The organism is Leucobacter chromiireducens (assembly GCF_051993095.1).
GTDB classification, from domain to species: Bacteria; Actinomycetota; Actinomycetes; order Actinomycetales; family Microbacteriaceae; genus Leucobacter; species Leucobacter chromiireducens.
In genome coordinates this window covers 2,401,530-2,457,564 of the sequence record NZ_CP197024.1, presented here as the reverse complement: position 1 = coordinate 2,457,564, position 56,035 = coordinate 2,401,530, and the positions used below count along the sequence as shown (strand labels likewise).

At 67.4% G+C, this 56,035-nt stretch carries 52 protein-coding genes (2 of these 52 only partly in view); 26 read left to right on the top strand and 26 right to left on the bottom strand.

Features of this window, described 5'->3' with window-relative positions; genetic code table 11:
• Together purH and ACR81A_RS11025 are read left to right on the top strand one after the other, a co-directional pair.
• A protein-coding gene (purH, locus tag ACR81A_RS11030) for a bifunctional phosphoribosylaminoimidazolecarboxamide formyltransferase/IMP cyclohydrolase (RefSeq protein WP_440311836.1) crosses the window boundary here: on the top strand, positions 1-1,501 show its 3' portion. 158 nt of this gene lie to the left of the window's left edge; the window shows 1,501 of its 1,659 coding nt (coding positions 159-1,659); its start codon lies off the left edge, out of view; its stop codon occupies positions 1,499-1,501.
• A gap of 75 nt (positions 1,502-1,576) precedes the next feature.
• Positions 1,577-1,930: a hypothetical protein gene (locus ACR81A_RS11025; RefSeq protein WP_202381064.1), complete on the top strand. Its 354-nt coding sequence runs from the start codon at positions 1,577-1,579 to the stop codon at positions 1,928-1,930.
• 98 nt (positions 1,931-2,028) lie between these two features.
• Here the strand turns inward: ACR81A_RS11025 and ACR81A_RS11020 are convergent, their stop codons facing one another.
• Together ACR81A_RS11020 and ACR81A_RS11015 are read right to left on the bottom strand one after the other, a co-directional pair.
• The gene (locus ACR81A_RS11020; protein WP_202381065.1) at positions 2,029-2,418 is read right to left on the bottom strand and encodes an META domain-containing protein; all 390 of its coding nucleotides are present in this window, start codon (positions 2,416-2,418) and stop codon (positions 2,029-2,031) included.
• A 204-nt stretch (positions 2,419-2,622) separates the two neighbouring features.
• A complete protein-coding gene (locus tag ACR81A_RS11015; protein ID WP_440311835.1) occupies positions 2,623-4,140 on the bottom strand; it encodes an aldehyde dehydrogenase family protein in 1,518 nt (505 codons plus the stop codon).
• Between the two features lie 321 nt (positions 4,141-4,461).
• Between ACR81A_RS11015 and ACR81A_RS11010 the strand changes: the two genes are divergently transcribed.
• Positions 4,462-6,315 carry a hypothetical protein gene (locus ACR81A_RS11010; protein ID WP_440311834.1) on the top strand — a complete coding sequence of 618 codons (1,854 nt, stop codon included), beginning with the start codon at positions 4,462-4,464 and terminating at the stop codon, positions 6,313-6,315.
• A gap of 40 nt (positions 6,316-6,355) precedes the next feature.
• Here the strand turns inward: ACR81A_RS11010 and ACR81A_RS11005 are convergent, their stop codons facing one another.
• Positions 6,356-8,395, bottom strand: a complete 2,040-nt coding sequence (locus tag ACR81A_RS11005; RefSeq protein WP_440311833.1) for a DUF222 domain-containing protein — start codon at positions 8,393-8,395, stop codon at positions 6,356-6,358.
• A gap of 199 nt (positions 8,396-8,594) precedes the next feature.
• Positions 8,595-9,620, bottom strand: a complete 1,026-nt coding sequence (locus ACR81A_RS11000; protein WP_440311832.1) for an agmatine deiminase family protein — start codon at positions 9,618-9,620, stop codon at positions 8,595-8,597.
• A gap of 216 nt (positions 9,621-9,836) precedes the next feature.
• Here ACR81A_RS11000 and ACR81A_RS10995 point away from each other — a divergent pair, with 216 nt between their 5' ends.
• From ACR81A_RS10995 to ACR81A_RS10975, 5 genes are all read left to right on the top strand, one after another.
• Positions 9,837-11,021 (top strand): branched-chain amino acid ABC transporter substrate-binding protein, encoded by a 1,185-nt coding sequence (locus ACR81A_RS10995; protein WP_440311831.1) that lies wholly within the window; start codon positions 9,837-9,839, stop codon positions 11,019-11,021.
• A gap of 112 nt (positions 11,022-11,133) precedes the next feature.
• Complete coding sequence (locus tag ACR81A_RS10990) at positions 11,134-12,027, top strand: branched-chain amino acid ABC transporter permease (protein WP_440311830.1); 894 nt, start codon at positions 11,134-11,136, stop codon at positions 12,025-12,027.
• Between the two features lie 2 nt (positions 12,028-12,029).
• Complete coding sequence (locus tag ACR81A_RS10985) at positions 12,030-13,154, top strand: branched-chain amino acid ABC transporter permease (RefSeq protein WP_202381072.1); 1,125 nt, start codon at positions 12,030-12,032, stop codon at positions 13,152-13,154.
• Positions 13,151-13,975, top strand: a complete 825-nt coding sequence (locus ACR81A_RS10980) for an ABC transporter ATP-binding protein (RefSeq protein WP_440311829.1) — start codon at positions 13,151-13,153, stop codon at positions 13,973-13,975. Before ACR81A_RS10985 ends, ACR81A_RS10980 begins: the two co-directional genes overlap by 4 nt.
• Positions 13,972-14,682: an ABC transporter ATP-binding protein gene (locus tag ACR81A_RS10975; protein ID WP_440311828.1), complete on the top strand. Its 711-nt coding sequence runs from the start codon at positions 13,972-13,974 to the stop codon at positions 14,680-14,682. Before ACR81A_RS10980 ends, ACR81A_RS10975 begins: the two co-directional genes overlap by 4 nt.
• A 32-nt stretch (positions 14,683-14,714) precedes the next feature.
• Here the strand turns inward: ACR81A_RS10975 and ACR81A_RS10970 are convergent, their stop codons facing one another.
• From ACR81A_RS10970 to ACR81A_RS10925, 10 genes are all read right to left on the bottom strand, one after another.
• Positions 14,715-16,220, bottom strand: coding sequence for an FAD-dependent oxidoreductase (locus ACR81A_RS10970; protein ID WP_440311827.1), 1,506 nt, complete (start codon positions 16,218-16,220; stop codon positions 14,715-14,717).
• A complete protein-coding gene (locus ACR81A_RS10965; RefSeq protein ID WP_440311826.1) occupies positions 16,217-16,603 on the bottom strand; it encodes a (2Fe-2S)-binding protein in 387 nt (128 codons plus the stop codon). Before ACR81A_RS10965 ends, ACR81A_RS10970 begins: the two co-directional genes overlap by 4 nt.
• On the bottom strand, positions 16,600-17,754 hold the full coding sequence (locus ACR81A_RS10960) for an NAD(P)/FAD-dependent oxidoreductase (RefSeq protein ID WP_440311825.1): 1,155 nt from the start codon (positions 17,752-17,754) through the stop codon (positions 16,600-16,602). The genes ACR81A_RS10965 and ACR81A_RS10960 overlap by 4 nt, the downstream gene beginning before the upstream one ends.
• On the bottom strand, positions 17,751-18,509 hold the full coding sequence (locus tag ACR81A_RS10955) for a GntR family transcriptional regulator (protein WP_202381078.1): 759 nt from the start codon (positions 18,507-18,509) through the stop codon (positions 17,751-17,753). Before ACR81A_RS10955 ends, ACR81A_RS10960 begins: the two co-directional genes overlap by 4 nt.
• 24 nt (positions 18,510-18,533) lie before the next feature.
• On the bottom strand, positions 18,534-19,481 hold the full coding sequence (locus ACR81A_RS10950; protein ID WP_440311824.1) for an ornithine cyclodeaminase family protein: 948 nt from the start codon (positions 19,479-19,481) through the stop codon (positions 18,534-18,536).
• A complete protein-coding gene (locus tag ACR81A_RS10945; RefSeq protein ID WP_202381080.1) occupies positions 19,478-20,485 on the bottom strand; it encodes a proline racemase family protein in 1,008 nt (335 codons plus the stop codon). The genes ACR81A_RS10950 and ACR81A_RS10945 overlap by 4 nt, the downstream gene beginning before the upstream one ends.
• 94 nt (positions 20,486-20,579) lie before the next feature.
• Positions 20,580-21,485 carry a dihydrodipicolinate synthase family protein gene (locus ACR81A_RS10940; RefSeq protein WP_440311823.1) on the bottom strand — a complete coding sequence of 302 codons (906 nt, stop codon included), beginning with the start codon at positions 21,483-21,485 and terminating at the stop codon, positions 20,580-20,582.
• Positions 21,486-21,647: 162 nt separating this feature from the next.
• On the bottom strand, positions 21,648-22,169 hold the full coding sequence (locus tag ACR81A_RS10935) for a DUF2165 family protein (protein WP_440311822.1): 522 nt from the start codon (positions 22,167-22,169) through the stop codon (positions 21,648-21,650).
• A 2-nt stretch (positions 22,170-22,171) separates the two neighbouring features.
• On the bottom strand, positions 22,172-22,354 hold the full coding sequence (locus tag ACR81A_RS10930) for a DUF4177 domain-containing protein (RefSeq protein ID WP_202381083.1): 183 nt from the start codon (positions 22,352-22,354) through the stop codon (positions 22,172-22,174).
• A gap of 75 nt (positions 22,355-22,429) precedes the next feature.
• Entirely contained in the window at positions 22,430-23,518 is a 1,089-nt protein-coding gene (locus ACR81A_RS10925) for a proline racemase family protein (RefSeq protein ID WP_440311821.1), read from the bottom strand.
• A 101-nt stretch (positions 23,519-23,619) separates the two neighbouring features.
• Here ACR81A_RS10925 and ACR81A_RS10920 point away from each other — a divergent pair, with 101 nt between their 5' ends.
• The 4 genes from ACR81A_RS10920 (at position 23,620) to ACR81A_RS10905 (ending at position 27,497) form a co-directional block, all read left to right on the top strand.
• Entirely contained in the window at positions 23,620-24,513 is an 894-nt protein-coding gene (locus ACR81A_RS10920) for a DMT family transporter (RefSeq protein WP_440311820.1), read from the top strand.
• A 66-nt stretch (positions 24,514-24,579) separates the two neighbouring features.
• Positions 24,580-24,936 (top strand): cupin domain-containing protein, encoded by a 357-nt coding sequence (locus ACR81A_RS10915; protein WP_202381085.1) that lies wholly within the window; start codon positions 24,580-24,582, stop codon positions 24,934-24,936.
• Positions 24,937-25,125: 189 nt separating this feature from the next.
• Complete coding sequence (locus ACR81A_RS10910) at positions 25,126-26,622, top strand: APC family permease (RefSeq protein ID WP_440311819.1); 1,497 nt, start codon at positions 25,126-25,128, stop codon at positions 26,620-26,622.
• 80 nt (positions 26,623-26,702) lie between these two features.
• Positions 26,703-27,497, top strand: coding sequence for a gamma-glutamyl-gamma-aminobutyrate hydrolase family protein (locus tag ACR81A_RS10905; RefSeq protein WP_440311818.1), 795 nt, complete (start codon positions 26,703-26,705; stop codon positions 27,495-27,497).
• 136 nt (positions 27,498-27,633) lie between these two features.
• Here the strand turns inward: ACR81A_RS10905 and ACR81A_RS10900 are convergent, their stop codons facing one another.
• Together ACR81A_RS10900 and ACR81A_RS10895 are read right to left on the bottom strand one after the other, a co-directional pair.
• The gene (locus tag ACR81A_RS10900) at positions 27,634-28,092 is read right to left on the bottom strand and encodes a flavodoxin domain-containing protein (RefSeq protein ID WP_440311817.1); all 459 of its coding nucleotides are present in this window, start codon (positions 28,090-28,092) and stop codon (positions 27,634-27,636) included.
• A gap of 14 nt (positions 28,093-28,106) precedes the next feature.
• On the bottom strand, positions 28,107-29,429 hold the full coding sequence (locus ACR81A_RS10895) for an FAD-dependent oxidoreductase (protein WP_440311816.1): 1,323 nt from the start codon (positions 29,427-29,429) through the stop codon (positions 28,107-28,109).
• A gap of 226 nt (positions 29,430-29,655) precedes the next feature.
• Between ACR81A_RS10895 and ACR81A_RS10890 the strand changes: the two genes are divergently transcribed.
• The 5 genes from ACR81A_RS10890 (at position 29,656) to ACR81A_RS10870 (ending at position 34,606) form a co-directional block, all read left to right on the top strand.
• Positions 29,656-30,876, top strand: coding sequence for a cytochrome P450 (locus tag ACR81A_RS10890; protein WP_440311815.1), 1,221 nt, complete (start codon positions 29,656-29,658; stop codon positions 30,874-30,876).
• 106 nt (positions 30,877-30,982) lie between these two features.
• On the top strand, positions 30,983-32,404 hold the full coding sequence (locus tag ACR81A_RS10885) for a glutamine synthetase family protein (protein ID WP_440311814.1): 1,422 nt from the start codon (positions 30,983-30,985) through the stop codon (positions 32,402-32,404).
• The gene (locus tag ACR81A_RS10880; RefSeq protein ID WP_440311813.1) at positions 32,401-33,117 is read left to right on the top strand and encodes a substrate-binding periplasmic protein; all 717 of its coding nucleotides are present in this window, start codon (positions 32,401-32,403) and stop codon (positions 33,115-33,117) included. Before ACR81A_RS10885 ends, ACR81A_RS10880 begins: the two co-directional genes overlap by 4 nt.
• A 2-nt stretch (positions 33,118-33,119) precedes the next feature.
• Positions 33,120-33,836: a gamma-glutamyl-gamma-aminobutyrate hydrolase family protein gene (locus tag ACR81A_RS10875; protein ID WP_440311812.1), complete on the top strand. Its 717-nt coding sequence runs from the start codon at positions 33,120-33,122 to the stop codon at positions 33,834-33,836.
• Entirely contained in the window at positions 33,836-34,606 is a 771-nt protein-coding gene (locus ACR81A_RS10870; protein WP_440311811.1) for a type 1 glutamine amidotransferase, read from the top strand. Before ACR81A_RS10875 ends, ACR81A_RS10870 begins: the two co-directional genes overlap by 1 nt.
• On the opposite strand, the gene ACR81A_RS10865 is transcribed toward ACR81A_RS10870, so the two are convergent.
• Genes ACR81A_RS10865 through ACR81A_RS10855 form a run of 3 tightly spaced genes read right to left on the bottom strand, consistent with a single transcriptional unit; the run spans position 34,603 to position 39,859 of the window.
• The gene (locus ACR81A_RS10865; protein WP_440311810.1) at positions 34,603-35,364 is read right to left on the bottom strand and encodes a PDC sensor domain-containing protein; all 762 of its coding nucleotides are present in this window, start codon (positions 35,362-35,364) and stop codon (positions 34,603-34,605) included. The genes ACR81A_RS10870 and ACR81A_RS10865 overlap by 4 nt on opposite strands.
• Positions 35,361-36,101: a FadR/GntR family transcriptional regulator gene (locus ACR81A_RS10860; RefSeq protein ID WP_440311809.1), complete on the bottom strand. Its 741-nt coding sequence runs from the start codon at positions 36,099-36,101 to the stop codon at positions 35,361-35,363. Before ACR81A_RS10860 ends, ACR81A_RS10865 begins: the two co-directional genes overlap by 4 nt.
• Positions 36,102-36,124: 23 nt before the next feature.
• Entirely contained in the window at positions 36,125-39,859 is a 3,735-nt protein-coding gene (locus ACR81A_RS10855) for a multifunctional oxoglutarate decarboxylase/oxoglutarate dehydrogenase thiamine pyrophosphate-binding subunit/dihydrolipoyllysine-residue succinyltransferase subunit (protein ID WP_440311808.1), read from the bottom strand.
• Positions 39,860-40,102: 243 nt separating this feature from the next.
• Between ACR81A_RS10855 and ACR81A_RS10850 the strand changes: the two genes are divergently transcribed.
• Together ACR81A_RS10850 and ACR81A_RS10845 are read left to right on the top strand one after the other, a co-directional pair.
• On the top strand, positions 40,103-41,449 hold the full coding sequence (locus ACR81A_RS10850; RefSeq protein ID WP_440311807.1) for a hemolysin family protein: 1,347 nt from the start codon (positions 40,103-40,105) through the stop codon (positions 41,447-41,449).
• A complete protein-coding gene (locus ACR81A_RS10845; protein ID WP_440311806.1) occupies positions 41,446-42,498 on the top strand; it encodes a hemolysin family protein in 1,053 nt (350 codons plus the stop codon). The genes ACR81A_RS10850 and ACR81A_RS10845 overlap by 4 nt, the downstream gene beginning before the upstream one ends.
• Before the next feature lie 43 nt (positions 42,499-42,541).
• Here ACR81A_RS10845 and ACR81A_RS10840 read toward each other — a convergent pair whose 3' ends face one another.
• From ACR81A_RS10840 to ACR81A_RS10820, 5 genes are all read right to left on the bottom strand, one after another.
• Positions 42,542-43,126: a hypothetical protein gene (locus ACR81A_RS10840; RefSeq protein WP_202381095.1), complete on the bottom strand. Its 585-nt coding sequence runs from the start codon at positions 43,124-43,126 to the stop codon at positions 42,542-42,544.
• An 87-nt stretch (positions 43,127-43,213) separates the two neighbouring features.
• Complete coding sequence (locus ACR81A_RS10835; RefSeq protein ID WP_440311805.1) at positions 43,214-44,428, bottom strand: ABC transporter permease; 1,215 nt, start codon at positions 44,426-44,428, stop codon at positions 43,214-43,216.
• Positions 44,425-45,282: an ATP-binding cassette domain-containing protein gene (locus ACR81A_RS10830; protein ID WP_202381097.1), complete on the bottom strand. Its 858-nt coding sequence runs from the start codon at positions 45,280-45,282 to the stop codon at positions 44,425-44,427. The genes ACR81A_RS10835 and ACR81A_RS10830 overlap by 4 nt, the downstream gene beginning before the upstream one ends.
• The gene (locus ACR81A_RS10825) at positions 45,279-46,823 is read right to left on the bottom strand and encodes a hypothetical protein (RefSeq protein WP_440311804.1); all 1,545 of its coding nucleotides are present in this window, start codon (positions 46,821-46,823) and stop codon (positions 45,279-45,281) included. Before ACR81A_RS10825 ends, ACR81A_RS10830 begins: the two co-directional genes overlap by 4 nt.
• Before the next feature lie 5 nt (positions 46,824-46,828).
• Complete coding sequence (locus ACR81A_RS10820) at positions 46,829-47,854, bottom strand: hypothetical protein (protein ID WP_440311803.1); 1,026 nt, start codon at positions 47,852-47,854, stop codon at positions 46,829-46,831.
• Positions 47,855-48,114: 260 nt separating this feature from the next.
• Between ACR81A_RS10820 and ACR81A_RS10815 the strand changes: the two genes are divergently transcribed.
• The 3 genes from ACR81A_RS10815 to ACR81A_RS10805 are packed head-to-tail and all read left to right on the top strand — an operon-like array spanning position 48,115 to position 50,404.
• A complete protein-coding gene (locus ACR81A_RS10815) occupies positions 48,115-49,440 on the top strand; it encodes a sensor histidine kinase (RefSeq protein ID WP_440311802.1) in 1,326 nt (441 codons plus the stop codon).
• Positions 49,437-49,730 carry a hypothetical protein gene (locus ACR81A_RS10810; RefSeq protein WP_440311801.1) on the top strand — a complete coding sequence of 98 codons (294 nt, stop codon included), beginning with the start codon at positions 49,437-49,439 and terminating at the stop codon, positions 49,728-49,730. The genes ACR81A_RS10815 and ACR81A_RS10810 overlap by 4 nt, the downstream gene beginning before the upstream one ends.
• Positions 49,727-50,404 carry a response regulator gene (locus ACR81A_RS10805; protein WP_440311800.1) on the top strand — a complete coding sequence of 226 codons (678 nt, stop codon included), beginning with the start codon at positions 49,727-49,729 and terminating at the stop codon, positions 50,402-50,404. Before ACR81A_RS10810 ends, ACR81A_RS10805 begins: the two co-directional genes overlap by 4 nt.
• Before the next feature lie 24 nt (positions 50,405-50,428).
• Here the strand turns inward: ACR81A_RS10805 and metX are convergent, their stop codons facing one another.
• Positions 50,429-51,643 (bottom strand): homoserine O-acetyltransferase MetX, encoded by a 1,215-nt coding sequence (gene metX, locus ACR81A_RS10800; protein WP_202381102.1) that lies wholly within the window; start codon positions 51,641-51,643, stop codon positions 50,429-50,431.
• A 126-nt stretch (positions 51,644-51,769) separates the two neighbouring features.
• A complete protein-coding gene (locus ACR81A_RS10795) occupies positions 51,770-53,092 on the bottom strand; it encodes a bifunctional o-acetylhomoserine/o-acetylserine sulfhydrylase (protein ID WP_202381103.1) in 1,323 nt (440 codons plus the stop codon).
• A gap of 258 nt (positions 53,093-53,350) precedes the next feature.
• On the opposite strand from ACR81A_RS10795, the gene ACR81A_RS10790 reads away from it, so the two are divergent.
• From ACR81A_RS10790 to pth, 4 genes are all read left to right on the top strand, one after another.
• A complete protein-coding gene (locus tag ACR81A_RS10790; RefSeq protein WP_440311799.1) occupies positions 53,351-54,121 on the top strand; it encodes an SDR family oxidoreductase in 771 nt (256 codons plus the stop codon).
• Positions 54,122-54,130: 9 nt separating this feature from the next.
• Positions 54,131-54,892, top strand: a complete 762-nt coding sequence (locus ACR81A_RS10785) for a uracil-DNA glycosylase (RefSeq protein WP_440311798.1) — start codon at positions 54,131-54,133, stop codon at positions 54,890-54,892.
• A 183-nt stretch (positions 54,893-55,075) separates the two neighbouring features.
• A complete protein-coding gene (locus ACR81A_RS10780; RefSeq protein ID WP_202381106.1) occupies positions 55,076-55,660 on the top strand; it encodes a 50S ribosomal protein L25/general stress protein Ctc in 585 nt (194 codons plus the stop codon).
• Positions 55,661-55,843: 183 nt separating this feature from the next.
• Positions 55,844-56,035, top strand: the 5' portion of a protein-coding gene (gene pth / locus ACR81A_RS10775; RefSeq protein WP_202381107.1) for an aminoacyl-tRNA hydrolase. 396 nt of this gene lie beyond the right edge of the window; the window shows 192 of its 588 coding nt (coding positions 1-192); it begins with the start codon at positions 55,844-55,846; its stop codon lies beyond the right edge, outside the window.

Below are 56,035 nucleotides of genomic sequence, written 5' to 3'. Positions count from 1 at the left end.
CGCGACGATCCGCGAGGCGGGTCACGCGGTGACCGATGTGGCAGAGGTCACCGGCTTCGCTGAGGCCCTCGACGGCCGCGTGAAGACGCTGCACCCAGCAGTGCACTCCGGTCTACTTGCCGACCTGCGACTTGCGGACCACCGTGCGCAGCTCGAGCAGCTTGGTTTTGCGCCGTTCGAGCTCGTCGTGGTGAACCTGTACCCCTTCGAAGAGACCGTCGCGTCGGGCAAGCCCGCAGCCGACGTGATCGAGAACGTCGACATCGGTGGCCCCGCGATGGTGCGCGCAACCGCGAAGAACCACGCAAATGCCGCGATTGTCGTATCGCCGGGTCGCTATGACGAGGTGATCGCCGCGATTGCTGAGGGGGGCACCACGCTCGCTCTGCGTCGTTCGCTCGCCACCGAGGCGTTCGTGCACACCGCGCAGTACGACGCCGCGGTCGCGAACTGGTTCCTCGATCAGGAGGACCTGGAATGGGGAGATGCACCCGCGCCGGAGCTCCCCGAAGCAGGCGACGATATCGACAGCATCTTCGAGGCGACCGACGGCTACGTCGGCTACGAGGTGTTCGGGCTGCGCGAGGCTGTGTTGCGCTACGGCGAGAACAGCCACCAGCGTGCCGCGCTCTTCACGGAGAACGAGGGCGCGGGTATTGCACAGGCCTCGCAGCTGCACGGCAAGGAAATGTCGTACAACAACTACGTTGATGCCGATGCCGCGCTGCGCGCTGCGTTCGATCACGAGCGCCCCGCGGTTGCGATCATCAAGCACGCAAACCCCTGTGGCATCGCGGTTGCGCCCGAGGGCGCGGCTGATCCGATCGCGGCCGCGCACGAGCTTGCGCACGCATGCGACCCGGTCTCGGCGTTTGGCGGTGTCATTGCGGCGAACCGCATCGTGACGAAGGCGATGGCGGAGACGGTCGCTGAGATCTTCACCGAGGTGGTTGTTGCACCCGGCTTTGAGCCCGAGGCGCTCGCGATCCTGAGCCAGAAGAAGAACATTCGACTGCTGGTGCTGCCGGAGGACTTCACCCCCAACCCGGTCGAGCTGCGCCAGGTATCCGGCGGCTTCCTGCTGCAGGACGCCGACCGGAGCTTCGCGCCCGCTGCCGAGTGGACCCTCGCAACGGGCGAGCCTGTCGATGCTGCCGCGCTCGCCGAGCTCGAGTTCGCGTGGCGTGCGTGCCGCGCGGTCAAGTCGAACGGCATCATCCTCACGGCCGGTGGTGCCTCTGTTGGCGTCGGCATGGGGCAGGTCAACCGTGTCGACTCATGCCGACTCGCGGTCGAGCGGGCGGGGGATCGCGCACGCGGTGCGGTCGCGGCGTCCGATGCGTTCTTCCCGTTCGCCGACGGACTGCAGGTGCTCCTCGACGCCGGCGTCACGGCTGTGGTGCAGCCTGGCGGTTCGGTGCGCGACGCTGAGGTGATCGCCGCGGCTGAGGCCGCCGGTGTGACGATGTACTTCACGGGCGAGCGTCACTTCTTCCACTAATCGTTCGCGCGACCGCACCCGCGACCGCGCACACTCGAAAACCCCGACCCCTGCGTGGGGAGAACGGAACAGAAGATGGAAATCGTAAAGGGAATCCTCGTGGTGCTGCACCTCGTTGGCTTCGGCGCGGTCTTCGGCAGCACGCTTGCGCAGCTGTCCATGGTGAAGGAAGCACGTGCGCGCATCACGCCCGGCATCCTGCACGGCGCGACGCTGCTGTTTGCTACGGGTCTGCTGCTCGTTGCATCCGTGTACATGATGGGCGGCACGCCGAACAACATGAAGATCGGCGTGAAGACGCTGGTGCTGATCGGGCTCATCGTGGTCATCCTGATGAACCGTAAGAAGGAGAACGTTCCGGCTGGCGTGCTCGGCGCGATCGCCGGGATGTCGCTGCTGAACGTGGCGCTGGCGGTGCTCTGGCACTAGGCACCACGCAGCAACGCACGAAGGGGGCGTGGGATCATCAGGATTCCACGCCCCCTTCGTGCATGTTCGGGGGTGAAGAGCGGTCGGCCCCGGGCGGACTACTTACCCGCGCGGGGGAGCGAACCTACCTGGTCGCCCGACTCGTCGAACACCGCGAGCGTATCGCCGTCGAGCTTTGCCGTGTGGCCCTGCGACAGCCAGGTATCGACGCCCTCGCAGAACATCATCGTTGCACGCATCACGCCGAGCTCGATGGTGCCGTCCTTCTCGGTGTAGCTTCCGCCGATAATGTTGCAGCCATCGTTCCCGACATACTCGCCGCCGGTCTTGCCGTCCGCCGGGGTGAACTCAATCGACGGCTTCCCTTGGGTGTCAGGCTCACCCCAGGCGCCCGACACTGACGCAGCGGGCGACGAACATGCGGCGAGGAGCAGTGCGGCGGTGGTTGCCGCGAGAAGTGCGCCCGTGCGCACGAACTGAGTCTTCATGCCGCCAGTGTAAGGCACCACCTGGAGAATTCACGCGGGTTTCAGTGACGCTTCGCAGACAGCTCAGATGTGTACCGTGAATGCTGCGTTCAGGTTGTCTCGTCGCCGCAGAAATACGCGGAGGGGCGGGGGAACCCGTAGGATTCCCACGCCCCTCCGCGGGTGCGCTTGGCGGCCTTCAGCGGGCCGCGCTGAAACGCGTGACTATCGCCAGCGAGCACCCCAGCTCTTCGACTCACCCGCGGGGGCGATTGCCTGCGGAACTCCCGCGGGGTTCTCATCGCGGAGGGCCTCGGGCAGGAACGCGGCGGGCGCGTTCTGGTAGGCCACGGGGCGCATGAAGCGCGTGATCGCGGCGGTGCCGACCGAGGTGCTTGCGTCGTTTGTCGTAGCGGGCCAGGGACCGCCGTGCTGCTGGGCGGGGGTCACCGCGACGCCGGTCGACCAGCCATTGAAGAGCACGCGTCCGACCTGGAGGCTGAGCGCTGCGACGAGTGCGCGCAGCTCGCCCGCGTTCGCGGTCTCGCCGCTCGCCTCTGCGCTGCTGAGGTGGAGGGTGCCGGTGAGATTCCCCTCAAAAAACTCGGGCATGATCGCCGCAAGGTCGGTTCCCTCGGGCACCTCGACCACGATCGAGAGCGGTCCGAAGGCCTCCTCGGCGAGAGCCTCCGCGCTCGCGCGGAAACCGTCGAGCGGCACCGAGACAATGGTCGGGGTGGCCCAGCCGTGCCCGGCCTCGTCGAAACGGATTCCTCCGGGCAGCACCGCGGTGACACCCTCGGAGCCCAGGATCGCGTTGCGCCGCTCGTCGAAGCTGCGGGCGATGCGGGGGTCGAGCAGGCGGTGCTCGGGGAAATCGCTTGCGGCGGTCTGGATTGCTGCGGGCAGCGCGGAACCGGCAGGGGCGAACACAAAACCAGGCTTCGTGCAGAGCTGCCCTGCGGAGCCTGAGACGCTTGTGAGGAAGCCCCCGGCGATCTCTGCGGCACGCTCCGCGATTGCGTCAGCGGTGACGAACACGGGGTTCACTGAGCCGAGCTCGCCAAAGAACGGAATGGGGGCCGGTCGACTAGCGGCGATGTCTGCGAGCAGACGGCCAACCGCGATCGAGCCCGTGAACGCGCCCGCCTTGATGCGCGGATCCTTCAGAACGCTCACACCCGCCTCGCGGCCGTGGATGAGCTGGAACGTGCCCTCGGGCATCCCCGCGGCGGCGAGAGCCTCGGTGGCAACGGCTGCAGTGGCGTCGGACAGCTCAGGGTGACCTGAGTGCGCCTTCACAATCAGCGGGCAACCCGCGGCAAGCACGGCGGCCGAGTCGCCGCCCATCACGGAGAACGCGAATGGGAAGTTTGACGCGGAGAAGTTGATGACCGGGCCAATGGGCAGGTGCGTCCGGCGAATGTCGGGACGCACTCCCAACGCGAAATCGGTGTCGGCGTGGTCGATGCGAGCATCGAGGTATCCGCCGTCGACCAGGGTGTCAGCGAAGAGGCGCAGCTGGACCGCGGTGCGGGTGACCTCGCCGGCGAGACGGACCTCGGTGAGGCCGGTCTCGCGCATTGCGATGGCCACGAGCTCGTCACGGTGTGCCTCGAGCGAATCAGCGACTGCGACGATCGCGCGTGCGCGCTCCTCGGGGCGCGTTGCGGCAAAAGCGGGCGCGGCTGCGGCTGCGCGCGCGACAACAGCCTCGAGTTCAGGGGAGAGGGTCTCGGTCATGAGCTTCCTTTTCGCAAGTGGTGCGGTGGTGCGGCATCGCGCCACCTGAGAATAATGCCATGTGCAATTGTATAGCGCGCGAAGCGGCAGTGGCCAGGGTTCCCACTCCAGGCGAGACGCGGCCGCGCCCAGTGTCTCACGCGCTGGCAATGGTGGGGCTGCCAGTTCCGAACAGTGCAAGTGCGGGCGAGTGTGCGGAAGTGCGACTGTGTGCCGCCCGCGACTCGCCGGTCTTGACGTGAGTTGAATCATCAGATCAAGGTAAGGGTATGCTGAATCGCCGCTCGCGCGGTGTTTCTACTTCTGCCCGAAAGGACCCTTGTGAATCATCAACTGCGGACGAGCCGCCGCGCTCGCCCACTCACGGCGCTTGCGCTTGCTCTCGCGGTGCCCGGTATTGCGTTCACGGCGACTCCCGCGTTGGCCGCACCGTCGACCGCATCGCTGCCCGCCGAGACGCAAGGCTCCGTGATTTCGGTCACTGGGGACCGGACGATCACCGGGCCCAATGGATCTGCGTTTGGTTCGACGGCGTCGCAGGCCCGATGCGACGTGAACGGGGACGGAGTGCCAGACCTTGCGGTTGGCACCTACGCGACCTTTGACATGACCCCCGGCGCAACCGGGGCCTACGTGATGTTGGGAGCCGATCACACTGGCGGCTCGGCGGGGGTCGAGGATGTCGAGCCGATTCGTGTGATCGACACGTCGCGCAACATGATGGGCGGCCTTGACGTGCGCTGCGCCGGTGACGTGAATGGTGACGGGATCGACGACCTGGTCGCCGTGGCCCAGGCGGCGGGTGCATTCATCGTGTACGGGGCCCGCGACTTCGGGGAGGTGCGCCTCGATGAACTCGGAGATCGTGGCCATGTGGTGCTCGGAAGCATCACCCGCGCAAACGGAGTGGGCGATATTGACGGAGATGGCCGCGACGAGGTCGCAGTGACCGACACGAGCGGGGTGGTTACAATCTTGAACGCGGAGACGCTCGGCGCCGAGGTGGCGCTTGCCGAGACCGCGGGCCCTCGAGTCTCTGGGGCGGGGATCGACCTCGTTTCCGTGAGCCGTGCCGGGGACATGAACGGTGACGGTCGGGACGATCTCGCGGTCGGGGCGGCTTCCTGGCGTGCGCCCGGCGCGGGAAGCTTCGCGACCGGAGCGATCTGGGTGCTGACTGATCTCAGTGCGGATGTGACGGTTGGTGCGGATCCGGTGCCCGGCTTCCGCATCGATGGTCCGCCGCGAGGTTATGACTTGCTCGGTACCTCCACCGTGGGGCTTGGTGATATCACGGGGGACGGCTTCGACGATCTGCTCATTGGTGGGGAATCGGACGATCCGAAGACCGGGAGCGCTGTCGTCGTGACGGGCGGGCCCGACGGCGTGAACGTGCACACCGATCCTCTCGACGCTGAGCGACCGGCAGTGCGCGCCGCGGGCACCGATGAGCAGCGTGGCTGGTGGGTGAACGGCATCGCGTCGGGCGACCACTTCGGGCACGCGGTCGGAGCGGTGCCGATGGAGGGCTGGGCCATGCTGCTCATGGGCGGAATGGACGGATCTCCGGACCCGGATCGCGAGGGCTCGGGCTACGTGGTGGCGCTTGACTCGCGTGCCCTTGTCGACGGACGCGCTGGTGTCTCGCAGGCCGGAGTCTTCGATGCGTCCTCGCTGCTTTCGAAGGACTCGGAGCAGACGGGGGCAGCGCTCATCGTCGGGAGCCACGCTGATACTCGTCTGGGACGTTCGTTTGCGGACCTCACGGCGAATCGTGCCGGGGATCGCGTGGTATTCGCTGCAGGCGCCCCGGCGCTCTTCAGCGATGCCGACCCGGCCGTACGCATTCTCGAGGTGACCTCGCCGGCACCGACCGTCACTCCGGAGCCGAAGCCGGAACCCAAGCCGGAACCCAAGCCTGAGCCGAAGCCGGAACCCAAGCCTGAGCCGAAGCCCGAGCCCAAGCCGGAGCCCGGCGTGTCCCCCGAGGTCACCCCGGAGGTGGCGCCCAACCCTCGGGCCGGTGCGAATTCCGCGGAGCCGCTTGCGCATACCGGTGGTGACGGCGCAGCGTTCTGGGCTGTGGCTGCGCTTGGTGTGCTGGGGGTTGCGGGTGGCGGAGCCGTGCTGATCGCTCGTGCACGCACCGCTCGACGCAGCGAGAACGCGGGCTGAGCCGTATTGGGGTGGCGTGAACTCTGCCATTCCGTCTGACTCAGAACGGGTGGTCGTCGGGGTCGTCGTCTTTGGCGACTGGCCCCGGCAGCACGAGGGGCCGGGCTGTTCGCGCGGGCGGCCGGACCCGTGCTGCGGCCGGCGGTGACATCGGTGATGTCGGTGCTGCAGCCTGCGGTGCCGATGAACGCGCCGGTGGTTGCGGTGATGGTGGTGGTGTTCCGGTGTTGTCGTGTTTCTGGAACCTCACCCGGCTTGGCGGTTCGTCGTCGTACACGCGTCCGGTTGGGGATCGCCAGCGCATTGTCCCGTCCGACAACAAACGGTGGTCCCAGTCAGAGTTGTGCTTCATGGTGTGGTGGCCTCGGCAGAGGTGTGCAAGGTTGTCTGTTGATGTGGTGCCGCCATCTGCTGCGGGGATGGTGTGGTCGATATCGCATCGGTTCACCGGCACCCGGCAGCCGGGGAACCTGCAGTGCAGGTCGCGGGCCCCGAGGAAGCGGCGCATCTGTGCGCTGGGCCGGTACCGGTCCACACTCAGCACGTCGCCGGTCTCACCGGACACGGTGACGTTCTCCCAGAAGTCGGCGTGGCCTGCGTAGCCGCGGATCTGTTCGGGGTCGACGGGTCCGGACCCGATGAGTTCGGCATCCGTGAACTCCGGCTGCGCGGATGGTGCTGTGCCAGAGGCGGTCTGGTCGGTGGCTGTGGGCTTCGCGGCCTGGGCACCAGGCACGGGAGCAGCGCTGTCGTTTGGTGGGGGTGTTCTGGTGGTCACCACGACCTGGATGTGCGCCCGCACCGCCTCCTCCGGAGACCCCGCAACCAGCCGCATCGGATCCCCGGCAAGGAGCAGGTCCCGGAGCACATCCGTGCGAGTCTGCGCGCGGCTGCGCTTGGGGAGCCCTGCCCGGATCTCTCGCACCCCGGGACGCCCACCTTTCATGCCCGGACCGAGTTCCCGGAGCATGCGCCGGCGTTCTGCGACGCTCTGTGCTCTCACACCCTGGGGCTTGTGCGTGGTGTGTGCGGGTGACGCTTCACCCGTGACGGCGCCGGTGCCGGTGCCGGTGCCTGCACCCGCGGAAAGGCCATCGCGACCAGTGAGGGTGCGGGCGAGTTGGTGCTCGGTGACCTCCGCGGACTTCGCGAGCCGCGTCAAACGATCATGAATGGCATACGCCACAGGTGACGGCATGAACGCCACCAGCTCCGCCATCCCGTTCTCATGATCACGCACCCACACTTTTCGCTCACACTCCGGGGAAGGAGCAGGGGTGGCGCCGGTCTGGCCGGGGCTGTTGGGGTCGAGGCCGTTCGGGTCGGTGCCGTCGGGATCGGTGCTCGTTGGGCCGGGGCTGGATGGGTCAGTAGTGGATGGGTCATCGATCGTGGGGTCAACGCCCGGGAACGGGGCCGGCTTCGGCAACGTTCTCGCGAGTTCACGGGCAAGCTTCCGCGCGATCGGCCGCAAACGCTGCGGAGTCTGTGACTCAGCACGCCGCAACACTTCCGCCTCGTACCTGCCCCGCACACGCACCGAATCCGGGTCCTGCCCAAGGCCCAACGCGTCCGCGGATTCCACGAGTGCGCGCACATGCTCGGGAGAGACCTTTCCGGTGAGCATGCGTGGCAGAGTCGCGGGGAAACGCATCGTGAGCGCGGTCGCAAGGTTCAGATCGCGTTCCACGATGTGTTCGCTCTGGTGGAGGGCGGTCGCGATCTCGGCACGCAACGACCGGTACGGGATGTCGCCGCTTCCGGAAGGGGCACGGTGCACCGCGGTCTCCATCGCGAAGGAAAGCACGTTCAGGCGTGCGGCGGTGAGAATGTTCTGGAAGCGGTCGAACTGTTCCAGCATGCCGACCACGTCATCGACTACCCGAGCAGAAAACACGGGTGGGATGACACCGGGGGCGGCGGACGCGAACGCTTTGGTGATGAGCTCGGTGGGGTCGAACTCCGGCGGCTGGGGTGGAGCAGAAGTGTGAGCCGCGCGAGTCTTCTGGAAGCGCACCCGGGAAGCCCGGCGGGGCGCGAGCGGTGAGCCAGTAGGGGGAGAACCTCGGGTGGTGGTCATGTGCTCATTCAAGCAGGGACCACTGACATTCAGAGCCCAGAAAACCGCGGAAACACGCGGCAAAACACGGTACCGTGAGGAACTCCTGATCCCGCTCTGGAAAGTCAGTTCACCCTCAAGAAGAGGGTGAAAGTGGGGCGTGGCACAAGAATGCGCTGCGGGTTCCGCGTAGGAACCCGCAGCGCACAGGTGCGAGGAGCTACGCGACCTTCGGCTGCTGCTGGGTGATGCAGTGGATGCCGCCGCCGCGGGCGAAGAGCGGCCGTGCGTCGATGCCGATCACCTCGCGGCCCGGGTAGACCTCGCGCAGCGTTGCAAGCGCGCGGTCGTCGGCCGGGTCATCGAACGAGCAGGCCAGGACCGCCCCGTTGATGACGACGTGATTGATGTAGCTGTAGTCAACGTATCCCTCAGCGTCGCGCAGCGTCTCGGGTGCGGGGAGATCCAGGATCTCGAACCCTGCCGAGGTGGCGCTCCGGTACTCCTCCGCAGCCGCCCGGTTGGCCTGCGCGATGGGGTGATCGGGGTGTGAGGCTGCGTCCTGACGGTGCATCAGCAACACGTCGGGGGTCGTGAACGCCGCGAGGATGTCGGAGTGCCCGCGCGTACCAAAGGTGTCGTGATCGCGCGTGAGCCCGCGGGGGAGCCAGAGCACGCTCTCGGCGCCAATGGTGCGGAGCAGCTCGGCCTCGACCTGCTCGGCCGACCATCCCGGGTTGCGGCCCGGATCGAGCTGAACCGTCTTCGTGATGATGACTCGGCCGGCGCCATCAACCTGGATGCCGCCGCCCTCGTTGACCATCTTCGAGTCGATCCGCTGGGCCCCGGCGGCCTCGGCGACAATCTTGCCGATGTGCTGATCGTTCTCCCAGCTGGCCCAGTCCTGCGCACCCCAGCCGTTGAACACAAAGTTCACGGCGCCGAGCTGCCCGTCATCCCCGATGACGAAGCTCGGGCCGATATCGCGCATCCAGGCATCGTCGAGTGGGGCGATCAGCTGGTCGATCTGGCCGGACAGGTAGCGGGAGGCGACGGCCTCATCGCCGGGGTTCACCACGACAGTGACGGCCTCGTGCTCGCTCGCTGCGTTTGCCACGGCTGCCCACGTGCTGCGGGCCTCCTCGACCTCTGCCTCGGTCTCGCCGAGCGTGTACCCGCTGGTGGGCCAGGCGAGCCACAGGCGCTCCTGCTCGTGTCCTTCGATCGGCATGCGCCAGGTGGTCATTCGAAACTCCTTTGAATCGGGGAGGGGATACCTCATATTACTGGGCGGTCGACCAATAAGGAAAGCTGCTTCGGTGAAATCCCAGATGGTGGAGGTTGTTGACAAGAGGGGTTCCATCTGTGAGCGTGCTGTGTAATATTGCACATGGCGCAATGACCGCGCCGCACGCATCACTCTTCCGTGTGATTCAACGAAGCATCAGGAAAGGAAGACCCCATGTCTGCACCCCACACATCGTGGTCCCGTCGTATCGCCGCCACCGGCGCTCTCGCTGTCACCGCAGCCCTCGCGCTGAGCGGGTGCTCCGGCGGCCTCGCGGGCGGCGGAGACGCGAGCTCCTCGGACGGCCCCATCAAGCTCGGCATGCTCGCGCCCTTCTCCGGCTCGGAAGCGGCCTTCGGCGATTACATGAAGAACGGCGCCCAGATGGCGATCGACGAGATCAACGCCGACGGCGGCGTCGACGGCCGTGACCTCGAACTGGTTGTGGAAGACGACGCTTGCGACGCGACCGCCTCGGTTGCTGCCGCGCAAAAGCTCGTGACCGCGGGTATCTCCGTGTCGGTCGGAGGCTACTGCTCGGGCGCCACGCTGCCCACGCTGCCGATCTTTGCCGAGGCAGGCGTTCCGATGATCATCCCCGCCGCAAACTCGAACGCCCTAGTGGGGCAGGGCGCGTTCCTCATCAACGGAACGGGGTCTCAGCAGGCGGCAGCCATCGTGAAGTACGCGAACAAGGTCGGCGCGAAACAGGCCGCGGTGATTGACGACAACACCGACTACTCGAAGGATCTCGCAAACTCGGTGATCGAGCAGGCGAAGAGCGACGGCGACTTCGAGGTCGTGAAGACCGACTCTGTGAACCCCGATGAGAAGGACTTCGCGGCCAACGTGAACAACGTGCTCAGCGCGAAGCCCGACTTCATCGTGTGGACCGGCTACTACCAGGCCGGCGGTCTGCTGATCCGTCAGCTCCGCGAAGCGGGCTACGAGGGCACCATCATGGTGGGCGACGGGTCCGTCGACGCGCAGCTCGCTGCGATTGCCGGCGCGGAGTACACCGACGGCGTGGTGGGATCCTTCACGCAGACTCCCGACATGCTCGAGGGCGCGGACAAGTGGCTCGCGAACTACCAGTCAAGCTTCAACGCGGCACCGGGCCCGTACTCGACCCAGAGCTATGACGCGGTGCGCGTCGCTGCGGAGGCGCTGACCCAGGCCGGCTCGACGGACGGCGACGCGGTCTCGAAGGCGATCGCTGGCCTCGACGGCTTCCCGCTCTTCTCGGGCCCCGCCACCTTCACGAAGGAGGGAACGCTTGAGGGCAGCGGCGGCTTCGTGATCGTCGAGCCCACGGGCGATGGCGGTGCGTTCGTGATGAAGGACAGCCTGCAGGACTAATGCGGACCGGGATCGCCCAGCGCTCACTGGGCGATCCCGCTGAGCGGCGGCGCGCGATTTCTCCGCAGCGCCGCCGCCCACCCCGCTCCCACGAAACTGCAAAGGCGGAAACGTGTTTCAACTGATCTGGAACGGCCTCTTCGTCGGTTCCTTCTACGCCCTCGTCGCGCTCGGCTACAGCATGGTCTACGGCATCATCAAACTGCTGAACTTCGCGCACGGCGACCTCTATATGCTCGGATCGTTCCTGGCATTCGTCATCCTTGGCGGCGTTACCGGGCTGTTTGGCCTGGGCTCGATCCCAATCTTGCTGCTGGTGTTGCTCATCACGATGTTGCTCACCGGCGGCATCGGCGTGATGATCGAGCGCGTCGCCTATCGTCCGCTTCGCACGAGCCCGCGGCTTGCGGCGCTCATCACTGCGGTGGGCGTCTCCTTCACCCTGGAGTACTCGGTGCGCCAGGTCTTCGGGGCCAGCCCGCTCGTGTTTCCGATACGACTCGCGGGTACCCCGATCGATGTGTTCGGCGCCCGCATCACCATGCCGCAGCTGGTGCTCATGCTGGTTGCCGCGCTCCTCATGTTCTTCCTGCAGCGCTATGTGATGCACTCCCGAGAGGGCCGGGCCATGCGCGCGATCGCCCTCGACCAGAAGGCGTCGCTGCTCATGGGAGTGAACGTCAACCGCGTGATCTCGCGCACCTTTTTCATCGGCTCCGCGCTCGCTGGCGCCGCGGGAGTGATGGCCGCCGCGTACTACGGCACGATCGACTTCCTGATGGGCTTCGTCATCGGGCTCAAGGCATTCACCGCGGCAGTGATCGGCGGCATCGGCAACCTCTACGGTGCCATGCTCGGCGGCCTCGTGCTGGGCCTCCTCGAATCGTTTGGCACACACTGGCTCGGCGGCCAGTGGCGTGACGTCTTTGCGTTCGGCTTCTTGATCCTCTTCTTGGTGTTCAAACCCACCGGGATTCTCGGCGAGCGCGTAGTGGAAAGGGTCTGATCATGGCACAGTCCAAACAGCACCGACTCCAGGTGCCCAAGCCCTTCATTGAGCGGCCGCCCGCGGTGAGCGGGGTGCTGGCGCCCGAGCGCTTCATGAAACTCGTGGGCCTTGTGCTCTTTGTCGCGGCAGCGGTGCTTCCGTTCATCACCGCGACGCCGTACTTGATCTCGATTCTCACCTCGGCGATGATCTACATCATCCTTGCGATGGGCCTGAACGTAGTGGTCGGCTACGCCGGCCTCCTCGATCTCGGGTACATCGCGTTCATGGCCGTGGGTGCCTACACGAGCGGCATTCTCACCACGCAGTTCGGCTTCTCGATGCTCGAGACGATCCCGCTCGTGATCGTCGCGTGCATCATCGCCGGCGTGATCATCGGCGGGCCGACGCTGCGACTGCGCAGCGACTACCTCGCGATCGTGACGCTCGGCTTCGGCGAGATTATTCGGATCACTGCGAACAACCTCCAGATCACGGGTGGCCCGTCGGGCATCCACGGGATCCCCACCTGGTCGTTCTTCGGCTGGTCGTTCGCCGATGGGCTCGACATCGCCGGCATCCATTTCGGGCCAAAGATTCTCTTCTACTACTTCGTACTGTTTGTGGGGATTGGGATCGCGGTTGTGGCGGTTGCCCGGCTCGGACGCGGCAAGCTCGGCCGAGCCTGGAAATCCGTGCGTGACGACGAGGACGTCAGCGAGGCGATGGGCATCAACGGCTACAAGACCAAGCTCGCGGCGTACATCATCGGTGCGGTGTGGGGCGGCTTCGCCGGCACGCTCATGGCGAGCCACCTGAGCGCCATCTCACCGAACAGTTTTGAATTTCTCTACTCGGCACTCGTGCTCATGGCCGTGGTGCTCGGCGGCATGGGATCGACGCCGGGCGTGATCATTGGCGCGCTCTTCGTGTCCCTCGCGCCCGAGCTGCTGCGCGAGTTCTCCGAGTGGCGCTTCCTGCTCTTCGGTGTGCTGCTCGTGATCGCGATGATCTTCCGCCCGAAGGGGATTTGGCCCGCGAACGCGGTGCTGCCGTTCCTGAAGAAGCGCGAGATTCCACAGGTGCCGCCCACCGCGGCCGCGCCGGTGATCGGCGAACTGACTGAAGAGGGGGATCCCCGATGAGCGCGAACGCTGTCTCCGCCGACCCGGCCGGCACGGCACGGTCGGCACCCGAGCAACCGGTGATCCTGAGCGTGCGCGATCTCGCGGTGGCGTTCGGTGGGATCAAAGCCGTTGACGGGCTGAGTTTCGACGTCCACGAGGGCGAGATTGTCTCCGTGATCGGGCCGAACGGCGCGGGGAAGACGAGCGCGTTCAACTGCATCTCGGGCTTCTACCGACCGAACCGCGGAGTGGTCGAGTTCGACGGTGAGGACGTGACACGCAAGAAGCCGTCGGCGATCACCGCGCGCGGCATGGCCCGCACGTTCCAGAACGTGCGGCTCTTCACTGACATGACGGTGCTCGAGAACGTGAAGACCGGCATGCACGCCCACCTTGGGCAGAACGTGTTCGACGCGATGCTGCACACGCCGCGCTTCCGCCGCAGTGAGGCGCAGTGCGCAGAGGATGCGCGGGGCTGGCTCGATTTCGTGGGATTCCGGGCGGACGATGAGCTGCTCGTCACCCAGTTGCCGTACGGGGAGCAGCGCCGCGTCGAGATCGCACGCGCGCTCGCGACGCAGCCGAAGCTGTTGCTGCTCGACGAGCCGGGCGCGGGGCTCAACCACTCCGAGAAGAACGAGCTCATGGCGCTCATCCGCCGTATTCGGAATCTCGGGGTGAGCATCGTGCTCATCGAACACGACATGGGGCTCGTGATGCAGGTGTCGGAGCGAATCGTGGTGTTGAACTACGGCAAGGAAATCGCGGACGGTACGCCCGAGCAGGTCAAGCAAGACCCGCTCGTCATCGCCGCCTATCTCGGGGAGGAAGACGCATGAGCACGCTGACGCTGGAACACGTCGAGCTGTACTACAACCGGGTGCATGCGCTGCGGGATCTCAGCATCGAGGTGCGCGAGGGCGAGATCGTCTCGCTGCTCGGCAACAACGGTGCGGGCAAGACCTCGACACTCTCCCTCATCTCAGGCTTGGTCCGGGCGAAGAGCGGTGCCGTGGCCTGGGGCGGGCACGACCTCACCAAGTTGCACCCCTGGGACATCGTGGGAGCGGGGCTGCTCCATATTCCGGAGGGGCGACGCATCTTCTCAACGATGACCGTGCACGAGAACCTGCTGCTCGGTGGGTATCTCGTGAAGGATCAGAAGCTCATCGCCGAGCGTGCGGCACACGCCTACGAGCTCATGCCTCGCCTTGCCGAGCGTCGAGATCAGCAAGGCGGAACGCTCTCGGGCGGCGAGCAGCAGATGCTCGCGCTCGGGCGCGCGCTCGTGGGCGGCCCGAAGCTGTTGTTGCTCGACGAACCCTCAATGGGGCTCGCCCCACTCATCGTGCAGCAGGTGATGGACATCATTCGCGCGGTGAACGCCGAGGGCACGACCGTGCTGCTCGTCGAGCAGAACGCGCGCGCTGCGCTCAAGATCGCGCACCGTGCGTATGTGCTGGAGTCGGGGCGGGTGACGATGTCGGGCGCTGCGGCCGAGCTCGCCAGCGATCCGCGCGTCATCGAGGCCTATCTCGGCGCGTAGGGCACCGCGAGTGATCTCGCCGACGGCTGGGCTCAGCTGTTGGCGAGATCTGCGTCGGCAAGATCAGCGATCTCACCGAGCGAGAGCGGCTGCGCAACGGGGCGCTTCGCGTTTTGGGCAAGCGAATCGGCCGATGCCGCGCCGTCCGCGGCCAGGCAGGACACCGCGAAGCCGCACACGCGTCCCTGGCACCAGCCCATCCCCGCGCGCGTGACGCCCTTCTGGCTGCGCGAATCGCCGCTCGCGAGCGTGCCGCGCGCATGCCGGAGCTCGCCCGCGGGCACCTCCTCGCAGCGGCAGACGAGCGTGTCGTCGGTGACGCGCTCCGCCCAGCCAGCGGGAACCGGGTGCGCGAGGTGCATAGCCTCGGCGAACGCGCGCTGACGGCGCACCGCGCGAAGCTCTGCGCTGCTCGCTGCGAGCCTGCGCTCATTTCGGGCCTCGGCTGCGGCCACGCGGCCGGCGATCCGCCCCTCCAGCACGGCGAGCGCCGCGCCGCCCACGCCCGTGAGCTCGCCCGCAAGGAGCAGCCCGGGGACAGACGAGCGCTGTGCCGCGTCAACCTCGGCGATGAGCGAACCGTCCACATCGACGCGAGTGGCGACGCCCAGCTGCACGGGCAGCTCAAGTTGCGGGGTGAAGCCCCAGCCGAGGCCCACCGCGTCGACGTCGTCGATCACGCGCGCGCTGCCGGCGATTTCGCGCCCGGCGCGGTCGACACGTGCGGTGCGCACGGCCTCGACGCGATCCTCCCCGAGAATCTCGGTGACGACCGTGCGTACCCGGTAGGGAATGCGGTGCTTCACGAAGGCGGCGATGTACTCCGCGCCTTCGATTCCCTTCGCCGGAACTCCGAGCGCCCGGTGTGCGCGCGGCAGCCACCCGGTGAGGTTGGTGGACTCGCACACGGCAGCGACCTCGCCGCCCCACTGCGCGATGCCCGCCGCCACGGGAAGGAGGAAGGGACCGGTGCCCGCGATGACGAAGCGGGCGCCGGGCAGCATTCGGTTCTGCTTCAAGAACGCCTGAATGCCGCCCGCGGCCATCACCCCGGGCAGTTCCCAGCCGGGAACCGGGAGCTGGCGATCGTAGCCGCCGGTTGCGAGCACGAGGCGTGCCCCGCGCACGAGCGCGGGTGCGGCACCCTCTGCATCCCCGCCCTCGGAGTCCCCGCTGGAGTGTGCGCCGGACGCGGGAGTAAGCGCCAGCGCGAAGCCGTCGGCGTCGCGGCGTGCCGACCACACACTCGTCGCGAAGTGCGTGGTGAGCTGCCCCGCCGCGATACCCGCATCGCAGTCGGCGCGCAGTTCGAGGTAGCTGCGCCAATCATGGTGCAGCGCCCCGTCGTCGACCACGCCCGCGGCCTCCGACGCGTGCCGCCAGTACTGGCCGCCCGCCTGCGCACTCGAGTCGATGAGGCACACGCGCGCACCGCCCTCAAGCGCGCTCGCCGCAGCAGCGAGGCCGGCAGGCCCCGCACCCACGATGACCACGTCGAAGCGCGGTGCGGCGCCGGTGGGGCGCAGCTGCCCGCTCATGCGCGGTCCGCCTGCGCATCTCGGAGGTCTGCGTCTCGCAGGTCTGTATCTCGCAGGTCAGCGTCTCGCAGGCCCGCGGCCTGCTCGGCGGACGCATTCGCGCGTGCAGCGCAGCTCCCGGCGGGTGCCACGTCCATCCCCTCCTCGAGCGGGATCATGCACGCGCGCTGGCCGGACTCTCCGTTGATGTCGACGATGCAGTCAAAGCACACGCCAATGCCGCAGAACAGGCCCCGCGGGGCCCCCGTGCGCGTGGTGCGCCAGGCGGTGCGCCCGGACGCGAGGAGCGCGGCGGCGACGCTCGCTCCCGCAGGCGCCTCGAGCGGCTCACCGTCGAAGGTGGCGCGCAGCACGCGAGGCCGTGTGGCGGAGCTGTCGGTCATGCTGCGGCCTCCTCGGTGAAGCGCTCGGGGCGAAATGGTGTGAGATCAAGATCGGGGGTGGCCCCAGACAGGGCCTGAGCGAGGAGCTTTCCCGTGCCGGCGGAGAGCCCGATGCCGGCGCCCTCGTGACCCGCTGCATGCCACAGGCCGGGCGCGCGCGGGTCGTGCCCGATCACGGGGAGGTGGTCCGGGCAGTACGGGCGGAAGCCGTGGTAGTGGCGCAGGATCCGGGTGCGCTCGAGGAACGGGAAGAGCTCGATGGCGTTCCGCGCGATGGTGCGGAGGGCCGCGGGGCTGACTGTGGAGTCGAAGCCGACGCGCTCGCGGCTCGAGCCGATGAGGATCGTGCCTGCCGGCGTGCCCTCGACAACGGGGGAGGCTTGGAGCCCCCCGTCGGAGCTGCCGACATTGTCGACGTACTCGGCGGCGTACACCTTGTGGTGCACCATTTTGGGGAGTGGTTCGGAGACGAGCACGAAACCGCGGCGCGGCAGCACCGGCACGTTCACGCCAGCGAGCGCTCCGATCTCACCCGCCCAGGTGCCCGTAGCGTTCACCGTGTGGGACGCGGAGAAATCGCCGCGCGGCGTGCAGGCTCCCGTGACGCGCTCGCCCGAACGCAGCAGCGCGGTGACCGGGGCACGTGTGACGAGAGTCGCGCCGGCCTCGCGTGCGAGGCGGAGGAGATGTGAGGCAGCGAGGATCGGCTGTACCTGGCTGTCCTCGGGGTAGAACGCGGCGCCCAGCGCGCGGTCCGTGACGTGCGGCTCGAGCTCGCGGAGTCCCGCGGCGTCGAGGCGCTCGGAGGCGATCCCGAATCCCCGCTGCGCTGCGGAGAATCGTTCGAGCGAGGCGAGGCTCGACTCGCGGGAGGCGACGATGATGCCGCCCTTCGACTCGAACTCCCAGAGGTCGCGGTGTTCGGCGAGCTCGCCCTTCCAGATGCCGAGGGAGTATTGCGTCAGCGCGAGCTCGGGGCCCAGCTCCTTGTCGGAGACGAGGATGTTGCCCTCGCAGCGCGAGGTGGTGCCGCCCGCGGGCAGATCCCGCTCGAGCACCGTGACCGAGAGGCCCGCCCGTGTGGCGAAGTAGGCGGTGGCGGCGCCGATGATGCCGGCGCCGATGATCAGGACGTCTGAGGTGCGATTCATTCGGGCTCGGCTTCTGATCGGGGTGGCTTGGTCGCCGCGTCCGCGGGGTGCGCCGTGGCGCTGTCGTCGGTGCCGCCGGTGGCCCAGATGGAGCGGGCGTGACCAATGTGCTGGCACATGAGCCGCTCGGCGCCCGCAGCGTCGTCGCGCCCGAGGATTTCGAGCAGCTCCTGGTGCTCGCGTGCGGAGTCCGCAAGACGCCCCTCGCGGGCCAGTGTCGCGATGCCGTAGAGGCGCGTGCGGGTGCGCAGCGATGTAGCCAGATCAACGAGCTGCGGGTTCCCGGTGCGCGTGAGGAGCAGTGCGTGGAACTCGCGGTCGCTGCGCAGATACCCCTCAAGGTCTTCGCTCTCCGCCGCGCTCAGGCACTCGGCGGCGAGCCGGTCGAGCTCGCTCCGCACCTCCGCGGGGATGTTGCCCACCACGAAGTGCATGGCCGGTGGCTCGAGCAGCAGCCGGATCTGGGTGAGATCTCGCAGATCCTCCGGGCTCATCTTGGTGATGCGGAAACCCTTGTTCTTGATCGTCTCGACAAGGCCCTCACGCGCGAGATCCATCATCGCCTCGCGCACCGGGGTGGCCGAGACTCCGAGTGCCTGGCCGAGCGACGGAGCGGAAACGACCTCGCCCTCCGCGAGCCGCCCGGTGATGATGGCGGTGCGCAGCTGCTCGAGCACGGTCTCGCGCAGGTTCATGGGCCGCTCGAGCGGCGTCCACGGCGACGGCTGCTCGGGGGCGGTGGGAAGCGGTGACATGTGAACTCCTCAGCGAATCGTGCGCTACCGGGCGTCAGAGAAGACAGTGGAGGCGCAGATCAGATCCTCCCACGACATGCCGACTCCGCTGTAGAAGGCTGGCCGACCGGGGGTGCGTGTCACCTCGCCGCGCACGAGCTCCTGCAGGTTGCGCGGCGCGGTCTCGGCAGCCCACGCGGCCGCGTCGAGCGCGGTGGCGAGGTTGCCGTTCTCGCGCTCTGCCGAGGCGCGACCCTCCACCACGATGTCCGCGCGGGTCACGAGCGCGTCGTCCACCTCGCGGAGCTCCCGGCCGTGCGTGCCCACTGCGGCGACGATCGCGGAGTCGCGCACGAGCGCGCCGTCGAAGAGCGGGGTGCTGGCGCTCGTGACGCACAGAATGATGTCGGCCTCGCGGACGGCGGCGTCGGCGTCATCGCCGCGATCCCGGATCCCGAGCTGCGGGAACTCGCTCTGCACGGCTGCGATGCGCTCGGGGCGCCGGCCGATCACGTCGACGCTCGCCCCGGGGAACGCGGCGAGCGTGGCCTGGATGTGCCCGATGGCCTGGATGCCGGCGCCAAAGACGAGCACGTGGGGCTCGGCGGGGAAGGGTGCGGGGGCGATCTCGGCGAGGTGCCGCACCGCCATCAGCGTGACTGCCGGGGTACGGATCGCGGTGAGGCTCGCGCCCTCCAGCACTGCAACGGGCGACAGCGTGTCCGAGGAGTAGAGGATGTAGAGCCCCTGGATCTTTTCGAGCCCGCGGTCGGGGTTCTGCGGCGCGACCGTGAGCGCCTTGAGTCCGCTGAACTCGGCGCCCTGCGCGGGCATGAGCAGAAACTCGCCGTCGGGGGCGGGGCTGAACAACCGCGGCCCATCCAGCTCGGGATCGATGCCGTCACGCAGGCCGTCGGCGATCGCGGTCATCGCGCGTTCGAAGGGCAGGGCCCGCCGCACCGCTGCGGCGTCGAAGTACGGAAGAGTGGTCATAGCAAGAACCCCTTCGGGAACGGATCGCTCGGATCGAGGAAGTATTGGGCGGTGCCGGTGACCCAGGCGCGACCGGTGATGGTCGGCACGACCGCGGTGCGGCCGACGACCTCCGCGTCGGCGACCAGGCGGCCGGTGAACTGCGAGCCGATGTACGACTCGTTGATGAAGTCCTGGTGCAGCGGGAGCTCGCCCCGCGCGTGCAGCTGGGCCATGCGCGCGCTCGTTCCCGTGCCGCAGGGGGAGCGATCGAACCAGCCGGGGTGGATCGCCATGGCGTGCCGCGAGTGGGCCGCAGTTGAGCCCGGCGCTTCGAGGTACACGTGGTGGCAGCCGCGGATGTCGCCGCGCTCCGGGTGGACGGGCTCGTCCGCGGCATTGACGGCGTCCATGATGGCAAGCCCCGCGGTGAGCAGCTCATCTTTGTTTGCGCGGTCGGCGCGGAACTCGATCCCAAGCTCTGCGAGTTTCACGATTGCGTAGAAGTTCCCGCCGAAGGCGAGATCGTAGCGCACCGTGCCGAGCCCCGGCACCTCGACGCTCGCGTCGAGCCGTTCGACGAAGGAGGGGACGTTCGTGATGGTGACGCGCTCGGCATGCCCGTCGGAGACGGCCACCTCCGCGATGACAAGCCCCGCGGGGGTGTCGAGTCGAATCGTGGTGATCGGCTCCTGCACCTCCACCATGCCTGTTTCGACGAGTACGGTGGCCACGCCGATCGTGCCGTGACCGCACATCGGCAGGCAGCCGGACACCTCGATGTAGAGCACGCCCCAATCGGCGTCGGGCCGCGTGGGCGGTTGCAGGATCACGCCGCTCATCGCCGCGTGGCCGCGCGGTTCGAACATGAGCAGCTGGCGAAGCTCGTCGTTGTGCTCCATGAACCAGGTGCGGCGCTCCGCCATGGTGGCCCCGGGGAACACTCCGACGCCGCCCGTGATGACGCGGGTGGGCATGCCCTCGGTGTGCGAATCGACGGCGTGGTACACGCGGGAGGTACGCATGTGGCTCCTTGGCTTGCGGCTGGATCGGGGTGAGGAACGTCGGGTGTGGCCGGTCGCCCGTGTGAGGCGACCGGCCACACCCGCTGGGCTCAGGCTACTTGTCGTAGCCCTTCGCTGCGGCCTCGCGGGTGTCTGCGATGATCTGATCCGCCACCTGCTGCGGCAGCGGGAGGCGGGGCGGGCGGCTCGGGCCGCCGTAGAGGCCGAGCACGTCCATCGAGAGCTTGATCGACTCAACGAACTCGGTCTTCGTGTCCCAGCGCAGCAGCTTGTGCAGGTCGCGGTAGATGACCTTGGCGCGCTCGAGATCCTGCACATTGCCCGAGGTGGACAGACGGTAGAGCTCAACCGTCGACTGCGGGATCGCGTTCGGGTAGCCGGCCACCCAGCCGACCGCTCCCGCGATGCCGACCTCAAGCACACTGTCGTCCGTGCCGATGAGGATGTCGATGTTCGGTGCAAGTTCCTGGATCTGGTAGATCCGGCGCGGATCGCCAGTGAACTCCTTGACGCCCACCATGTGGCCGGCGTCGTGGATCTCCGCGATGAGGTCGGGCACGAGGTCGACCTTGGTGTCGATCGGGTTGTTGTAGCCCACGATGGGGAGACCAGCCTGCGCGACCGTTGCGTAGTGGTGCTTCACCTGCTCGCGGTTTGCGCGGTAGGTGTTCGGCGGGAGCAGCATGACGCAGTCCGCTCCGGCCTCCGCGGCTTGTTCGGCCCAGCGCAGCGATTCGAGCGCACCGTACGCGCCGCAGCCTGCCATCACCGAGAAGCCCTCTGGTGCCGCGTCGACGGCAACCTCGATGACCTTCGCGCGCTCCTCGGCGGAGAGGTTCTGGTACTCGCCGAGCGAGCCGTTCGGGGCGATGCCGTCGCAGCCGTTTTCAGCGAGGAAACGGACGTGATCCGCGAAGCGGTCGTAGTCGACCGCCAGGTCCTCGGTGAAGGGGAGCGCGGAGGCGACGATGACGCCGTGCCATGGCTTCTTTTCGGTCATCGGTGTGAATCCTTTCGAGTGGCCGGCGATCCGGGCCGTGTGTATGACGTGTGACATTGCACACTGTAGCAGGGTGGTGGCGGGCAATGCAATGGCGTCGGCGGAGGGTGTGGACCGAAGCCCACCCCGCCGCCGACGCCGCTGCGTTGCTGTGTCTTGCCGCTACTCTGCCGAGGCGTGCGCGGGCGCCCGCTCGGGCTCGTTCATGGCCAGGAGCACGGCGAAGCCGGCCCACAGCGTCACGATGCCCATTGCGGTGTCCTTGCCGTTCCAGGTGCTCGACTGCCACATCGCGAACCACTCCGAGCCCACGACAATGAACCCGAGGAACCAGATTGCAAAGCCGAGACCATACGCCGCGTAGCCCCAGCTGCGGGCCGCGTTGTAGCTCTGGATGTCGTCGTTGCGTCGCAGAAAGAGTTTGACCGCGCCGACCAACGCCAGGAACGCGAAGACGCCCTCCGCGAGGATGATTCCGATGTAACCGACAGTCCACGCCCAGGGCATATCGATGGCCCGCCACATGAGTGCGTTGCCCTCGAATGTGTCGTCCATTGAGAGGACGTGCTTCACGAACTGGTAGTTCGAGTCGTAGTCCATGAGGTTGCCCATGAACACGAAGAGCCCGAACAGGCCGGCCGAGAACAGCGTGAATGCCTGCAGAATGCGAAGTGGATGTTTCATGCTCACTCTCCCTTGACGAACACGAGCTCCCAGTGGGGCTCGGGATCCGAAGTGAAGGGAATTGCCTGCGTGAATACCCATCCTCGTGTGGCGTGCTCGCGGATCACCTCGCGGTGGTCGCGCTCGAGCGTGAGGCCCTCGCGGCTGCGCAGCGCGCGAATACGAACAAACGTGTAAGTGTGCATGCCATCACCCCTCTTTGGGGGTCAACTGTTGCACTCGGAACGGCGCCTGTCCAGGGGTTTCGCCGATTTGAGACCTTAGCGCAGTACGAAGCCGTCGCCGAGCGCGTCCGCGGGGTCAAGGAAGAACCGGTGTTCGCCGGTGCGGTACGCGGTGCCCGAGACCTCGGGGACCACCGGCGCGGCGAGCGACGCGACGGCCATCGTGTCGACTGCGGTGCTGGCGGCAGCGCCGACCGGCACTGGCGCGGGGGTCGCCGCCGGGGTCCAGCGTGCCGAGAACTCTGTGTCCACGATGGAGCGGTGCTCGAGGGTCTCGCTCGCGGCGAGTGTGCCGTCGGCCGCGAGCAGCGCAACACGGGCGCCTGTTCCCGAGCCACAGGGAGATCGGTCGACCTCACCGTCAGCGAAGATCGTGATGTTCCGCTGCCGGGGCCCGGCCTCGCTTTTGCCCAGGTCGTCCCAGATGATTGTGCCGTACACGCCGGAGAGGCGCGGGTCCGCGGCGTGCTGCGCCTCGGGGGAGTCATTGAGCGCCCACTTGACCTCGCGGCCGAGCGCGATGAGCTCCGTGTAGTGCGCGGGGTCGACCGACAGTCCGAGGTCTGCCGCCCGGACCGACGCGTAGATTGCGCCGCTAAAGCTGAGGTCGGCGGTGATGTTGCCGCGCGTGGTCGACACGGGTACGGAGCGCGCGATCTCGTGCGAGGGCACGTTGCGGAATGTCGCGCGAACGAGCGCGCCCCCAGCGCGCTCCACGAGGGCCGCCACTCGTCCAGACGGTACGTCGATGCGCACTTCGGTGATCCCGTCGGGGTCTGAAGGAACGAGCCCGGTGTCAGTGGCCCATACTCCGAGCGCGATCGTGCCGTGCCCGCACGCCGTCGAGAAGCCATCCTTGTGCCAGAAGAGGACGCCGAAGTGTGCGCCGTCGTCGTTGGGTGGGGTGATGAACCCGCCGTACATATCCGCGTGCCCGCGGGGCTCCTGGCAGAGCAGACGCCGGATCGAGTCCGCACCCGCGGCGTTCGTCATCGCCGCCATGCGACGTTCGCCCACGGTGCCACCGGGAGGAACCGGACCGTTCTCGTGCACAATTCGGAAGGGCTCACCCGCGGTGTGGTAGTCGGTCGTCGCGATGGGAGTCGTGTGGGTGGTCGGCATCATTGCAGAGCGCTCCTCGGGGCAGGGGGGATCGACCGCGTGGTCGTCGAGTCGATATGTCGTGTGACATGGTACACCCCTGGGTGGTCGACTACAGTATGGATATGCAGAGCTCTCGCGCCCGGTCGCTCTCGCCGACCGGCGGAGCGCTGTTTGTGCTTCTTGCGGCGGTGCTCTGGGGGACCACGGGCACGGCGGCCGCGTTCGCTCCGAGTGCCGGCCCGATTGCGATCGGCGCGGCCGCCATGGGGATCGGCGGCCTCCTGCAGGCGGCGGTTGCGGTGCCGCAGTTGCGCGCATCTGCGGGGATCCTTCGGTCTCGTGTCCCACTTCTCGCGGTGGGGGCAATTGCAGTGGCGATCTACCCCCTCGCTTTCTATGCGGGGATGCATTTCGCTGGGGTGGCGGTTGGAACCGTCGTCGCGCTCGCGGCAGGGCCTGTCTGCGCCGCGGTGCTCGAGCGTGTCTATGACGGTGCGCGACTTGATGCGCGGTGGCTGGTCAGCGCCGGCTTTGGGGCGCTGGGCATGCTGCTGCTGACTCTGGACGGTGGCGGCTCCGCTCGAGATCATGCGCCGCTGGGGATCCTCCTCGCGCTGCTCGCGGGTCTCAGCTACGCGGTCTATACGTGGGCGGCGCGGCGGCTCATGGCGGCGGGGGTGGGCAGCCGGGCCGCGATGGGGGGCCTGTTTGGCGTTGGAGGGCTGCTGCTCGTTCCCGTGCTTGTCGTAACGGGGGCACCCTTCATTGAGGACTCGCAGAACCTCGCTGTTGGGGCGTACATGGCGCTCGTGCCAATGTTCCTGGGATACCTCTTCTTTGGTGCGGGGCTGCGGAGTGTCACGGCTCGCGCAGCCACCTCACTGACGCTCGCGGAGCCCGCCGTTGCTGCGCTGCTCGCCTGGTGGCTCCTGGGGGAGCGGCTCGGAGTGCTGGGCTTTGCCGGGCTCGCCGCGATCCTCGTGTGCCTGGTGGGTTTGACGCTTCCGCGACGATAAAACATTTACTATATGTAAGATAAACCTCCGCGGACTCAGGGTGAGTCCGGAGTGATGGAGGTTGCAATGACGCAGCACGTTCGTGTTTCGGAAGTATTTGATCGAATTCCGGCGGCCGGTCCGCTTGGTCCGCCGCTGGGAGTATCGGTCTCTGGCGTGCAGCAGACCTGGCTCGAAGAGTTCACCTCGGACGCGGAGCGTGGCATCCACACCGGGTTCTGGCGCTGCGATCCCGGCATCTCGGAATGGGACTTTATCGAGATGGGAGAGGTGATTCATGTGCTCGCCGGGCGGCTCGTTGTCACGGAATCCGGAGGTAGTCCAGTGGAGCTCGGTGTCGGCGATGTTGCCTCGTTTCCGCGCGGCTGGCGCGGCACGTGGGAGATCATGGAGCCGCTCGAGAAGTTCTACGTGATGCTCTGAGGCGAGTTCGATCCCGCGCGCCCGGCGGTGACGTGTGCACAAGCGCACGGCGTTCGCCGGGCGCGTCGTTTCCTTTTCGATGTCATTGACCGAATGCTTGCCCATTAAAACATTCACATGTAGGTTAATTCCAGCTCTCGCCCGCGGGAGTCACTTCACCGTCGACGTACAAGGGAGTACCACGCGACCATGACACACGATAATTCTGTCCTCGAGCACGATGAGGACGCCGCTCACCTGGCGTCGCTCGGCTACTCGTACGACACCACGTTCAAGCGTGAAATGAGTTTCTGGGGCAACGTCTCGCTCGGCTTCACGTACCTGTCCCCGATCGCCGGCATCTACTCGATGTTTGCGATCTCTCTCGGCCAGGCCGGCCCACCCATGGCCTGGGCGCTCGTCATCGCACTGGTGGGGCAGTTCTTCGTCGCCCTGATCTTCGGAGAAGTGGTGTCGAACTACCCGGTTGCCGGCGGTGTCTACCCCTGGTCGCGGCGGCTCTGGGGCCGCAAGTGGGCCTGGATGAACGGCTGGATCTACGTTGTCGCGCTCGTCGGTACGATCGCCGCGGTGTCGTACGGCGCCGCCCCGTTCGTTGCGTCGGTGATTGGGGCTGAGCTGAGTACCGGTGGCACCGTGCTGGTCGCGCTCGGCACGCTCGTGATTGCGACGATCCTCAACTTCTCAGGTACCCGGGTGCTGAGCCTCGCGGCAACCGTCGGCCTCATCGCGGAGATGATTGGCGCCGTGGTGATCAGCGTGTACCTGTTGCTGTTCCACCGCAAGCACGACTTCTCAATCTTCTTCGACAATCAGGGTATCGGGAATGATGCACCCGGCGGGTATCTCGGGGCATTCGCCGCGGCGGCGCTGATCGGCATGTTTGCCTACTACGGCTTTGAAGCGAACGGGGACGTCGCAGAGGAGATTAAGGATCCGAGTCGCCGTGTGCCGCGCGCCATGCGTATGACGCTCTACATCGGTGGTTTTGCCGCGAACCTGCTGGTGTTCTCGCTCGTGCTGGCGGTGCCGAACTTCCAGGCGGTCGCGAGCGGAGAGTCGGTCGACCCGATCGGCAGCCTGCTGCACGAGGCGTTCGGGCCGATCTTCCCTGTCGTGATGTTCGTCATCGTTGTCGCGTTCCTCTCCTGCATTACGAGTCTGCAGGCCGCGGCAAGCCGGCTGATCTACTCGATGGGCCGCGACGGCTTCCTTCCTGCATCGCACTTCCTGGCGAAGTTCAACGAGCGACGCCACGTGCCGCACAACGCACTGCTCATGGCGGCGCTTTTCCCGGCCGCCGTTGTGCTGTTCTCGCTGCTGCTCGAGAACGCGCTGACCGCAATGGTCGGCTTCGGCACGGTGGGCATCTACATGGGCTTCCAGATAGTGGTGCTCGCGGCGCTCCGTGCGCGGATCATGGGCTGGAAGCCGGCGGGCAAGTTCACTCTGGGCAAGTGGGCATACCCGGTGAACATCATCGCGCTTGCCTGGGGCGTCGCCGCGGTCGTGAACATTCTCTGGCCGCGCCCCACCGGCGGCGGGTGGACCGAGGACTACCTCCTCATCATGACGACCGTCGGTGTGATCGCCGTCGGCTGGATCTACATGCTCGCTTCGAAGGCGTATCAGCGCGGCGACGCGCCCGCCGCAGACGCGAGTGGGCCGATCAAGACGGTCGCGTAGCTCTTCCTGCGCGCGGGTGTGCCCCTGGCTTTTCGGAGTCGGGGGCACACCCGCGTGAACATCGAATGAAAGGACCCCGCATGACAGATCTCGTTGTCGACCCGACCCCGTTCCTTGACACCACGGAGGAGGATCCGGCCGGGCCGCTGATTCCGCTCGTCGTGTCACTCACCTTCCCCGGTATGGATCGTGGCGCCCACGAGCTGCAGGACTCGTTCACTCGGATTGCATTCGACGCGGTGCGCGCTGCGGGAGGTCGGCCGCGCTTGGTCGACTCTGCTGATCCCGGGCGGGAGGGCCAGCGGGAGCTGCTCGAGCAGGCCAGCGGGGTCGTGTTCCTGGGTGGTGGCGACGTTGCCGGGGCGTGCTACGGCTACTTCGGTCCGCCGCCCGCGAATGAGTACGGCGTTGATCGGCGTGCGGACGAGTTCTGTATCGCTGCGATCCGCGAGAGCGTCGCGCGCGATCTGCCGACGCTCGCAATCTGTCGCGGATCGCAACTCCTCGCCGTGGCCTTTGGCGGCACCCTGATCGGCGACATCGAGAACTGGTCGCTGCACCGCGGGCGCTCGCCGCTCTTCATCGATGAGGAGGTGCTGCTCGAGCCGGGATCCGAGATCGCGCGCATCCTGGGGCGCACGCGTGCGATCGTGCGAAACGGGCACCACCAGGCCGTCGCGACGATCGGGCCCGAGCTCCGCGTGAGTGCGCGGGCACACGACGGAATCATTGAGGGCACCGAGCACCGCGCCGCCTCCTGGGTGGTGGGCATGCAGTGGCACCCGGAGGAGCCGGCCGCTGATCCGGTGGACCGGGCGCGGATTTTCGGAGAGCTCGTCACGCGAGCGCGGGATCGGGCGGCGCACTCCGCGTAGGTCCGAACAGGCCACGGGGCCCGAAGTGTGTGTGTGCTTCGGGTCCCGTGGCCTGTGGCGCCGGCTCGGCCGAGTTCTACCTTCGAGTTCTCCGTTCCGAGCGCCGGCGTGCCGGCGTCGTGCAGCGACCGTTCGATTAGGCTGTGACGCTCGCGGCGTCGAGCACACCGGGCAGCCACTCGAGCGCGACATCGCTCCCGAGGTCCCAGGAGGAAGCGTCATGGCGGCCGTACCCGCCGACGCGCTCCGCGCCCTGGGCGGTGAAGCGGCGATCGATGTGCTCGCTGCCCTGGCTGTAGGTCTCCTCGTAGAACGTATCCCCGAGGCCGAACACGGCGTAGCGCACGCCAGTGAGCTCGGGTGGTGCGGCGTCGAACGCCTCAATGAAGGGGAGCGCCGTGTTGGGCGGATCGCCCTCGCCGTGCGTGGAGCACACGACGAGCACAAATCGCTCGGGGGTGAGGTCCGCCGGATCGAAGTTTTGAAGGTCGAACACCTCGACCTCATCGTGCTCCTCGCGCAGCTTCGCGCCGAGGTCCTCGGCGATCAGCTCGGAGTTGCCGGATTCGGTGCCGTACAAAACAGTGAATTTCACGGGCGGGGTTCCTTTCATGCTGGGGTCCGTGTGTCAGCCGTGCCGCGTGCAATCGCGGCCATCTCGGCGTGGTCGGTGAGTTTCTGTCGCACCCGATCGGGGTGAGCGGAGGCCTGCTCGTGCGCATCAAGGGCGCCCCACTGGGCGAACGTGATGGCCTGCTCGCGCACGTGGGCGGGGAGCGCCGCGAATCCACGCTTCGCCGCGTTGGGTACGAGCATCCCGGCTGCGATATCCGAAACGATCTCATCTGCGACCGCTTTCGCGCACGCCCGGTTTTCGGGGATCGCGCCGTTCGGTCCACGCTTCGCCCAGCCCGTGCGGTAGAGGCCGGGGCGCAGACGCCCACTCTCGGGGGAGGGCGCCGCGCACAGCCGCGCAAGCTCGTCCGCGGGATCGGAGTCGAAGCCGATCGCGGTAAGTACGGCGGTCGCCGGGATGGAGGTCAGGCCGGCGCCGGTCTGCACGTCGACCGCTGTGACGTGGCCATCACCCCGCACCCGCTCGGGCGTCGCACCGAAAATGAGCTGCACATCCGGCCCCGCAGTGGGGACGCGAGTCGGCGCGGTGAGGTCCGTGTACGCGGCGGTGCGAGCCTCTGCGGTGCGGGACTCAGGGGTGCGTGCCTCAGGGGTGCTGCTCGGTGCGTGCTCGGGCGCGCACATCGCGCCGCTCGTCGTGTAGCGCCCTCGCGGGAGAGCGATCAACTCCTTAATCATTTGGGGGTCGCCTTTCGAGCGCGCCGCGTCCGAACGGCTCAGCACTGTGATGCGCTGCACGGGGTCGGCGAGATAGGCCTCGAGCACGGGGTCGGCGACGTCGCTTGCGGCGTACCCTGAGCGATCCTTCACGAGGAAACGGAGGAGGTCGAGGGCCACGTTGCCCGCGCCGACGATCACTACATCGCTGCCGAGTGGTGGGAGCGGAGCTGTGCCGGGGTGGGAATTGAGCGCGCGGGTGATCGCGCCGGATCCGATCACCCCGGGGAGGTCGCCACCCGGCACGGGGAGTGGGCGATCTGCACTGCGGCCGGTGGCGAGCACCACGGCGTCAAAGCTTCCCTCGAGTTCGGCGAGGGTGACATCGCGGCCGATCGTGATGTCGCCCGCGAAGCGCACCCCCGGGTTCGCGAACAGCCGTTCGAACTGTCGAGCGATCGCCTTGGTGTGCTGGTGATCTGCGGCGACGCCGTAGCGGATGAGCCCGTACGGAGACGCGAGTCGGTCGAACAGGGTGATCTCGCAGCCGGGGAGCACGCGCACCAGTGCGCTTGCCAGGTAGCACCCGGCTGGACCACTGCCGACGATGGCAATGTGTGGTGTGGAGGGGGAGGGCATCACAGCTCCTTTGTGTGACAGGGGCTGCCGTTGCGTGCGGCGTTGCACGGCGGCTGCACCCGAGTGTACCCATAAACATGGATCTTGTGAATGATTTACGAACAGCAATTTCATTGAGCTTTGGTGATTGCTGGGAAGTCTTGCAAACTAAATCATTCATCGATAACTTATTTGCTACCGGCTCTCACAGCGACAGCGCGAGACCACGTTCGACAAAGGAGTACGAATGCCCGGAACACTGGTGGAGACTGATCTGCCCTACCTCGACATCGCCGCCCCAGAGTTTGCGATGAACTCGGAAGCGGTGCGCGACGCCCGCTCGCGGAGCTGGGTCGCACGCACGAACTATGGCTTCGGCGTACTCCGCTACCGCGAAGTCACCGAGCTCCTCAAGCACCCGAGCCTCAATCAGGGCAGCGCACAGTGGCCAGATCATCACGGCGTCCACTCGGGGGTGTTCTACGAATGGTGGGCAAAGAATCTGCTGGTGCTCGAAGGCGATGAGCACCACCGCATTCGGCGCCTGCTCAACCCGGCATTCTCGCCCACGGTGGCGCGCCGGCTGGAGCCAGAGTTTGCCGAGATTGCGCGCGAGCTCATTGACGAGATGATTGCCGCGCAGCAGCGCGGCGATCGCGTGGACTTCGTCGCGGCGTTCGCCGAGCCGTTTGCCACCCGGGCACTCTGCGCCATGCTGGGTCTGCCGCATGAGCACTGGCCGTTCATCGCCGACCGGGCGAACACCGTGGGCTATGCGCTCTCCGTTTCGATCAAGGAGGACATTGAGCGCGTTGATGTTGCCGTGCAGGAGCTGTACGACTTCGTCGAGCAGCTGATTGCCGAGCGCCGCGCGGAGCCCGGGCAGGATGTGGTGTCCCGCCTCGTGCAGTTCTCGGAAGACGGCGACAAGCTGAGCGATGCGGAGCTGAGGAACGCGCTCGTGCTCATGCTGTTCGGTGGCATGGACACGACGCGCAACCAGATTGGGCTGATCCTGCAGACGTTCATGCGCAATCCCGAGCAGTGGGAGAAGCTCGCTGCCCGGCCTGCGGAGCTCGCCAAGCCGGCGCTCGAGGAGGGCCTGCGAGTCAACCCGACCACGCGTTGGGTGACGCGCGAGGCGAACGAGGACTTCGAGTACGAGGGCCTCTCGATCGCGAAGGGCACCACGGTGCACCTGTTCACGATGTCGAGTGGCACGGACCCGGCTGCGTTCCCCGACCCCGAGATCGACATCGAGTACGAGGGCCGCAAGCCTCACCAGACATTTGGCGGGGGAGTACACCACTGCCTTGGGCACTACATCGCCCGCGCCGACATGGGGGTCGCGATCCCCATGCTCGCCGAGCGACTGACTGACATCTCGTGCCCCGGCGGCGACGAGTGGCTGCCCGACTCGGGGAACCACGGCCCGATTCGGCTGCCCATTACCTTCACGGTGCGCTAGCAGCGGCAAGCGGCGCCTGCGCGTCGCACCCGCACCGGGTTCCCGCGGGAGCCCTGGGCAGTGCTGCCCAAACGACCCCTTCCAACGATGAAAGGAACACTTCACCATGTCTGACCCCACCACGGGCGGAAGCTTCGGCGCGGCGCTGCGCGAGATTCTCGCTGACACGACCGCCTTCGCCCGGCACCAGGACGCCAACATGCAGCCGGAGACCGTTGCGGTGCTCGGCGAGCGCATCCGGGAAACCGGTGTGAAGTACATCTACTACATGATCCCCACCCTCGGCAGCCGCACGGTCGCCAAGGTGGTTCCCGCGGAGCACTACGAGCGGATGCTGCGGAAGGGCATCGCGTTCCACCGCACCGCGCTCACTGATCTGCAGACCAGCCGCGAGGGCGAACTCATCGGCGGCGGTGTTGACGCGCACGAGTTCTGGGGATTGCCCGAACCGGAGACCTTCCAGGTGCTGCCGTGGGACCCGGAGGTCGGGCGAATCTTCTGTACGGCCTACGATCCGCCCCAGCTCGGAGCGGGCTCGGGCGGCCTGATCCCGCTCGATACCCGCGCGCTGTTCCGTGCCGCGCACCGCTCGTTCACCGCGCGGACCGGATTCGAGCTCCGATCCGGCCTGGAACCGGAGATGACCTGGACCGGGCCGGGCATGGACGTGAAGTGCAAGGACGACCAGAGCCCCGCATATCAGGTGGAGAACCTGGAGAAGATGCGGCCGGTGTTCAAGAAGGTGATCAGCTACGCGCAAGGACTCGACTTCGCGATGATCCAGGGCGACTACGAGGATGACGGCCAGCTCGAGCTGAACTGGGACTTCGACCGTGCGGAGCTCACCGCTGAGCGCATGACCACCTACCGCCAGATCTGCAAGCAGGTGGCGCGAGAACTCGGGATCCACGCGAGCTTCATGGCAAAGCCGTACAACGGCAAGATGGGCAATGGGTGCCATCACAACCTCAGCTTGTGGCGTGGCGACGAGAACGTCATTGAGGACGGCCGGGTGGAGCTGCACGTCACGGAGACCGCGCGGAACGCGATCGCCGGCATGCTCATGCACACGCCGGGCTCCATGCTGGTCATGGGATCAACGGTCAACTCGTACAAGCGGTACTGGGATGCCGGCCAGTTCGCGCCTTCCGGCGCCGACTGGGGTCTCGACACCCGCGGGGTCGCGGTGCGCATCTCCGCCAACGGGCGAATGGAATACCGCCTGCCCGACGCGAGCGTGAACCCGCACCTCTCCCACCTCTACCTGCTTGCGGCCATCGAGCATGGGCTCGAGCAGAAGCTCGACCCGGGGGAGCCCGGTTCCCTCAACCCCGCACTCGGTGAGGTCGTCGTGCCGAACACGCTTGGCAGCGCAATCGAGGCGTTCGAGGCAGACAGCTACCTCATGGGCGCAATGCCCGAGGAGCTTACACGCATCTTCCTGCAGCTCAAGCGGGACGAGTGGGCGCGCTACTGCGGCCAGATTTCACAGTGGGAATTCGATCAGTACTGGGAGGCAATTCCGTGACCAACACAACTCGCGCGCTCCGACTCGCGTGCATCGATTCAGAGGCGTTGCCGCTCTTCTCGAAGAGCCCCGACGGGATCACCCGCGATGGCTACGAGCCCGCCGCTGCCGCGCTCGTCGCCGAGCGACTCGGCGCCACCATCGAGTGGGTGATGCTGCCTTGGGAGGACATGATCCCAGCGGTGCGCCGCGGGGACGCGGACGCGGTGTGGTGTGGCCAGGGCATGACCGAGGAGCGCGCTGCGCTCGTTGACTTCACCCAGCCATACGCCGTGTTCAACGAGACGCTGATTGTGCGCGCTGATGACCCCGCCCGTTCGGTCGACGCGCTCTCCGGATACCGCATTGGCGCCATCGCGCACTCCACCAACATGAAGCTCGCTGAGACCTTCCCCGGTGTCGAACTGGTGAGCTTCGGCGCGAGCGACGACGTGTTCAGCGACATGATTGAGGCCACTCGCTCTGGCGAGATCGACGGCTTTGTTGATGACGATGTGGTGATGATTCCGCTGGGACAGGAGGATCCCGATTTTGTCGAGGCCTTCACCGTGCTGACCGGAAACCGCTGGGGCATCGGCGTCGCGCCTGGTAACGACGCGCTTCGCACAGAGATCGACGCCGCGCTCGCCGCAGTCATCGCCGATGGTTCGCTTGCGCGCGTGTGGCAGCGCTGGATGCCGCTGCTGCCATTCCCCCTGGCACCGGGGGCGTGACCGTGCGCGCGCCACGCATCGCGGTTGCCGGGATGTGGTCGACACAGATCCACGGGCTCCGATTCGACGGTACCGCGGTCGCAACCGCCGTGCTCCGGTCTGTGGTGCGCGCCGGTGGTGAGCCCCTCACGCTGTTCGCGGAGGGGCCCACCGTCGCAGGTGAGCGGCTGCGTGGCATGGACGGGCTGCTGCTCCCCGGTGGATTCGATCTTGACCCTGCGCGTTACGGACAGGCACCGCTGCCCACGACGGTGCGGGCGGACTTCGCGGCGCAGGATCAGTTCGAGGCGGATCTCCTCGCCGCTGCAATCGAGCGTGGGATCCCGGTGCTCGCCATCTGCCGGGGGTTTCAGCTGCTCAACGTCGAGTGTGGCGGCACCATGATTCAGGATCTTGCGCCTGACAGCGTGCATCGCAACAGCGTGCACCTGGTCGAGGTGGCGCCAGACTCTGCGCTCGCCACGGCGCTCGGCGTCACCGAGCTCAGCGTGTCCTCGTACCATCACCAGGCGGTCGATACGATCGGGGCAGGGCTTCGCGTCGTGTGCCGCGCGCCAGACGGAGTCGTCGAGGCGCTCGAACACGAGCACGCGGAGCTGATCGCGGTGCAGTGGCACCCCGAGGACACTGCTGCGACGGACTCCACGCAGCAGGCACTGTTTGACTGGTTGGTTGCGCGCGCGGGTGCCGCCGCGGAACAGGAAAGGATGGTGGTCTGATGGCCGAGAACATGTCGCCGGTGGTGCTCGTCGTCGAGCATCAGGGCAATGCCGGCATCGGCCACTTCGCGGAGCGGCTGAGGGCTCAGGGGCTCACACTGCGCACCGTGGGGCCCGCGACCGGAGCAGAGCTCCCCACCTCGCTTGAGGGCGTGGCCGGGCTCATTGTGCTGGGCGGCTCAATGGGGCCGGGCGACGACGAACGCGCGCCGTGGCTGCCCGCGGCGCGGGCGCTGCTCGCGGAGGGTGTGGCGCGTGAGACGCCCACGCTGGGGATCTGCCTGGGCGCGCAACTGCTCACCACCGCCCTCGGCGGCGAGGTGCGGCTCATGGCCGGCGGCCCAGAGGTCGGGCTCGCGAGCGTGTCGTTCCTCGGCGAGGCAGCCGACGATCCGGTGTTTGGCGACCTCGCTGGCGGGTCCGCACCAACCGTGCAGTGGCACTGGCTCGAAGCCGCCGTGCTGCCTGCCGGCGCTCAGCTCCTCGCATCGAATGCGGCCTGTGCGAACCAGGCGTTTCGAGTGGGGTCGATGGCGTGGGGCGTGCAGTTTCACCCGGAGGCGCTCACCGGAACCGCGGAGGATTGGGTGGTTGAGGAGGGAGACGGCCTCACGGAGCTCGGGCTTACCGGTGACGCCGTCGTGCAGACGGTGCGCGCCGCGGAACCCCAGCTGCGCGACATCTGGGGAAGCGTGGCCGAGCGCTTCGCTGCCCTCGTGAGAAACGAGTACGCCCGCGCCGAAGAGAACGTGGGCGCGCGTCCTGCCTAGCGCGCGAGCGGCGCTGCGATGAGCAGTGACACCCCGGCGGAGTCCGGCCCGAGCGCGACGCGTTCGGTGCCGGGCGCCTCCGCGGGAACGAATTCGCCGGGCAAGAAGCGGGAGCTATTGCCCAGGATGACGTTGCCGTGTCGCCCAACGAGCGCGAGTGACCGCGCGCTCCGCAGGAGCACAGGGAGCAACTCCTGCTCGAGATCGCTGACCTGGATGTCCGTTCCCACTGCCCCCAGGCGAGCGTTGCCGTGCTGCGCAGGCACCGTGAGCGTCACGACGTACGCCTCGACCCCGAGGTAGTCAACGTACGGGCCCACCAGCGCGGGCACGCCGTGGTGGAACGCGCGAATGAACCACTCGTGGTGTTCGTAGTCGTAGTAGCGGTCCCCACCGGGGACGACCCCGAACGAGTACCGAGCGAAGCGCGCCTCGTCCTCGCGCACCCACCACTCCAGGTGCCCGTTCTCGGTGTCGAGCGCGGAGCGCGCGAAGATGACACCGCAGCCATCCAACACGGGGTGGTCGGCAAGCGCGCGAACCGCAACCGCCTTCATACGTCGGCGCGTGGACTCGGTGAGCTCGAGCCGACGGTGTTCGTCGAGCTTCAGCGCCGCGATCATCTCACCAGCGAGCACCTCCAGGTGCGCGAACCGCGCCGTGAACCACGCCGAGATCTCCGCGGTGATCGCGGCGATCTCCTCGCTGAGGCCCGTGCTCAGCGTGATATCGGCTGATGTGCCCAGTTCCGCGCTCATGCGCTTCCCTCCCGCCGGCCAAGCGTGAACTTGCCCTCGATGATCAACCGCATGTTCTCACGCACGTGCTCGACCGCGAGGCGCTGCGCCTCCTCGGGCTGTCGCTGCTCGATCGCCATGACGATCGCGAGGTGTTCGGAGAACGCGAGCTGCGTGGACGCGCTGCAGATCTCCTCGCACCACAGAAACGGCGAGAGCTCAGACTGCAAGCGCTGCTCCGCTGCAAGGAGTCGCTGTGAGTGGCTTTGCACCGCCACCTCGAAGTGGAACCGACTGTCCGCGAGCGCCCGTGCGTGACCGGCCGGAGCCTCACGCGCCTCAAACGCGAACTCTGCGAGACGCGTCCGCATGCCGGGCACCGCGCGCTCCGCGGCCAGCCGCGCGGCCATTCCTGACACGGCGGCGTGCTCGTCGAAGAAGTCGCGCAGCGCGACCGTGCTGATCTGACGCAGCGCGGCGGTCAGCGTTTCAGGGGAGGGGAACGGCGCCTGCACCACGAAGGTGCCACCGTTTCTGCCCCGCCGAGTCTCGACGACACCCTGTTCCCGCAGCGCGGCGAGCGCCTTGCGCAGCGTGGCAACGGCGACGCCGAACTGGCTCGCCAGTTCGGCCTCCGGGGGGAGACGCTCGCCCACGCTCAGCATGCCGAGCGAGATGGCGGTTGCGATCCGCTGGGCGATCCCGTCCCCCTGTGGCAGCGACACGGAGTCGGTGCCGCGAGGGGACGGGTCACTCAAGAGCGGATGCTGCACGTGGATCGTCAGTCCTCGAAGCGCAGCGCGCGCGCGATCAGCGCCTCCTGCTCCACCGCGTGCACCTTGGCGGAGCCGGTGGACGGCGCTGCGGAAGCGGTACGCGAGATGACGTCAATGCGATCGTTTGCGAGGTGCTTCGAGAGCTCGAGCGAGATGAAGGGCCATGCGCCCTGGTTCTCCGGCTCATCCTGTACCCAGACGAGATCGGCGCCGCTGTACTGCGTGAGGATGCGACCGACCTCGACGATCGGCATCGGGTAGTACTGCTCGACGCGCACGATCGCAATCCGCGGATCCGGGTTCTTGTCGAGCGCAACGCGCAGATCGTAGTAGATCTTGCCCGAGACGAGCAGCACGCGCTGCACGGCCGACTTGTCGTCGACCTTCGGGTCATCGAGCACCGGCTGGAAGTGCCCGGTCGTGAAGTCCTCAACGCTCGAAGTTGCGCCGCGCAGGCGCAGCATCGACTTCGGGGTGAACACCACGAGCGGCTTGCGCGGGCGTGCGTACGCCTGACGGCGCAGCAGGTGGAAGTAGTTCGCCGGCGTCGACGGGCGCGCGACAATCATGTTGTCCTCGGCGCACAGCTGGAGGTAGCGCTCGATGCGCGCGGACGAGTGATCCGGGCCCTGGCCCTCGTAACCGTGCGGCAGCAGCATCACGACCGAGGAGCGCTGGCCCCACTTCTGCTCGGCTGCGGCGATGTACTCGTCGACGACCGCCTGCGCGGTGTTCGCGAAGTCGCCGAACTGTGCTTCCCACAGCACGAGGGCATCCTCGCGCTGCAGCGAGTAGCCGTACTCGTACGCGAGCGCGGCGTACTCGGAGAGCAGCGAGTCGTAGATCCAGAAGCGTGCCTGCTCCTCAGAGAGGTTGAGCAGCGGGATCCACTCCTGACCGTTCGCGCGGTCGTGGAACACGGCGTGCCGCTGGGCGAAGGTGCCACGGCGGGCATCTTGACCAGCGAAGCGCACCGCGGTGCCCTCCATGAGCAGCGAGCCGAGAGCCAGCAGCTCGCCGAAGCCCCAGTCGATGCCGCCCTCGCGGCTCATCTCCGCGCGCTTGTTGAGCAGCTGCTGCAGCTTCTGGTGCACGGTGAAGCCCGCGGGCTTGTTCGCGTGCGCGTCACCGATGCGCTCGATCACGCTGCGGTCGACTGCCGTCTCGAGCGGTGCGGGGCCGGGGCCACCAATTTCGGCGACCTGTCCGATCCCACTCTGATCGATGATCGGGATCGAACCCGTCTGCGCCGCGTGCGTCTCCTGGAATGCAAGCTCCAGGCGATCCTGGAAGTCCTGCTTCGCCTTCTCGTACTCCTCCTCGGTGATATCACCGCGGCCGACGAGCGCGCTCGTGTAGAGGCGTCGGGTCGAGCGCTTCGCCTCGATCAGATCCGTCATGAGCGGCTGCGTCATCGAGGGATCGTCGCCCTCGTTGTGGCCGCGGCGGCGGTAGCAGATGAGGTCGATGATGACGTCGATGTGGAAGCGCTGGCGGAACTCGTAAGCGAGCTTCGCGACGCGCACGACCGACTCGGGGTCGTCGCCGTTCACGTGGAAGATAGGCGACTGGACGACCTTACCGACGTCCGAGGAGTACACGGCGGAGCGCGAGTCCATCGGCAGCGTGGTGAAGCCCACCTGGTTGTTGATGATGATGTGGATCGTGCCGCCCGTGCGGTAGCCGCGCAGCTGCGACATCTGCAACGTCTCGTAGACAACGCCCTGACCGGCCATCGCCGCGTCGCCGTGCACGAGGATCGGCAGGGTGGTGAACGAGCCGATGGGCTTCAGGTCCTGCTTCGCGCGCACGATGCCCTCGAGCACGCCGTTCACGGTCTCCAGGTGCGAGGGGTTTGCGGCGAGGTGGATCGGCACCTGCGTACCGTTCGGCGCAGTGAACACGCCGGAAGTGCCGAGGTGGTACTTCACGTCGCCTGAGCCGGCCTTCGCGGACTGCGCGCCCTCGAACTCGCGGAAGATCTGCCCGTAGGTCTTCCCCGCGATGTTGGAGAGCACGTTGAGGCGGCCGCGGTGGGCCATGCCGACGTCGACCGAGTCGACGCCGTCCTCAGCCGCGTCGATGAGCATGGCATCGAGCAGCGGAATGACGGATTCGCCGCCCTCCAAGCTGAAGCGCTTCTGGCCGACGTACTTCGTCTGCAGGAAGGTCTCGAAGGCCTCGGCCTCGTTGAGCTTCTCGAGGATGCGCATCTGCTCATCGCGGCTCGGCTTCGCGTAGTTCACCTCGAGCTGCTCGCGCAGCCAGAGCCGCTGCGCGGGATCCTGGATGTGCATGTACTCGATGCCGATCTTGCGGCAGTAGGAATCGCGCAGCACGCCGAGGATGTCGCGCAGCTTCATGCTCCGCTGCCCACCGATGCCGCCGGTGACGAACTCGCGGTCGAGGTCCCAGAAGGTGAGGCCGTGCGACTCGATTTCGAGGTCGGGGTGCGTGCGCTGCACGTACTCGAGCGGGTCGGTGTCGGCCATGAGGTGGCCGCGCACGCGGAAGGAGTTGATGAGCTCCTGCACGCGCGCCGACTTGTCGACCGCGCCGGAGATGTCGACGTGAATATCGGACGCCCACTGCACCGGCTTGTAGGGGATACGCAGCGCGGCGAAGATCTCCTCGTAGAAGCGGTGGCCGCCGGTGAGGCGCTCATGCACGAGCTTCAGGAACTCGCCCGATCCCGCACCCTGAATGACGCGGTGGTCGTACGTGCTCGTCAGCGTGATCGTCTTCGAGATGCCGAGCTGGGTGAGCACTTCCTCCGATGCGCCCTGGAACTCGGCCGGGTACTCGAGCGCGCCCGCGCCGATGATGCAGCCCTGGCCCTGCATGAGGCGCGGAACCGAGTGCACGGTGCCGATGCCGCCGGGGTTCGTCAGTGAAACGGTGCCGCCCTGGAAATCGCTCGCGGTGAGCTTGCCGCCGCGAGCGCGCTTCACGAGATCCTCGTACGCGGCGAGGTACTCGTTGAAGTCGAGGGTTTCCGCGCGCTTCACGACCGGAACCATGAGTGAGCGCGTGCCGTCGGGCTTCGGGAGATCGATGGCGATGCCGATACCGACGTGCGCGGGCACGAGGAGCGAGGGCTTGCCGTCGACCTCGGTGTACGCGACGTTCTGGCTCGGGAACTCCTTCAGCGTCTGGATCAGCGCCCAGCCGATCAGGTGCGTGAAGGAAACCTTGCCGCCGCGGCTGCGACGCAGGTGGTTGTTGATGACGATGCGGTTGTCGATGAGCAGCTTCGCCGGGATCGTGCGCACACTCGTTGCCGTGGGAACAGTGAGCGACTGATCCATGTTCTTCGAGAGTGTGCGCGCCATGCCCTTGAGCGGGGTGACCACATCCTCGTGCGTCTCGGGAGCCTCGGGCTCAACCGGAGTGCGTGCGGCGCGCGGGGCGCGGGGCGCGTCAGCGGGAATCGGCGTTTGGCGCGGCGCAGTGTTCGTGGTGCGCGCAGGCTGCGCGGGGGTGGTCACCGGCGCAGTGGCGGGTGGTGCTGCGGGGGGCGGCGTCGTCGCTGCCGGAGCTGCCGGGGCCGCACTGCCCTGCTGCGTGCTCTCTCCGGAGGCTACGGATGCGCCGTATCGCTCCAGCACCGGCCACCAAGATTGGTCGACCGAGTTCTTGTCGACCTGGAACTGTTTCCACAATTCATCGACGAGCCAAGCATTTGCGCCAAAATCTTCTGCGGGACCCGCCTGGTCGGGGGTCTCCGTGCGCTCTGCCAAAGCGATTCCTCTCGGTCGTGCCATTTGTGTGGCAAGTTTCCTGGATCGGGGTGCAGCACCGTAGCCGTACCACACACCAGCCTACGCCTTTCCCGGGGAACTTTCGGCAACACTCCCTCGCACGTTTCCCAGTGGGTGCTGATAAAATCGTCTGACCATGGATGCTGATTCTCGAAGACCCTCCGACCCTCCGAGTAGTTGCCGCGCGCTGGCGCGGCAACCTGAACGTCTGGGGAGTCGCAGGTGAACGACTGGCTCCTTCTGCTGATCGGCCTCATTCTGACTGTCGGCACCGGCATTTTTGTCGCCGCCGAGTTTTCCCTGGTCGCTCTTGATCGACAGGATCTCGAGCGTCGCCGAGAGAGCGGCGAGCGTGGCCTCGACCGTGTCATTCGCGGGCTCTCGATCACCTCGACGCACCTCTCCAGTGCGCAGCTCGGCATCACGCTCACCACGCTGCTTGCCGGCTACACGCTCGAACCCTCGATCAGTAGCTTCTTGAACGGTCCGCTCGGCGCGCTCGGCGTGCCCGAAGAGTTGCGTCGCGCGATCAGTGCCCCGGTGGCCATCGCGCTTGCGACGGTGTTCTCGATGATCGTGGGTGAGCTTGTGCCCAAGAACTTTGCGCTGGCTCGCCCCCTCGCGACCGCGAAGCTCGTGATGCCCGCGCAGGCGGCGTTCACGGCCACCTTCAAACCCGCAGTTCTGGTGCTGAACGGCAGCGCGAACGGCATGCTCCGCGCCATCGGCATCGAGCCGAAGGAAGAACTGTCCGGTGCGCGCTCGGCCGAGGAGCTGTCCTCGCTCGTGCGGCACTCCGCGAGCGCCGGCCTGCTGGAGGCCGACACCGCGACCCTGCTCGACCGCACGCTCCGTTTCTCCGAGCTGACCGCCGCCGACGTGATGACGCCGCGTCTGAAGATCGAGAGCGTGCAGCGGCTCGAGCCGGCCCAGGCTGTGCTCGAGCTCTCCGGCCGGTCGGGGTACTCGCGATTCCCGGTGATCGATGAAGACCGGGATGACATCGTGGGCGTGGTGCACGTGAAGCACGCGGTCGCCGTGCCGCGCGCAAAGCGCGGCGAGGTGCCGGTTGCGGCGCTCGTTGAAGACGTGGTGCGCGTGCCCGACACGATGCGGCTCGACCAGCTGCTCGGCGCGCTCCGCTCGAGCGGCTTCCAGCTGGCCATCGTTGTGGACGAGTACGGCGGCACCGCCGGCATCGTGACGCTCGAGGACCTCGTCGAGGAGATCGTCGGCGAAGTCGCGGATGAGCATGACCGTGCGGCGGCTGGCGTCGTTGGCACGGCCGAGGAGATGACGTTCCCCGCAGACCTGCGCCCCGACGAGGTGCGCGAGCAGACGGGGGTGGAGATCCCCGAGGACGATGACTACGACACGGTTGCGGGCTTTGTGCTTCGCGAGCTTGGCCGAATCCCCGAGGTGGGGGAGACCGTCGAGCTGGCCTACGGCGGCACCCTGCGCGTTGAGCGCATGGACGGGCGCCGGATCGCGCGACTGCGCTACACCGGTGCGCCGATTCCGGCGGACGCCGAAGAGCACGCCGAGCCCGAGAACGGAGGCGAACGATGAGCGACTGGATGGGAATCGTCTGGCTCGTGATCTTGCTGATCGCGAACGCCTTCTTTGTCGGTGCGGAGTTTGCGGTGATCTCCGCGCGGCGCTCGCAGATCGAACCGCGCGCCGAGGCCGGATCAAAGCGCGCGAAGACCGCACTGTACGCGATGGAACACGCGACGCTTATGCTGGCCACGAGTCAGCTCGGCATCACGGTGTGTTCGCTGCTCATCCTGAACGTCTCGGAACCCGCGATCCACCACCTGCTCGAGGGGCCGCTGTCGTGGACGGGGCTGTCGGCAGAGGTGGTCAGCATCACCGCGTTCGTGCTGACGCTGCTCATCGTCACCTACCTGCACGTCGTGTTCGGCGAGATGATCCCGAAGAACGCTGCGTTCTCGATTCCGGATCAGGCCGTGCTGCTGCTCGCGCCGCCGCTGGTCGCGGTGTCGCGGGTGTTCAAGCACGTCATCGCCGCACTCAATGCGATCGCGAACGGCGTGCTGCGCCTCTTCAAGGTGGAGCCGAAATCGGAAACGAACAGCACCTTCACGCTCGAGGAAGTCGCGAGTATCGTGAATCACTCCACGCGCGAGGGCGTGTTGGAGGACCGCAGCGGCGCACTGACCGCGGCGTTCGAGTTCACGACGAAGCGTGCGGTCGACCTCCTCGTCCCTGAGGAACGACTCATCGTGCTGCCGTGGGGCGCAACCCCGGAGGACGTCGACGCGGCAGTGGCGAAGCACGGCTTCTCCCGCTACCCGATCGCCGGTGAGAACGGCGGTCTCGCGGGCTACGTGCACATCAAGGACCTGGTGCGGCTGGGGGAGGAACGGATCACCGAGCCGATCCCCGCGAAGCGCATCCGCGAGATGGTCTCGCTGCACGCAGAGACTGAGCTGGAGGATGTGCTCGCGCGCATGCAGGCGCGGGGCATCCACCTCGCGCGCATCCACGATGCGGCCGGGACTGAGCTCGGCGTTGTCTTCTTGGAGGACGTCATTGAGGAGCTCGTCGGCGAGGTGCACGACGCGACGCGTCGACAGCGCCACATCGAACACTAGAACGTATCGGGGTGATCGCGGGTTCCGCGGTTACCCCGGCACGCTAGCGCGCAGTGAGTACCACGTGCGCAGCGACCTCGTCGATGCTCGGGTCTTCGCCCGCGTAGAAGGGGTTGTCGGGGACCGCGAGGTTGAGGTCGAACTCCACCGAGTCGGAGCCCAACACGGTGGGGGTGAGCTTCAGGCGGATCCCGGGTCGCTCGGCGCCGCCCACCGACAGCGTGCCGACGGCCGTGACCGTGCCGTCGGGACTGCCCTCGGGGCGAAGCACCGTCGGCTCGGTGAGGACAAAAGTGGCCTCGGGGAAACCAGCGAGCGCGAGGCCGAACTGTGCCTGGGTGATCACACCGTCGGTGAGCACCAGGAAACCGTGCGATTCGAGTTCGCCATCAACAGTGCCGCCGAGGGGAAGCGCGATCGGCTCAGTGAGCGTGGTCTCAGCGATTTCGTACTGGCGTTCGGCGGGTCGGGCCAGAAAGCCTGACTCCGCGGACGCACGCAGTTCGGTGGCCTGCGGCGCTGCTGCCTTTGGTGCGGGAGCGCAACCGGTGAGGCAGAGCGGGATCGATGCGGTCACCGCAGCGGCAAAGCCCAGCGTGCGTACCGAACGATTGACGGTCGAAGCCACCACCACCTCCTGCGCTCTGTCCGGGACAACCGGTGGAGAGCTTACGCGGGGAAGGTGGGAGCGCGCCGATAGCCGGGTGTGAAGCGATCAGGAGTCGCGCAGCGCGTCGACCGGTTCCACCCTGGCGGCCTTGATAGCCGGGTACCCGCCCGCGAGGAGACCCACGAGCGCGCCGACGACTACGCCGACGGGCGCGGCCCAGAGCGCGAGCACCGGTGTCCAGTTCTGCACGAGGCAGACCGCGATGAGTGCAAAGAGCCCTACCACCACACCGATGAGCCCGCCCAGGATGCCGATCGTCACCGACTCAAGCATGAACTGCTGCGCAATGTCACGGGTGCGAGCGCCCAGCGCGCGGCGCAGGCCGATCTCGCCGCGGCGCTCGGAGACCGAGAGCAGGGTGACGTTGGCGATACCAATGCCGCCGCCGATGAGCGCGACGATGCCGATTGCGAGGAACAGCACATTGATGTCTGACTCGACGTTGGCCTGCAGCGAGCTGGTGTTTGTGGGCGCGCCCACCTTGAACGCGTCGGGGGAGTTCGGATTGAGCGCGATGGGAGCCTGCTTGGCCACCACGGACCCCGCGCCGACATCGATGCGGATGTCGAGGTTCTGCGCCGTGCCGAGCCCCAGCTCTGAGCGTGCGGTCTCGAGCGGCACGATGACGGAGTCGAGGAGTGTGTCGCGCGTGCCGACCTTCCCGAGGATCCCGATCACGGTGTAGGCCCTGCCGTCGACGAACACGGCCGGCTGGCCGGTGATACGGTTCACGCCGAGCCGCTTCGCCGCTTCGGCGCCGAGCACCGCGACGCGGTCGTGGCGTGCATCGTGACCTGCGTCAAAGAAGCGCCCCGCCCGGATCTTGCCCTGCACCACGTCGAGCAGCTCGGGGGAGGCCCCGAGCACGGGCGGCGACGCCTTCTGCGATTCGGAAGGATCGGTGATCTGCACTGCCTCAACCTCGAGCGAGGTGGGCAGCTTCCCGATGAGTGCGGCGCTCTCCACGCCCGCAAGCGGCGTGACCCGATCGACGGAGTCCCAGGGCAGCTTTGCGGTGGCGCGCTCCTTTCCGCCTGCGGCCTTGGTCGACCCGGGTTCAACCGTGACGCGCGTCGCGGCGAGCGCGTCGAACTGCTGCGAGATCTGACCCGCTGCGGTCTGCGCAAAACCGATGGTCGCGACGAGCGAGGCGATGCCGAGCACGGTGCCGATGAGCGTGATGACGAGCCGCGAGGGGCGTGAACCGATGCCCTCGAACGCCTCGTGGATCAGCGCGCGGAATGAGATGCGGCCGCTCATGACAGCTCCTGAAGTTCGCCGTCGCTGATGCGGACCCGGCGACGGGCCGCGTCAGCCACCTTGGCGTCGTGGGTGATCATGACGATGGTGAGGCCGTCGGCGCCGAGCTCGTCGAAGAGCCGCATGATGGACGCGGAGTTCTCACGATCGAGGTTGCCCGTCGGCTCATCGGCGAGGAGGAGTCGCGGAGAGGTGCATACGGCGCGGGCGATGGCCACGCGCTGACGCTCGCCGCCCGAGAGCGTGTTCGGCGAGAAGTCGACGCGGTGGCTGAGACCCACGCGCTCGAGCGCAGTGCGGGCAAGCGGTTCGCGCTCCTCTCGGGTGAGGCCTGCGTAGGTGCCGGCAAGCATGACGTTCTCGAGCACGGTCCGTGTGGGCATGAGGTGAAACGACTGGAAGACGAACCCGACTGCCCGGCCGCGGAGTGCGGATCGCTGGTCGTCGCTCAGCTCGGAGACGTCGATCCCCTCGAAGAGAAAGCGGCCGGTGCTTGGGCGGTCGAGCAGGCCGAGCGTGTTCAGCATGGTCGACTTTCCCGAGCCAGATGGGCCGACAATCGCGAGGTAGTCTCCTCGCTCCACGGTGAGGTTCACGCCGCGCAGCGCGTTCACCGGCGGCGGGCCAGGGAAGAACCGCGTGACGTCCTCCAGCTGGACGATCGGGCCGGCGAAGTCAGGGTTGCCCGCTGCGAGCGCGCCACCGTCGCTCTGCGCCTCGCGCGCGTTCGCGCGGGCGCGCTTGCGTGCGCGGCGCACCACATCGCGGTCTCGCTCAGGCTTCGCGGACTCGTCCGGCGTGGGCTCCGCGCCAGCCGGCTCCGACTCGGCGAAGAGCGCCTCGACCGAGCTCATCGACCAACCACGACGCGGGCACCCGCGGTGATCCGCGAGTCATCGGAGGTGATCTCAACGTAGCCGTCAGCCGCAAGGCCGGTCTTGACCTTGACGATCTCAGTCTTCGCGTCAGCGCCCTGGTCTTCCGAGACGAGTAGCTCGACGCGATCCTCGCCGCTCGAACCTGCGGACAGCGCCGCGATGGGTACCGCGAGCACCTCGCCGTCGGTTGCCGCGACGGGCACCCGAACGCGCACGTTGGTGCCGCGGAGCGCGTCGATCTGCTCGGGCTTCAGGTCCACGGGCGTGAGACGTACCGTGTAGCGGCTCGAGTCGCCGCCGCCCGCGGAGCCACCGCTGCCACCGGCGTTGCCACCCTCGCCGCCGGACTCCCCTTCGCCCGCGGCCTTCTTGCTCTTCGGCGCGACGATCTGGGCCACCTTCGCGGTGAGATCGGTTCCGTCGGGCCCCGGATACGTCGCGATGAGGCCCTCGCTCAGCAGCTCAGCGTCCTGCTTGGAGATGCTGCCCTCAATGGTGAGGGTGGCGCCCGACACCGTCATCGGCGAACCGGAGAGGATGTCGCCGCGCGCAACCGACACCTCGTCCACGCGGCGGGGGAGCCCGCCGAGGAACAGTGCCTCGCTCGAGGGAAGCGTGGGCAGCACGCCCTGCTGCGCGGTCGCGAGCGCGTCCTGCGCGTCGACGAGCGCATCGTTTGCCGAGGTCACGGCGGCCTGCTCAGAGAGGAGATTCTTCGCGCCGCCCGACGTCGCCTCCTGAAGTGCGGCCTGCGCCTGCGCGAGCTGCACGCCCGCGTCTCGTGCCGCGCGTTCGGCGGTCTGGAGCGTTTCCTGCGCCTGGCTTCCGCCCGCTGGTGCCGAGTACCCGATCTGCTCGTAGAGCGCGCCGAGCGCGGTTGCCGTGTCGTACTCGAACACGTCGGAAGCGGTGTCGCCCGCCCAGAAACCCATCCCGTCGAGTGCTTGCTTCAGCTGCGTCACATCCGGGCCGCGCATCCCGATGCTCAGCGTGCGGTAGGCGGGGAGTGCGCCGGGGAGCACGATGACTGGTCGCCCGGCCACCTCAAGCGCGATGTTCGCCGCGTTGAGCACCGTGCCGACCTCGGGCACGTGGCCCGTGACAACAGGGCGGTCTTCCGAGCCCGCGGCGTCGAGCGTGACGCTCACGGCGTCCGCGTACGTTACCTCGCCGCGGGTCACCACGGTGTTCTCGAGCTCGCGCTCCTCGATGGGTGCTGTGACCGGTCCAGCCTTCGGCGGCGCAGTGCGTGCGGCGAGCTCCGCGGGGGAGACGATGAACTGCATCACGGCAACGCCGATCAGCAGCGAGACGACCGCGACCGCGGCGATGAGCCCGACGAGCCGGGTTCCCGACCAGTTCCCCCGCAGCCCGCGACGCGCACGCCCCGGTGCGGCGTCTGCGCCGTCGCTCGACGGCTCGTCAGCCTCGGTGAGGTCGGCCGAGGTGACCGTCGAATCGGCAGGCTGCTGCGCCGCCCGGGCACGCTTGCGCTTCGGGCGCTGGGGGAACTTCACCGGAGTTAGTCCTTCTTCTTCGTGCTGTACTTCGAGGTCAGCGCCTCGAGCTCGGACTTGTGCTCGTCAACAAACTTCTGCTGCGCGTCGAACATGATCTTCTGCTCGGTCTTTTCGAAGTCGACCTTCTTCTTGCAGCTGAAGTCTGCGGTGGCCATCTCGATCTCGCGCTTCTGGAACTCGTCCTTCTGCTTCTTGCTCGGCTCCTTGTACTCCTCGTCCGTGGACTCACCCAGGCTGTAGTACTCCTCGTTCATGGAGTTCTGAGCGGTCATGGGGGACGTGAGATCAGGGTAGCCCGCCTCAGCCATGCAGTCTGACCACTTCGTGTTGAGCTTTTCGATCTCCGGGGCGGGGTTCTCCTCGTCCCACATGCCGCTGTACATCTCGTTCATCGCGGCGAAGAGATCAGCGAACTCAGGGTCCTCGTAGGCCCCGGCCATGTCGCCGTTCACCTCGTGCTGCGCGGCGCCGTAGCAGCCCTCTTGCGTCCAGTCGCTCTGGTAGCTGCCGCTCTCTTCCATCTCGGCCATCTGCTCTTCGGTGGGGCCGGTGCCGTGGAGGGTCTCGTAGAAGGCCTGCTGCTCGGAGTCGCTGAGCGACTCAACGTACTTCTGGTTCGGATCAACCTGCTCCTCGCCGGGCTCTTCAGTCTGGTCGTTCATGCCCGGCCAGTTGACGATGCCGTAACCGTACTCCTTGACGAACTCTTCGCTGCCCCAGACGGGGCCGTCCTGCTCGTCTTCCGAGGAGATCACCACGCCGCCTGACTGAGTGTTGGGCTTGTACTCGAAGCCCTCCTTCGTCATGCACTCGGCGACGAGCTCTTCGATCTTCAGCTGATCCTTGTCGAGCTTCTCCTGCGTGTACTCCTCGCCGTCCCAGAGCACGGAGAGGTACTTGTCGAGCGGCCCCTCCTCAACCTCGGCGTTCGACCCGCCCTTCGCGGAGCTGCAGCCGCTGAGCGCGAGCGCAGCGATCGCCAGATACGCGGGAAGCCAAATGCGTGCGGAACGTGTGCGTGAAGACATGCCACCTCGATTGTGAGTAGTTCGTTGCAGAGTCCCCGCAACACATGAGTAGTTCGTCAAGCTAGCACAGCGACGGCGGCGCGAGCGTCGTTTTCCACAAGGTCGGTACCCGGGTACTACGGTCGAATGTGAAAACTACGCACGCCTGTGTGCTCTGCGAGCTCTCCGCGCAGACTATGCGCACACAACCGTGCGCCACATCCCTCAGCTGAGGGGTCTGCGCTGGGCGCTTATACTGGGGCGCATGCACACTCCGCAGTTTGGCGCCGCTTCCGCGCCTCGCTCTCGCTCGTGCCGCGCGCATGTCCAGCTCGGCTGAGACCCGCACGCCCGCCTGGTCGCTCCCCGCATGGGTTGAGCGTTCGCCAGTCCGGGCGAAGATTGCGCGCTGGGCACTCGGCACGCGCTTCGTCGATCCGCCCATTCGCGGCTTCGCGTTGCTCCTCGGCCTGTCCGGGCTGCTTCCCTCTGCTGCGGAGAGTTCGGAACCGCTCTACCTCCTGTTTCACTACGCATCGGGCCTGCTCGTCATCGCGAGTGCGTTTATCCCGCTCGCGAGCGGCACGGTTGCCGCCGCGCTCTTCGTGGTGTTCCTCTTCGTCTTCCCCGAATACCTCAACCCGTTCTATACGGCGCTCGAGTTCGCTTCGGGGCTGCTGCTCGTGCGGTTTGCGTGGCGCTGGTCGCTCGTGATGCTCGGTGCGCTCGTGGGAGCTGGCTGGCTGGCTCGCACACTCACTCCGGAGAGCGCGATGCCGCTCGGGATGCAGCTCTACTCGTGGGCGTACATCGCGCTGCTCGGTGCTGCGGCGTACCTGGTCGAGGCCCGCATCCGCCGCGAGATCGCGCAACGTGAGCAGAACGCACGTGATCACGAGCGGGAACTCCAACGGATGCGCTTGGGCGTCGCGACGGACGTGCACGACACGGTGTCGCACGGTCTCGCCACTCAGCTCGCCATCGTGCGCTTGCTCTCGGTTGAGCAGGACCGCGATGAGTCCGCGCGCATGTTGGGCGAACTCGCGGTGCGCACGGAGAGTGCGCAGGACGAGCTCCGCGCACTGCTTACCGGGCTGCACGGGGGAAACAGCGCTGGCGCGCCTGCGGTGCCGGTGGGGGCCGCCGAGCTGAGAAGCGCCGTGGCGCGGCTCAGTGAGGCCGCTGCGGCGGGCGGATCCCGCATCGTCACCACATATGGTGAGCTCCCCGAGGCGCTTCGCGCAGACACGCTCGATGACGCAGTGTTTGTGCTCCGCGAATTGGTCACCAACATCATCAAGCACGCCTCTGGCGAGGGGGAGCGTGCGCTTCGCGTGCGCACGCTCACTGATGCCCGGGGCACGTGGCTGCTGCTTGCGTCGGAGAATCCGGTGGCGAGCCCCGTCACCCAGGTGCCCTGGAGCCTCTCGGCTCGCGTCACCCAGCGCGGTGGCGTGTGCGAGGCAGAGACCGTGCAGGATCGCTACGGTGTGCGCGTGCTCCTGCCGCTCAGCGGTGCGCAGATTTCCACACACGGTTTGGCTTCGGAATCGTCCCCCGATCGGGGGATGCTGGATTCTGGGAAGGTCGATGAAATGAGGGTGTGAAAGCCCTCTTTGCTACTCTTGCCGCCACTGTCCTGCTGCTGCTCGGAGCGGTCGCTCAGCCCGCCTCAGCGACCGCGAACACGGAGGCGGTGACGATGGTCTCGGCCGAGGTGCTCGGCGCGACCGGCGTGGGTGCCGACGAGGCAAGCGACGGCGGCATCAATCTCACGGGAGACGAGATCATTCCTGGTGATCCGTATGCTGGCCAGGAAGATGCGCGCGCCACGCTTGCCGAGTGCAAGTTCTGGTTCATCCACAACAAGCCCCTGTACCGAAAGTACTGCCTGTGAGTTTCCCCGCCCCCGCTGCTGCACCCGCTCCGCTTCGCGTGCTCGTCGTCGACGATGATCCGTGGACCACGCGCGCGGTTGTACACGCACTCGCGGGGGATCCGGGCCTCAGCCCGCTCGTCCCCGTACACAGCGGAGAGGCGGCGGTTGCGGCCTACGAAGAGCACCGGCCGGATGTGGTGCTCATGGACCTCAGCATGCCCCCCGGAATGAGCGGGGTCGAGGCGACCGCGCTCATCCGGCGGGTGAAGCCCGACGCGTGCGTCGTGGTGCTCACGACCGTGTCGCCCGGGCCCGGGGTGGCGCGTGCGCTCGAGGCCGGAGCGATCTGCGCGCTGCAGAAGACCGCGCCGCCGGACACGCTGTGCGCTGCCGTGAGGCTTGCGGCTGAGGGCGGGGCGCCCACCATGCTGAAGCGACTCGCGAGCGACATCTCGATCGCGGGGGATACGCTCCCTGACGCGCCGATCGTTGCTCCGGTGCTCACCCCGTCGGAGTACGCAATCCTCTTGCTGGTGTGCGAGGGCCGCAGCTATGAGGAGATCGCCGAGTCGCAGGGCATTACGGTGTGGACCGCGAAGTCGCACGTGAAGCGGCTCCGCGAGAAGCTCGCCGCCGAGAACCTCGCGCAACTCGTGGTGCGCGCGCTTCAGTTCCGCTTTATTGGCGGCTGAGCGCGCGGCACCACGCGAGCCGAGCTAGCGCGCGGCCGTCTCGATCAAGCGAGTGAGCTGAGCGCCCACGCGCTCGAACTCGATGAGAAACGCGTCGTGCCCGAACGGGGAATCGATGCGGGTGGCCTGATCCCCATCGAGACTGCCCGGAGTGTGCCGCGCGATCTCGTCTTGTCCCTCGATCGTGAAGAGCCGATCGCTCGGGATGCCGATGATGAGCGTCGGCAGATCGAGGGTTGAGAGCGCCGCGCGCACACCGCCACGACCGCGCCCGACATCGTGGGAATTCATGGCTTGCACGAGCGTGACGTAGCTGCCTGCGTCGAAGCGGCGCGTGAACTTGTTTCCGTGGAAGTCGAGGTACGACTCCACCGCGAAGCGGCCGCCGCCGCCGAGCGGGCTCACCGCCGACTGCCAGGACCGGCCGAAGCGCTCGTCGAGCTCCGTGTTGCTGCGGTAGTTCAGGAGCGCGAGGCGGCGCGCGGTGGCGAGGCCGTGATGCGGGCCGATCCCATCGGGGGCGTCGTAGTAGTTCCCCTCGCGGAAGCTGGGATCGGAGCGGATCGCCTCGAGCTGCACGAGATTCAGGCCGATCTGATCCGCCGTCGTGACGGGTGGCGCGGCGATGACCGCGAGCCGGTCGACGCGATCACGGTGAGTGATGCCCCACTCCAGCGCGTGCATGCCGCCCATCGAGCCGCCGATGACGGTGTGGAATCGGTCAATGCCGAGCTCGTCGGCGAAGCGGGCGGTTGCTGCGACCTGGTCGCGCACGGTCAGGTACGGGAAGCGGCCGCCCCACTCCTGCCCCTCGGGGGAGAGCGAAGCGGGGCCCGTGCTGCCCTGGCAGCCGCCTAGCACGTTCGGCGCGATGATACAGAACCGATCGGTGTCGAGCGGGCGCCCGGGCCCCACGATCTCGGTCCACCAGCCATCGGTGGGATGCCCCGGCCCGGCCGAGCCGACCAGGTGGCTGTCGCCCGTGAGCGCGTGGAACACGAGGATCGCGTTGTCGCGCGCTTCGTTCAGTTCACCGAAGGTCTCGTAGGCGATCCGCACCGCGGGGAGCTCCCCGCCGAACTCGGTGGCGAAGGCGCCGATCGATACGAACTGCCGCGCCCCGACCGGGTCGCCATCACGCCACGCACCAGAGATCGGGGGGCGACCCATGAGTGCGCGCAGCTGCGCGTCGGTGATGAAGTCGGTGGGAAACGAATCCTCAGGGGTCTGCCAGTCCATAGCTCCTCATTGTGCCCGTCCTGCGGGGCGGGCGGGTGAATATTACGACGCGGGGGTGGGGTGCTGTTGAAAACACCCCACCCCCGCGTGGAAACTGTGCCCTGGTGGGCGCGCGCCGTGCCCGTGTTACGCGCGTGCCGCCGCAACGACCGCGCGTGCGGCAGCGAAGCCCTTCTCCAGGTCCGCCTTGATGTCGTCGATGTGCTCGAGACCCACCGAGAGGCGCACGAGGCCGGGCGTCACACCAGCCGTGAGCTGCTGCTCGGGCGTGAGCTGCGAGTGCGTGGTCGACGCGGGGTGGATGATCAGCGAGCGGACGTCGCCGATGTTCGCGACGTGGCTGAACAGCTCGACGTTCTCGACGACCGCGCGGCCGGCGTCGACCCCGCCCTTCAGCTCGAACGAGAGCACGGCGCCCACGCCCTTCGGCGCGTACTGGTTCGCCGCGGCGTACCAGGGGCTCGTGGGGAGGCCGGAGTAGTAGACCGTTGCGACATCGTCGTGCGAGTCGAGCCACTCGGCGATCGCCTGCGCGTTCTGCACGTGACGCTCAATGCGCAGCGACAGGGTTTCGATGCCCTGGAGCAGCAGCCAGGCGCTCAGCGGCGCGATGGCGGAACCGAGGTCGCGCAGCAGCTGCACGCGGGCCTTGATGATGTACGCGATCGGATCGCCCACCGCGCCCGTGTAGCTGACGCCGTTGTAGGAGGGATCCGGCTCGGTGAGCCCCGGGAACTTGTCCGCGTGCTGCGACCAGGGGAAGGTGCCGCCATCGACGATCACGCCGCCGAGGGTCGTGCCGTGGCCCCCCAGGAACTTGGTTGCCGAGTGCAGCACGATGTCGGCACCGTGCTCGAACGGGCGCACGAGGTACGGGCTTGCGACGGTGTTGTCGACGATCAGGGGGAGGTGGTTCTCGTGCGCCACGTCCGCGACCGCGCGGATGTCCAGCACGTTCGAGCGCGGGTTCGCGATCGACTCGGCGAAGAAGAGCTTCGTGTTCGGGCGCACGGCGCGCTGCCACGCGGCGGGGTCGTCCTGATCCTCAACGAAGGTGACCTCGATGCCGAGCTTGGCAAGCGAGTACTTGAACAGGTTGTACGTGCCGCCGTAGATGGAGCTGGAGGAGACGATGTGGTCGCCGGCGTTGGCGATGTTCAGCACGGCGAACGTCGACGCAGCCTGGCCGCTCGCGAGGAGGAGCGCTCCCGTGCCGCCCTCAAGCGCGGCGATGCGCTGCTCGGCGACTTCCTGGGTCGGGTTCGTGATGCGGGTGTAGATGGGGCCGAGCTCGGCGAGCGCGAAGCGGTTCGCGGCCTGCGCCGAGTCCTCGAACACGAACGCCGTGGTCTGGTGGATCGGCAGTGCGCGCGAACCCGTCGTCGGGTCGGGCTCCTGGCCGGCGTGGATCTGCTTGGTCTCAAAGCCCCAAACGTTCTGATCAGTCATGGTTGCTCCTTGATGCGTGTGCGCCTGGCGGCGGGAAAAGTCTGTGACGGGTGAGGGAGGTGCTGCTGGGAACGAGCGTACGAGGTTCCGCGCACCCGAGGCAACGCGGGGCGACACTGCGCGTAATGAAACCGGCGCGTGCGTGGCCGCTACGCTGGCAGCAACACCGGGCAGTACCGGGCAGTACCGGGGCAGTACCCGGCAGCGGTGCGGTGCGCCGACGCCGGAATGACGTGCAAGGACAGAATGGAGCGTCGCATGACACAGCGAGTAGTGGTGACCGGAGCAAGCTCGGGAATCGGCGCGGCGACGGTGCGGCGGTTCGCCGAGCGGGGCTGGCAGACGGTCGCTGTGGCGCGCCGGGCCGACCGCCTGGCGGCGCTCGCTGCGGAGACGGGTGCGCACCCCATCGTGTGCGACGTGACCGACGAGGCCGCGGTTGCCGCGCTCGCTGCGGAGGTCGCGGCGAGCGGTGGCGCGACGGGCCTCGTCAACAATGCCGGTGGCGCGCTCGGCACCGAGTCCGTCGAAGCGTCGTCGAACGACGACTGGCGACGCATGTTTGAAGTGAACGTGCTCGGACTGCGCTCGGTCACCGCCGCGCTGCTCCCGATTCTCCGGGCGGGGGCCGCCGAGAGCGGCTGGGCTTCCCTCCTGAACGTCACCTCGACCGCCGGACACAGCGTGTACCCGGGCGGTGCGGGCTACAACGCCGCCAAGTTCGCGGCGCACGCGGTCACCGGGGTCCTGCGGTTGGAGCTTGCGGGGGAACCGATTCGCGTGATGGAACTCGCGCCCGGCCTCGTGCACACGGAGGAGTTCACGCTCAACCGCCTGCGTGGCGACGCGGCCGCCGCGGCGAAACCCTATGCTGACGTTCTGCCGCTGCAGGCGAGTGAGGTTGCCGAGGTGCTCGTCGGTGCGTTTGAGCAGCCCCCGCACGTGAACCAGGATTTGATCGTGCTGCGCCCGGTCGCCCAGTCGAGTGTCTTCCACACACACCGCGGCCCGCTCGCGCCGCGGGTCTGAGGGCAGCGCATGGTTTCCACGACACTTTCCGAGCACGGCGACTCCGCGCCCGCGGCTGGCACTCTCGACGGGCTCGTCGCCGCCGGTCGAATCGCGGCCGACTGGGGGAGCGCGCTCGACGCAGAGGCGCCGCAGTTTGACGCCGTCACCGAGTGGCTTGCGGCAGAGCGAGAGGCACATGCGGTGCTGCCGGATCCCGAGCTGGTGTTCGCTGCCTTTGCGCGACCGCTCGCGGATGTTCGTGTGCTGATCGTGGGGCAGGATCCGTACCCCACCCCCGGCCACCCCATTGGACTGTCGTTTGCGACGGACCCGGCTGTGCGCCCGCTGCCGCGCAGCCTGCAGAACATTTCACGCGAGTTGGAGAGCGATGTCGGCGCCACGCCGCTGCCGAATGGCGACCTGCGCGCGTGGGCGGACCAGGGCGTGCTGCTACTCAACCGCGTGCTGACCGTGCGCGCGGGCGAGGCGGGGTCGCACCGCGGCCGAGGGTGGGAAGCCATCACCGAGTGCGCGATCCGCGCGCTGGCCGCGCGCGGGGGCCCGCTCGTCGCGATCCTGTGGGGCAATGATGCGCGAGCGCTCGCCCCGCTGCTCGGCGAGACGCCCGTGATCGAGAGCGCGCACCCGTCGCCGCTGTCCGCGTCACGCGGTTTCTTCGGATCCCGGCCGTTCAGTCGCGCAAACGAGGCACTCGTCGCGCAGGGCGCGCAGCCCATCGACTGGCAGATTGCGGGCGCGGCTCCGGCGCAGCCGACACTCTGGGACTGAGTGGTCGCTGCGCATCGTGTAGACTTGGCAGCTGTACTTCGGCGAGGGGCGCTTCGGCGCCCGTTATCGACGCGGGACGGAACGCCTCTGCGGGCCATCTTGCTGCGTTGCAACGCAAGTGCGAGACACCAGATCTGGCGGCCCGGCCGCCCTGACCGGGCTGCGGCCCGCAAGGAGAACATCATGACGGACACCAACCAGCTCGTCGCTTCCGCTCGCGAGAGCTTCGGCAAGGGCGTCGCCCGCAAGCTCCGCGCTATCGGCCAGACCCCCGCGGTCATCTACGGCCACGGCACCGATCCCGTGCACATCTCGGTTGAGACGCACCCGCTGAGCCTCATCATCCGCCAGGCGAACGCGCTCATCGAGCTCGACATCGAGGGCAAGAAGCAGCTCGTGCTCGTCAAGGACGTGCAGAAGGATCCGGTACGCCAGATCATCGAGCACGTCGACCTCGTGATCGTCAAGAAGGGCGAGACCGTTGAGGTCGAGGTTCCCCTGCACGTGACGGGCGAGCCCTTCAACGGCGCAAACGCGCTGCAGGAGCTCAACACCATCCGCCTGAGCGCTCCCGCAACCTCGATCCCCGAGAACGTGACCGTTGACGTCGAGGGCCTCGAGGACGGCACGCAGATCCTCGCCGGCGCGATCGAGCTCCCCAAGGGCGCATCGCTCCTCGACGCTGCTGACGCACTCGCCGTCAACATCGTGGCACCTCGTGCGGCTTCGGCTGACGAGGCTGAGGGCGAAGAGGCCGCTGCCGAGTAAGCAGCCAAGTCTTTCGGGCCCGTCGGTCCGGCGTTCGCGCCGGGCCGGCGGGCCGTTTGTCTCTCTGCCGAGCGCCCGGGTGGTGTGCGGCCGACGCGGCCAGTGTCAGAGGGGTCTGCGAGGATAGTGTGCGCGGAGGTGCGAGTGTTCTGGCGAAAACTGCAGGGGAAAGTGGAGAAGCACGTGGCTGAAGACAGCTGGCTGATTGTTGGGCTTGGCAACCCGGGCGCAAAGTACGAGGCGACCCGGCACAACGTCGGCCAGATGGCGCTCGACGTGCTCGCCGACCGCATCGGTGGCAAGTTCTCGCCTCACAAGACGGGTTCGCGCATCGCCGAGGGGCGCATTCGCCCGGGCGGCGCAAAACTGATCCTT

Excerpts from the sequence above, each read along its gene's own strand:
- ACR81A_RS10795 (WP_202381103.1), bottom strand. The coding sequence starts at position 53,092 with ATGACTGATCAGAACGTTTGGGGCTTTGAGACCAAGCAGATCCACGCC.
- ACR81A_RS10945 (WP_202381080.1), bottom strand. The coding sequence starts at position 20,485 with ATGCGTACCTCCCGCGTGTACCACGCCGTCGATTCGCACACCGAGGGC.
- ACR81A_RS10970 (WP_440311827.1), bottom strand. The coding sequence starts at position 16,220 with ATGAGCGGGCAGCTGCGCCCCACCGGCGCCGCACCGCGCTTCGACGTG.
- ACR81A_RS10960 (WP_440311825.1), bottom strand. The coding sequence starts at position 17,754 with ATGAATCGCACCTCAGACGTCCTGATCATCGGCGCCGGCATCATCGGC.
- ACR81A_RS10940 (WP_440311823.1), bottom strand. The coding sequence starts at position 21,485 with ATGACCGAAAAGAAGCCATGGCACGGCGTCATCGTCGCCTCCGCGCTC.
- ACR81A_RS10950 (WP_440311824.1), bottom strand. The coding sequence starts at position 19,481 with ATGACCACTCTTCCGTACTTCGACGCCGCAGCGGTGCGGCGGGCCCTG.
- ACR81A_RS10895 (WP_440311816.1), bottom strand. The coding sequence starts at position 29,429 with ATGCCCTCCCCCTCCACACCACACATTGCCATCGTCGGCAGTGGTCCA.
- metX (WP_202381102.1), bottom strand. The coding sequence starts at position 51,643 with ATGGACTGGCAGACCCCTGAGGATTCGTTTCCCACCGACTTCATCACC.
- ACR81A_RS10915 (WP_202381085.1), top strand. The coding sequence starts at position 24,580 with ATGACGCAGCACGTTCGTGTTTCGGAAGTATTTGATCGAATTCCGGCG.
- ACR81A_RS10865 (WP_440311810.1), bottom strand. The coding sequence starts at position 35,364 with ATGAGCGCGGAACTGGGCACATCAGCCGATATCACGCTGAGCACGGGC.
- ACR81A_RS11000 (WP_440311832.1), bottom strand. The coding sequence starts at position 9,620 with ATGACCACCTGGCGCATGCCGATCGAAGGACACGAGCAGGAGCGCCTG.
- ACR81A_RS11015 (WP_440311835.1), bottom strand. The coding sequence starts at position 4,140 with ATGACCGAGACCCTCTCCCCTGAACTCGAGGCTGTTGTCGCGCGCGCA.
- ACR81A_RS11025 (WP_202381064.1), top strand. The coding sequence starts at position 1,577 with ATGGAAATCGTAAAGGGAATCCTCGTGGTGCTGCACCTCGTTGGCTTC.
- ACR81A_RS10995 (WP_440311831.1), top strand. The coding sequence starts at position 9,837 with ATGTCTGCACCCCACACATCGTGGTCCCGTCGTATCGCCGCCACCGGC.
- ACR81A_RS10890 (WP_440311815.1), top strand. The coding sequence starts at position 29,656 with ATGCCCGGAACACTGGTGGAGACTGATCTGCCCTACCTCGACATCGCC.
- ACR81A_RS10790 (WP_440311799.1), top strand. The coding sequence starts at position 53,351 with ATGACACAGCGAGTAGTGGTGACCGGAGCAAGCTCGGGAATCGGCGCG.
- ACR81A_RS10975 (WP_440311828.1), top strand. The coding sequence starts at position 13,972 with ATGAGCACGCTGACGCTGGAACACGTCGAGCTGTACTACAACCGGGTG.
- ACR81A_RS10935 (WP_440311822.1), bottom strand. The coding sequence starts at position 22,169 with ATGAAACATCCACTTCGCATTCTGCAGGCATTCACGCTGTTCTCGGCC.
- ACR81A_RS11005 (WP_440311833.1), bottom strand. The coding sequence starts at position 8,395 with ATGACCACCACCCGAGGTTCTCCCCCTACTGGCTCACCGCTCGCGCCC.
- ACR81A_RS10835 (WP_440311805.1), bottom strand. The coding sequence starts at position 44,428 with ATGAGCGGCCGCATCTCATTCCGCGCGCTGATCCACGAGGCGTTCGAG.
- ACR81A_RS10920 (WP_440311820.1), top strand. The coding sequence starts at position 23,620 with ATGCAGAGCTCTCGCGCCCGGTCGCTCTCGCCGACCGGCGGAGCGCTG.
- ACR81A_RS10870 (WP_440311811.1), top strand. The coding sequence starts at position 33,836 with ATGGCCGAGAACATGTCGCCGGTGGTGCTCGTCGTCGAGCATCAGGGC.
- ACR81A_RS10980 (WP_440311829.1), top strand. The coding sequence starts at position 13,151 with ATGAGCGCGAACGCTGTCTCCGCCGACCCGGCCGGCACGGCACGGTCG.
- ACR81A_RS10985 (WP_202381072.1), top strand. The coding sequence starts at position 12,030 with ATGGCACAGTCCAAACAGCACCGACTCCAGGTGCCCAAGCCCTTCATT.
- ACR81A_RS10885 (WP_440311814.1), top strand. The coding sequence starts at position 30,983 with ATGTCTGACCCCACCACGGGCGGAAGCTTCGGCGCGGCGCTGCGCGAG.
- ACR81A_RS11020 (WP_202381065.1), bottom strand. The coding sequence starts at position 2,418 with ATGAAGACTCAGTTCGTGCGCACGGGCGCACTTCTCGCGGCAACCACC.
- ACR81A_RS10925 (WP_440311821.1), bottom strand. The coding sequence starts at position 23,518 with ATGATGCCGACCACCCACACGACTCCCATCGCGACGACCGACTACCAC.
- ACR81A_RS10910 (WP_440311819.1), top strand. The coding sequence starts at position 25,126 with ATGACACACGATAATTCTGTCCTCGAGCACGATGAGGACGCCGCTCAC.
- ACR81A_RS10965 (WP_440311826.1), bottom strand. The coding sequence starts at position 16,603 with ATGACCGACAGCTCCGCCACACGGCCTCGCGTGCTGCGCGCCACCTTC.
- ACR81A_RS10820 (WP_440311803.1), bottom strand. The coding sequence starts at position 47,854 with ATGTCTTCACGCACACGTTCCGCACGCATTTGGCTTCCCGCGTATCTG.
- ACR81A_RS10955 (WP_202381078.1), bottom strand. The coding sequence starts at position 18,509 with ATGTCACCGCTTCCCACCGCCCCCGAGCAGCCGTCGCCGTGGACGCCG.
- ACR81A_RS10830 (WP_202381097.1), bottom strand. The coding sequence starts at position 45,282 with ATGAGCTCGGTCGAGGCGCTCTTCGCCGAGTCGGAGCCGGCTGGCGCG.
- ACR81A_RS10905 (WP_440311818.1), top strand. The coding sequence starts at position 26,703 with ATGACAGATCTCGTTGTCGACCCGACCCCGTTCCTTGACACCACGGAG.
- ACR81A_RS10930 (WP_202381083.1), bottom strand. The coding sequence starts at position 22,354 with ATGCACACTTACACGTTTGTTCGTATTCGCGCGCTGCGCAGCCGCGAG.
- ACR81A_RS10785 (WP_440311798.1), top strand. The coding sequence starts at position 54,131 with ATGGTTTCCACGACACTTTCCGAGCACGGCGACTCCGCGCCCGCGGCT.
- ACR81A_RS10845 (WP_440311806.1), top strand. The coding sequence starts at position 41,446 with ATGAGCGACTGGATGGGAATCGTCTGGCTCGTGATCTTGCTGATCGCG.
- ACR81A_RS10780 (WP_202381106.1), top strand. The coding sequence starts at position 55,076 with ATGACGGACACCAACCAGCTCGTCGCTTCCGCTCGCGAGAGCTTCGGC.